50 protein-coding genes, 1 tRNA gene and 1 pseudogene (1 of these 52 running past the window's edge) are annotated in these 57671 nt (G+C 54.6%); 30 read left to right on the plus strand and 22 right to left on the minus strand.

All coding sequences use genetic code 11. From position 1 onward, the window contains the following. Nucleotides 1-68 precede the first annotated feature (68 nt). Both B4O97_RS08015 and B4O97_RS08020 read left to right on the plus strand, forming a co-directional pair. Nucleotides 69-2903, plus strand: coding sequence for a bifunctional diguanylate cyclase/phosphodiesterase (locus B4O97_RS08015; protein ID WP_083049840.1), 2835 nt, complete (start codon nucleotides 69-71; stop codon nucleotides 2901-2903). A gap of 96 nt (nucleotides 2904-2999) precedes the next feature. Beyond that, nucleotides 3000-3073, plus strand: a tRNA-Asp gene (locus B4O97_RS08020). Nucleotides 3074-3115: 42 nt separating this feature from the next. On the opposite strand, the gene B4O97_RS08025 is transcribed toward B4O97_RS08020, so the two are convergent. After that, nucleotides 3116-3859: an RluA family pseudouridine synthase gene (locus tag B4O97_RS08025; protein WP_083049841.1), complete on the minus strand. Its 744-nt coding sequence runs from the start codon at nucleotides 3857-3859 to the stop codon at nucleotides 3116-3118. Nucleotides 3860-4062: 203 nt separating this feature from the next. On the opposite strand from B4O97_RS08025, the gene B4O97_RS08030 reads away from it, so the two are divergent. From B4O97_RS08030 to B4O97_RS08060, 7 genes are all read left to right on the plus strand, one after another. Further along, nucleotides 4063-5019, plus strand: coding sequence for a sensor histidine kinase (locus B4O97_RS08030; RefSeq protein ID WP_083049842.1), 957 nt, complete (start codon nucleotides 4063-4065; stop codon nucleotides 5017-5019). Between the two features lie 107 nt (nucleotides 5020-5126). Beyond that, complete coding sequence (locus B4O97_RS08035) at nucleotides 5127-5936, plus strand: ATP-binding cassette domain-containing protein (protein WP_083049843.1); 810 nt, start codon at nucleotides 5127-5129, stop codon at nucleotides 5934-5936. Further along, nucleotides 5933-6808 (plus strand): ATP-binding cassette domain-containing protein, encoded by an 876-nt coding sequence (locus B4O97_RS08040; protein ID WP_083049844.1) that lies wholly within the window; start codon nucleotides 5933-5935, stop codon nucleotides 6806-6808. The genes B4O97_RS08035 and B4O97_RS08040 overlap by 4 nt, the downstream gene beginning before the upstream one ends. Further along, the gene (locus tag B4O97_RS08045; RefSeq protein ID WP_083049845.1) at nucleotides 6805-7680 is read left to right on the plus strand and encodes an energy-coupling factor transporter transmembrane component T family protein; all 876 of its coding nucleotides are present in this window, start codon (nucleotides 6805-6807) and stop codon (nucleotides 7678-7680) included. The genes B4O97_RS08040 and B4O97_RS08045 overlap by 4 nt, the downstream gene beginning before the upstream one ends. Next, a complete protein-coding gene (locus B4O97_RS08050; RefSeq protein ID WP_083049846.1) occupies nucleotides 7677-8240 on the plus strand; it encodes an ECF transporter S component in 564 nt (187 codons plus the stop codon). The genes B4O97_RS08045 and B4O97_RS08050 overlap by 4 nt, the downstream gene beginning before the upstream one ends. Next, the gene (locus B4O97_RS08055; protein ID WP_083049848.1) at nucleotides 8240-9025 is read left to right on the plus strand and encodes a type III pantothenate kinase; all 786 of its coding nucleotides are present in this window, start codon (nucleotides 8240-8242) and stop codon (nucleotides 9023-9025) included. Before B4O97_RS08050 ends, B4O97_RS08055 begins: the two co-directional genes overlap by 1 nt. Nucleotides 9026-9074: 49 nt before the next feature. After that, the gene (locus tag B4O97_RS08060) at nucleotides 9075-9590 is read left to right on the plus strand and encodes a chemotaxis protein CheW (protein WP_083049849.1); all 516 of its coding nucleotides are present in this window, start codon (nucleotides 9075-9077) and stop codon (nucleotides 9588-9590) included. 2 nt (nucleotides 9591-9592) lie between these two features. Here the strand turns inward: B4O97_RS08060 and B4O97_RS08065 are convergent, their stop codons facing one another. From B4O97_RS08065 to msrB, 3 genes are all read right to left on the minus strand, one after another. Continuing rightward, on the minus strand, nucleotides 9593-11284 hold the full coding sequence (locus B4O97_RS08065; protein WP_083049851.1) for a glutamine--tRNA ligase/YqeY domain fusion protein: 1692 nt from the start codon (nucleotides 11282-11284) through the stop codon (nucleotides 9593-9595). A gap of 100 nt (nucleotides 11285-11384) precedes the next feature. After that, nucleotides 11385-11873, minus strand: coding sequence for a universal stress protein (locus B4O97_RS08070; protein WP_083049853.1), 489 nt, complete (start codon nucleotides 11871-11873; stop codon nucleotides 11385-11387). Between the two features lie 80 nt (nucleotides 11874-11953). Further along, nucleotides 11954-12496, minus strand: a complete 543-nt coding sequence (gene msrB / locus B4O97_RS08075; RefSeq protein ID WP_083049855.1) for a peptide-methionine (R)-S-oxide reductase MsrB — start codon at nucleotides 12494-12496, stop codon at nucleotides 11954-11956. Nucleotides 12497-12661: 165 nt separating this feature from the next. On the opposite strand from msrB, the gene B4O97_RS08080 reads away from it, so the two are divergent. The 8 genes from B4O97_RS08080 to B4O97_RS08115 all read left to right on the plus strand — a co-directional run bounded on the left by B4O97_RS08080 (nucleotide 12662) and on the right by B4O97_RS08115 (nucleotide 23188). Further along, complete coding sequence (locus B4O97_RS08080; protein ID WP_083049857.1) at nucleotides 12662-13807, plus strand: foldase protein PrsA; 1146 nt, start codon at nucleotides 12662-12664, stop codon at nucleotides 13805-13807. A 120-nt stretch (nucleotides 13808-13927) separates the two neighbouring features. Further along, entirely contained in the window at nucleotides 13928-14674 is a 747-nt protein-coding gene (locus B4O97_RS08085) for a basic amino acid ABC transporter substrate-binding protein (RefSeq protein WP_083049858.1), read from the plus strand. Continuing rightward, the gene (locus tag B4O97_RS08090; protein WP_083049863.1) at nucleotides 14662-15459 is read left to right on the plus strand and encodes an amino acid ABC transporter permease; all 798 of its coding nucleotides are present in this window, start codon (nucleotides 14662-14664) and stop codon (nucleotides 15457-15459) included. Before B4O97_RS08085 ends, B4O97_RS08090 begins: the two co-directional genes overlap by 13 nt. After that, on the plus strand, nucleotides 15449-16180 hold the full coding sequence (locus B4O97_RS08095; protein WP_083049865.1) for an amino acid ABC transporter ATP-binding protein: 732 nt from the start codon (nucleotides 15449-15451) through the stop codon (nucleotides 16178-16180). Before B4O97_RS08090 ends, B4O97_RS08095 begins: the two co-directional genes overlap by 11 nt. A 24-nt stretch (nucleotides 16181-16204) precedes the next feature. After that, nucleotides 16205-18100, plus strand: coding sequence for an AMP-dependent synthetase/ligase (locus B4O97_RS08100; RefSeq protein ID WP_083049867.1), 1896 nt, complete (start codon nucleotides 16205-16207; stop codon nucleotides 18098-18100). 261 nt (nucleotides 18101-18361) lie between these two features. Next, nucleotides 18362-20527, plus strand: a complete 2166-nt coding sequence (locus tag B4O97_RS08105; protein WP_083049869.1) for an FAD-dependent oxidoreductase — start codon at nucleotides 18362-18364, stop codon at nucleotides 20525-20527. A gap of 22 nt (nucleotides 20528-20549) precedes the next feature. Continuing rightward, entirely contained in the window at nucleotides 20550-21581 is a 1032-nt protein-coding gene (locus B4O97_RS08110) for a polyprenyl synthetase family protein (protein ID WP_158084209.1), read from the plus strand. Between the two features lie 215 nt (nucleotides 21582-21796). Beyond that, complete coding sequence (locus B4O97_RS08115) at nucleotides 21797-23188, plus strand: NAD-dependent succinate-semialdehyde dehydrogenase (protein WP_083049871.1); 1392 nt, start codon at nucleotides 21797-21799, stop codon at nucleotides 23186-23188. A 20-nt stretch (nucleotides 23189-23208) separates the two neighbouring features. Here B4O97_RS08115 and B4O97_RS08120 read toward each other — a convergent pair whose 3' ends face one another. The 6 genes and pseudogenes from B4O97_RS08120 to B4O97_RS08145 all read right to left on the minus strand — a co-directional run bounded on the left by B4O97_RS08120 (nucleotide 23209) and on the right by B4O97_RS08145 (nucleotide 27611). After that, entirely contained in the window at nucleotides 23209-23661 is a 453-nt protein-coding gene (locus B4O97_RS08120; protein ID WP_083049872.1) for a YbhB/YbcL family Raf kinase inhibitor-like protein, read from the minus strand. A gap of 29 nt (nucleotides 23662-23690) precedes the next feature. Beyond that, entirely contained in the window at nucleotides 23691-24776 is a 1086-nt protein-coding gene (locus B4O97_RS08125; RefSeq protein ID WP_408606636.1) for a sensor histidine kinase, read from the minus strand. A gap of 18 nt (nucleotides 24777-24794) precedes the next feature. Beyond that, nucleotides 24795-25276, minus strand: a pseudogene (locus B4O97_RS08130) (LytS/YhcK type 5TM receptor domain-containing protein); the annotation flags it as partial. Between the two features lie 185 nt (nucleotides 25277-25461). Next, on the minus strand, nucleotides 25462-26394 hold the full coding sequence (locus B4O97_RS08135) for a DMT family transporter (RefSeq protein ID WP_083049875.1): 933 nt from the start codon (nucleotides 26392-26394) through the stop codon (nucleotides 25462-25464). Between the two features lie 56 nt (nucleotides 26395-26450). Beyond that, nucleotides 26451-26711, minus strand: coding sequence for a YkgJ family cysteine cluster protein (locus B4O97_RS08140; RefSeq protein WP_083049876.1), 261 nt, complete (start codon nucleotides 26709-26711; stop codon nucleotides 26451-26453). 3 nt (nucleotides 26712-26714) lie between these two features. Then, nucleotides 26715-27611 carry a carbohydrate kinase family protein gene (locus tag B4O97_RS08145; RefSeq protein WP_083049877.1) on the minus strand — a complete coding sequence of 299 codons (897 nt, stop codon included), beginning with the start codon at nucleotides 27609-27611 and terminating at the stop codon, nucleotides 26715-26717. Nucleotides 27612-27737: 126 nt separating this feature from the next. Between B4O97_RS08145 and B4O97_RS08150 the strand changes: the two genes are divergently transcribed. Both B4O97_RS08150 and hrpA read left to right on the plus strand, forming a co-directional pair. Then, complete coding sequence (locus B4O97_RS08150) at nucleotides 27738-29003, plus strand: MFS transporter (RefSeq protein ID WP_083049878.1); 1266 nt, start codon at nucleotides 27738-27740, stop codon at nucleotides 29001-29003. Between the two features lie 83 nt (nucleotides 29004-29086). Beyond that, on the plus strand, nucleotides 29087-33028 hold the full coding sequence (hrpA, locus tag B4O97_RS08155; RefSeq protein ID WP_083049879.1) for an ATP-dependent RNA helicase HrpA: 3942 nt from the start codon (nucleotides 29087-29089) through the stop codon (nucleotides 33026-33028). Here the strand turns inward: hrpA and B4O97_RS08160 are convergent. Next, a complete protein-coding gene (locus B4O97_RS08160; RefSeq protein WP_083049881.1) occupies nucleotides 33003-35129 on the minus strand; it encodes a [Fe-Fe] hydrogenase large subunit C-terminal domain-containing protein in 2127 nt (708 codons plus the stop codon). The genes hrpA and B4O97_RS08160 overlap by 26 nt on opposite strands. 75 nt (nucleotides 35130-35204) lie before the next feature. Further along, nucleotides 35205-35744, minus strand: a complete 540-nt coding sequence (locus tag B4O97_RS08165) for a J domain-containing protein (protein ID WP_083049883.1) — start codon at nucleotides 35742-35744, stop codon at nucleotides 35205-35207. Between the two features lie 251 nt (nucleotides 35745-35995). Between B4O97_RS08165 and B4O97_RS08170 the strand changes: the two genes are divergently transcribed. Together B4O97_RS08170 and B4O97_RS08175 are read left to right on the plus strand one after the other, a co-directional pair. Then, nucleotides 35996-36451 carry an Hsp20/alpha crystallin family protein gene (locus B4O97_RS08170; protein WP_083049885.1) on the plus strand — a complete coding sequence of 152 codons (456 nt, stop codon included), beginning with the start codon at nucleotides 35996-35998 and terminating at the stop codon, nucleotides 36449-36451. Between the two features lie 14 nt (nucleotides 36452-36465). Continuing rightward, nucleotides 36466-36834, plus strand: coding sequence for an Hsp20/alpha crystallin family protein (locus tag B4O97_RS08175; RefSeq protein WP_083049887.1), 369 nt, complete (start codon nucleotides 36466-36468; stop codon nucleotides 36832-36834). A 46-nt stretch (nucleotides 36835-36880) separates the two neighbouring features. Here B4O97_RS08175 and B4O97_RS08180 read toward each other — a convergent pair whose 3' ends face one another. Genes B4O97_RS08180 through B4O97_RS08190 form a run of 3 tightly spaced genes read right to left on the minus strand, consistent with a single transcriptional unit; the run spans nucleotide 36881 to nucleotide 39789 of the window. Then, the gene (locus B4O97_RS08180; RefSeq protein WP_083049889.1) at nucleotides 36881-38389 is read right to left on the minus strand and encodes a histidine kinase dimerization/phosphoacceptor domain -containing protein; all 1509 of its coding nucleotides are present in this window, start codon (nucleotides 38387-38389) and stop codon (nucleotides 36881-36883) included. Then, the gene (locus tag B4O97_RS08185) at nucleotides 38373-39401 is read right to left on the minus strand and encodes an ABC transporter substrate-binding protein (RefSeq protein ID WP_158084210.1); all 1029 of its coding nucleotides are present in this window, start codon (nucleotides 39399-39401) and stop codon (nucleotides 38373-38375) included. The genes B4O97_RS08180 and B4O97_RS08185 overlap by 17 nt, the downstream gene beginning before the upstream one ends. Continuing rightward, complete coding sequence (locus B4O97_RS08190; RefSeq protein ID WP_083049893.1) at nucleotides 39394-39789, minus strand: response regulator; 396 nt, start codon at nucleotides 39787-39789, stop codon at nucleotides 39394-39396. The genes B4O97_RS08185 and B4O97_RS08190 overlap by 8 nt, the downstream gene beginning before the upstream one ends. 141 nt (nucleotides 39790-39930) lie before the next feature. Here B4O97_RS08190 and B4O97_RS08195 point away from each other — a divergent pair, with 141 nt between their 5' ends. From B4O97_RS08195 to B4O97_RS08235, 9 genes are all read left to right on the plus strand, one after another. Further along, nucleotides 39931-40866, plus strand: a complete 936-nt coding sequence (locus B4O97_RS08195) for an AAA family ATPase (RefSeq protein ID WP_233142990.1) — start codon at nucleotides 39931-39933, stop codon at nucleotides 40864-40866. Nucleotides 40867-40872: 6 nt separating this feature from the next. Next, nucleotides 40873-42087: a DUF58 domain-containing protein gene (locus B4O97_RS08200; RefSeq protein ID WP_083049896.1), complete on the plus strand. Its 1215-nt coding sequence runs from the start codon at nucleotides 40873-40875 to the stop codon at nucleotides 42085-42087. After that, on the plus strand, nucleotides 42077-43498 hold the full coding sequence (locus tag B4O97_RS08205; RefSeq protein ID WP_083049899.1) for a DUF4129 domain-containing protein: 1422 nt from the start codon (nucleotides 42077-42079) through the stop codon (nucleotides 43496-43498). The genes B4O97_RS08200 and B4O97_RS08205 overlap by 11 nt, the downstream gene beginning before the upstream one ends. Nucleotides 43499-43569: 71 nt before the next feature. Then, entirely contained in the window at nucleotides 43570-43968 is a 399-nt protein-coding gene (locus B4O97_RS08210) for a Fur family transcriptional regulator (protein WP_083049901.1), read from the plus strand. A gap of 87 nt (nucleotides 43969-44055) precedes the next feature. Beyond that, nucleotides 44056-44607 carry a DNA protection during starvation protein gene (gene dps / locus B4O97_RS08215; protein WP_083049902.1) on the plus strand — a complete coding sequence of 184 codons (552 nt, stop codon included), beginning with the start codon at nucleotides 44056-44058 and terminating at the stop codon, nucleotides 44605-44607. 124 nt (nucleotides 44608-44731) lie between these two features. Further along, a complete protein-coding gene (locus tag B4O97_RS08220) occupies nucleotides 44732-46015 on the plus strand; it encodes a DUF1576 domain-containing protein (RefSeq protein ID WP_233142992.1) in 1284 nt (427 codons plus the stop codon). A gap of 3 nt (nucleotides 46016-46018) precedes the next feature. Next, on the plus strand, nucleotides 46019-46408 hold the full coding sequence (locus B4O97_RS08225) for a hypothetical protein (protein WP_083049903.1): 390 nt from the start codon (nucleotides 46019-46021) through the stop codon (nucleotides 46406-46408). A 31-nt stretch (nucleotides 46409-46439) separates the two neighbouring features. Beyond that, complete coding sequence (locus B4O97_RS08230; protein ID WP_083049905.1) at nucleotides 46440-48164, plus strand: histidine kinase dimerization/phosphoacceptor domain -containing protein; 1725 nt, start codon at nucleotides 46440-46442, stop codon at nucleotides 48162-48164. Nucleotides 48165-48256: 92 nt separating this feature from the next. Continuing rightward, entirely contained in the window at nucleotides 48257-48742 is a 486-nt protein-coding gene (locus B4O97_RS08235; RefSeq protein ID WP_083049907.1) for a YchJ family protein, read from the plus strand. A gap of 25 nt (nucleotides 48743-48767) precedes the next feature. On the opposite strand, the gene B4O97_RS08240 is transcribed toward B4O97_RS08235, so the two are convergent. From B4O97_RS08240 to B4O97_RS08270, 7 genes are all read right to left on the minus strand, one after another. After that, nucleotides 48768-51239 carry a Crp/Fnr family transcriptional regulator gene (locus tag B4O97_RS08240; RefSeq protein ID WP_083049908.1) on the minus strand — a complete coding sequence of 824 codons (2472 nt, stop codon included), beginning with the start codon at nucleotides 51237-51239 and terminating at the stop codon, nucleotides 48768-48770. Between the two features lie 53 nt (nucleotides 51240-51292). Continuing rightward, on the minus strand, nucleotides 51293-52264 hold the full coding sequence (locus B4O97_RS08245) for an ABC transporter ATP-binding protein (protein WP_083049910.1): 972 nt from the start codon (nucleotides 52262-52264) through the stop codon (nucleotides 51293-51295). Beyond that, nucleotides 52261-53298: an ABC transporter ATP-binding protein gene (locus B4O97_RS08250; RefSeq protein WP_083049912.1), complete on the minus strand. Its 1038-nt coding sequence runs from the start codon at nucleotides 53296-53298 to the stop codon at nucleotides 52261-52263. The genes B4O97_RS08245 and B4O97_RS08250 overlap by 4 nt, the downstream gene beginning before the upstream one ends. Nucleotides 53299-53312: 14 nt before the next feature. Next, complete coding sequence (locus tag B4O97_RS08255; protein WP_083049914.1) at nucleotides 53313-54203, minus strand: ABC transporter permease; 891 nt, start codon at nucleotides 54201-54203, stop codon at nucleotides 53313-53315. A 9-nt stretch (nucleotides 54204-54212) separates the two neighbouring features. Beyond that, nucleotides 54213-55229, minus strand: a complete 1017-nt coding sequence (locus B4O97_RS08260; protein WP_083049916.1) for an ABC transporter permease — start codon at nucleotides 55227-55229, stop codon at nucleotides 54213-54215. Nucleotides 55230-55327: 98 nt separating this feature from the next. After that, entirely contained in the window at nucleotides 55328-56935 is a 1608-nt protein-coding gene (locus B4O97_RS08265) for an ABC transporter substrate-binding protein (protein WP_083049918.1), read from the minus strand. Between the two features lie 155 nt (nucleotides 56936-57090). Beyond that, nucleotides 57091-57671 carry the 3' portion of a metallophosphoesterase family protein gene (locus B4O97_RS08270; protein ID WP_083049920.1) on the minus strand. 148 nt of this gene lie beyond the right edge of the window, so the window shows 581 of its 729 coding nt (coding positions 149-729); the start codon falls outside the window, past its right edge; it ends in the stop codon at nucleotides 57091-57093.

Below are 57671 nucleotides of genomic sequence, written 5' to 3' on the forward strand. Positions count from 1 at the left end.
TCATTACACCACATGGAGGTATTTTTTTCTACACGTGAAAATCGCTCAGGTTAGGAATAAGTCAGATTATGAGACTACAGAGATCACAACCCCTCGCCAGAAGACTGTTCCTGCGCTACGGGCTTATATCCCTCGCTCTGATTCTGATTGTCGGCCTGGGGCTCTTTTTTGTTCTTTCCAACTGGGTGAACAGGAACATCCGCAGTTCCCTGGAAAAAACAAACAGAAGCATTGTCGAAATCATCGAAAACGGTGCCCGCAGAGAGATTCGGCGCCTGCTGCAGGCGGAAGTAAGCGCTGCCATGGACCGGATTGCCCGGATGCGCAGCGAAGCCCGGGAAGCGGGAGCCGGGGAACAGCAGATCCGGCAGATGGTAATCGATATGCTGGCGGCCGAGCACATAGGCAGGGAAGGCTATTTTTTTATCATCCACGGCAGCGGGAAGGTCATCTACCATCCCCGGAAGGAACTGGTGGGTGAGGAGGTCAGAAACCTCGACTTTATTCAGGCCATGAAGGAACAGAGGCGGGGCTTCATGGAGTATGAGAGTCGCCTTCCCGGGGAAGAGCAGGTTCGGGAAAAAGCCCTGGTATCGGACGTAATTACCGACTGGGACTGGATTATCGCCGCCTCGGTATACTGGACCGATTATCCCCGGCTCTTTGATATCAACAGCCTGGATGATTTTATCCAGTCCATAGATCTGGGAGACCGGGGGTACTCCTTTGTCGTTAACGGGGAGGGGACCCTACTTGTTCACCCCACCCTCCGGGGACGCAGCCTGCCGGAAACTGACACACCACTTCTTTCAATAATGCGAAGGGGCGCAGAAACATCCTCTTCAGGTTTTATCCCTTATTCCTGGCATCCTGATGGCCGGGACCGATGGGAGAAAAAACTGCTCCACTATATTCAATTGAAGGAGTTCGACTGGTATGTGGCCTCCACGGTATACCTGACTGATGTTCAGAGGCCTCTGTGGAGACTGGGGATATTCATTTTCCTCTTCAGTATCCTTACACTGATAATCTTTCTGATAGTATCTTCGAGGTTCGGCAGGATACTCTCCCGGCCTCTCGACTCGATCAATGAGTGCCTCGATAAGGGAGAAGCCGGGGATTACAGCCGTCGGGTCGCCCCTGTGGGCGTCAAGGAACTGGATGCTCTGGCGGAACACTTCAACCGTTTTATGGAACAGCTGGAACAGGGAAAGGAAGTCGCCATGTCCCTGGAAACCCTCCGGGCTCTGTCGGATACGGTGTTTCAGAACACCATAGAAGGCATCGCCATTACCGACCTTGAAGGCACGATTCAGCAGATAAACCAGGCTTTTACCGAGATCACCGGATACACCATGGACGAGGTGCTGGGAAAGAACCCCAGGATGCTCAAGTCGGATCGTCACGAGAGGGATTTTTATGAATACATGTGGCGGTCCATTAACGAAACCGGCAGATGGAGCGGTGAAATCTGGAACCGGAGAAAAAGCGGAGAGGCCTATCCTGAATGGCTCTCCATTACCACCCTTCGCGGAAACAGCAATGAGCCGGTGGGATACATAAGCATCTTTCACGATATATCCCGACAGAAGAAAACGGAACAGAGGCTCAGCTATCAGGCATATCACGACGCCCTGACGGGACTCCCGAACAGAAGTCTCTTCCGTGACCGCCTGGAAATGGCCATTGCATCGGCCAACCGTACGGGCGAAAAAGGTGCGGTTATATTCATGGATATCGATAACTTCAAGCAGGTAAACGATGTTCTGGGACATATTCAGGGCGATCAGTTCCTCTCAATCCTGGCCGAACGTCTGGTGCGTTCAATCAGGGAGGTCGATACTGTGGCCCGTCTGGGGGGCGATGAGTTCTCCCTGCTTCTCCCGGTACTCCAGGAGCAGACCGATGCCATCGAGGTGCTTACCCGTATTATTGACAGAATTGAGGAGCCCGTACTCCTGGGGACCAAGACCATCCATCCCAGGGCCAGTTTCGGGATTACCTACTTTCCGGAGGACGGAAACGACTCCGACCGGCTCATGCGTAACGCGGACATGGCCATGTATCGTTCAAAACATCGGGGCGACGGGGGATACACCCTGTTCAATGCAAACATCGAGAAGAAAAACCTGCGCCGGACATCCCTGGAAGACAAGCTGCGCGGGGCCGTCACCGCGGGACACTTCCTGGTCTATTATCAGCCCCAGTACAGCCTCGAACAGAAACGGGTCACCGGTTTCGAGGCCCTTATCCGCTGGAATGACCCTCAGGAGGGGTGGATTTCCCCGGGAGAGTTCATTCCCATCGCAGAATCCAGCGGCCTTATCTCCGCCATCGATACCTGGACCCTGCGTCAGGCCCTGGGAACCATAAATACGCTGAACCGGGAAACAGGAAAGCAGTACACCATCAGCGTCAACGTATCGGCCCTGCAGTTTCGCGAGGAAGGATTTGTAGAGTCGATTCTGGCGGCCCTGAATGCCACGTCTTTTCCGCCGGAGCTGCTGGAACTGGAGATAACCGAGAGTACCGCCATGCAGAATGTAAGCGCGGCCATAGCGAAGATCGAAGAGCTCAGCAAAAGGGGAGTCTGTTTTGCCGTGGATGACTTTGGCACAGGATACTCTTCGCTGAGTTACCTGAACCGACTGAAGGCAGATACCCTCAAGATCGACAGCTCCTTCATTCAGGAACTCGACACCGTTCCCGAGGCAGCCGCTGTTGTCACCTCCGTAATTGCCCTTGGAAAGAACCTGGGCATGAGGATAATAGCAGAGGGAGTGGAAACCGAGGCACAGCTCGAATTCATACAGAAACACTCCTGCTCCATCATACAGGGCTACCTGTTCGGACGCCCCATGCCCTTCGAAGAACTGAAAGAGTTTCTGAAACATGAAGCCTGACAGGAAATTCCATGGCATTTTTCTACCTTTGCCACAATTGGAATTGCCTGTGCTTGACAAAAATCCGTTAATCGGCTAAGTTCTGCTGACCTAAACGGGGGTGTGGCGAAGCTGGTTATCGCGCCGGCCTGTCAAGCCGGAGACCGCGGGTTCAAGTCCCGTCACTCCCGTTATACGAGCCTCCGCTTCTGCGGAGGTTTTTTTATACCCCCCTATAATCCCGTGACCTGATCAGATCCCAGCACAGTCAGAAAATAATTCCACAGTGCGTCAGAAGGCGGCGGGGCCAGGCAGCGTACCATCCTGCCCTTTTCTCCGATGGGATGTTCAAAAACGAGGGACCGGGCGTGGAGGGAAATACCGCCGTCGGGGTTCGAACGCCTGGCACCGTACTTCAGGTCTCCCCGGATATGCATACCCCGGGCCGCCAGCTGACAACGGATCTGGTGATGCCGGCCGGTACCGATCTCGACCTCGAGCAGACAGTAACGGTCTCCTCTGGCCAGGAGTCTGTACTTCAGCAGGGCCCGTTTGGCGCCCTTCGCCTGTCTGCTCCCCGGAGAGGCCTGGGAGGCAACAAAGGATTTATTCTTCTTTACATCCTTCCAGAGAAGATCATCAAAACTCCCCTCCTCCTCCGGAGGCGGTGTATCCACCAGAGCCCAGTAGCGCTTTTCCACCAGGCCCTCACGAAAAAGGGCATTGATCCTGGAGAGGGCCTTCCCCGTTTTGGCAAAGATAACGGCCCCGCTGGTGGGCCGGTCCAGCCGGTGGGTGACCCCCAGAAAGACATTCCCCGGTTTGGCATCCCGGATACGAATGTACTCCTTGACGGCCTCCCCCATGGGGGAATCCCCGCTGCTGTCTCCCTGGACAAGTTCCCCGGGGAGCTTATTTACGACAATAAGATGGTTGTCCTCGTAGAGGACCCGTTCAGAAAAAGCTGATTCGGACACATCCCCTTGTACCCTCCCGGCAGCTCATGGTCAAGAGTCCTGGCCGTGCAGTCTTTTGTTTCAAGATGTTGCTTAATCGCTATTTTCTCTAAAATGTATATTTTTGCTTGACAGCAATCCAAAAGGGATACATTATGAGTACAGTCAACATTTATAGTTGATTGATACAACAAACAGACCCTTTGGAAGGAGCCCTTTGCGGCATGAAGCATCTGTCCATCGAAGAATACCCGGAAGGTATTCTCATACTCGATACATCTACCCTGCAGATACAGGATGGTAACGCACGGGCCGCCGAACTTTTCGGGATCGACAAAGAGAGGATCCCGGAATTCAGGCTGCCGGAGCTTCTTCCGGAGGCGGCGTCCCTGATTTTCGACGGGGAAGCCGCCTCCATGATCCACGAATTACCCGATAAAACAGGGACCAGGGTACTGGAAATCAGCCTGGCTCCCCGGGAAAAGGACAGAACTTCCAGCCGCCCTCTTTTTCTGCGGGAGATTACATCCCATTGTGCAATCCGCCGGGAGCTGGAAAAGGAGCTTGAACGTCACCGCCTGCTGGATCAAGAGACCCATCACCGGGTAAAAAACAGTCTTGCCATCGTCTCATCCCTGATAGGCCTTAAGTCGGTGGACCTTGAAAACCCCGGGGAACTCTTCCACCTTGCCAGCCAGGTGGATGCCATAGCAGCCATACATCATGAGCTGGCAAAGAAACCCGGCAGCCTCAGAATCAATATCTGCTCATACCTGAGCACGGTGGTACAGAACGCCCTCCGTGCCTACGGTTTCCAGCAACTCCTTCCGGAAATGAACATCGAAAACCAGGATGTTCCCGCCAAAACGGCGACAAGCCTGGGCATTATTGTCAACGAGATTATCATCAACGCCTGCAAATACGGCTTCAAGTCCGGGACCCTTTCCGAAGCCAGGGTCTGGCTTGAGCTCAGCACCATAAGCCGGACCGACGGGACAGAAATAATGCTCAGGATAGGGAACAACGGCACCTTCCACACAGTAAACTCCCCTGCCGGGGACTCCTCGGGGACAGGAATGGCCCTGATCAACTCCCTGCTTCAGGAGATGAATGCCCGCCTTACGGTAACAAAAGAACCCCATCCCATTTTTGAGATCCGCTTGACCTTGACCGGTAAATAGGGGTAGCTTTTTTTCAGGTGCTTGGATCAACCATAACGACCGAGACGCCTGAAGGATCGCCATGAGACATTCCCAGCCTGCCCTTTGCTCAAATATCGGGAGCTTCAATGATCGAGCTTGACGGGGTGAGCTATACCTATCCGGGATCAGAAAGCCCTGCAGTCTCGAAGCTGAGCACCCGGATCAATCCCGGGGAGATAACCCTCCTGGCAGGATCCAACGGTTCAGGAAAATCAACCCTGACCCGGCTTATCCTCGGGCTGCTGGAACCCGACGAGGGAAGCATACGCATCGACGCGAATACCAGCCCGAATAATCGCCGCAGCCTTATCGGTCTGGTGCGGCAGGATCCCCGCAGCCAGCTTATTGCCTCCCTTGTCGACGAGGAGGTTGCCTTCGGCCCGGAAAACATCGGGCTTGCCAGGGAGGAGATCCGCGTGCGGGTGGCGGAATCCCTGGAAAAGGTCGGCCTGTCCGGTTTCGATGACCGTAATCCGGACACCCTCTCCGCAGGACAGCAGCAGCGTCTTGCCATCGCCGGTGTTCTTGCCATGAAACCCGCCTACGTAATCTTTGACGAGGCCTCCTCCATGCTCGATCCCGCAGGGCGGGAGGATTTCTATCGGCTCTGCAGGGAACTTGCCGCCTCGGGTGTGGGAGTCCTGAGTATTAGCCATTTTCCCGACGAAGCCCTTCAGGCGGATACGATGATCCTCCTGGAAAAAGGATCACTGGCCGCCCAGGGACCTCCCCTCACTGTCTTTCGCCAAAGGCCGGAGCTGAAGCGCTCTTTTCTGCTCAGGCTTACCGAAGCCCTCAGAAACCGGGGGATCTCACTCCCCGACAGGATCAGTACCCCCGGGGAGCTGATCGCCGGTCTTGATGCTTTGCTGACAGAGGGAGAAGGAAGAAGATGAACCCGGTTATACGTGTTGCCGGACTTGAATACCATTACGGCAGACAGGAGAAAAACCTCCCCTCTCCCCCGAAGGTCCTCGAAGGAATCGATCTGCGGGTGGAAAAAGCCGAACTTTTGGCAATTATCGGTGCCACAGGCTCGGGTAAAACGACCCTGCTGCAGATACTGGCGGGACTTCTGCTTCCTCAAAAGGGAGAGGCCAGGGTCCTCGGTCTTGATCTGGGCAACCCGAAGATCGGGGAAAAAGAGCTGGACGCCCACCGTCGGCGGACAGTTATAGCCCTGCAGCGTCCGGAGGAGATGCTCTTCCGGACCTATGTCGGGGATGACGTTGCCTACGGACCCGCCAACTACGGCATCAGGGGGCGGGCCCTGGCCCTGCGGGTAAAGGAGGCCATGGAAACCATGGGCCTCTCCTACACCCGCTTCAAGGACCGGCGCACCGACTCCTTAAGCGGCGGAGAGATGCGCAAGGCGGCCCTGGCGGGGGTTCTGGCACTGAAGCCGGAGATCCTGCTTCTGGATGAGCCGGCGGCGGGACTCGATCCGCCCTCTGCAGGAGACCTTTTCCGGCGGATAAGGGATCTTCGCGCCGGAGGGGTCACCGTTATCTTCTCTACCCACGACATGGACCAGGTCATGCTGGCCGACAGGGCGGCGGTTTTTCGCGAAGGACGCCTCCTGGCCGTCGAGTCTCCGGAACAGCTCTTTTTCCACAGCGATATCCCCGAGAAGGCTGGGCTCCTTCCCCCGGAGTCCGCCCGTATCTGCCGGAGCCTTATGGACAGGGGAATGGATCTCCGGAGCAACAGCGCCTTCGCCCAGGATCCTGAAGCTCTGGCGGAGATCATCGCAGGAGGCCTGGCATGAAGGATTTCGGAAGCTTCGGCGGAGGATTTGAGCTTTTCCGCCGACAGGCCTGTTCAGGTCCCCTGGGCCGGCTTCATCCGGGAGTCAAAGCAGCGGGGCTTGTCATCGGCATCGGAACAATCAGCCTGATCAGTTCCGCCAGCGGTCTTTTTATCATTCTCTGCTGCCTCCTGTGGGCAGCCGGCATCTCCGGTCTGTCGCCCTCCAGGCTCTTCAGACCCCTGCTTCCCGTTGCGCCCTTTCTTGTACTGCTTGTACTGCTTCACGGGGTCACCCGCAGCGGTTCCCCGGAGGAGGCCCTTCTCTCCCGGGGGGACATTCTCCCCATGCTGATCATGAGCCTGCGAATCATCACCCTGATGGGCTGGATAGGACTCTCCAGCGCCACGGTAACCACCCCGGAGGTGAGTTACGGAATAGAGTCCCTCTTTTCGCCCCTGGAACGCCTCGGCTTTCCCGCCGGGGAGCTGGGACTCATCGCCACCGTCACCTTCCGCTTTATTCCCTTTTTACGGGAAGAGAGCGAACGCCTGGCCAAGGCCCAGACCGCCCGGGGCGGCAGCCTGGGCTTCAGGTCCGCCAACCCCTTCCGCAGAATGAAAGCCGCCCTTCCCACCATGGTACCCCTTTTTATCGGGACCCTGAGACGGGCGGAGGTTCTGGCGGAGTCCATGCACCTCCGGGGCTACGACGAAAAAGGTGGCAGAATACGCCTGCGCCGGTATCGCTTGAAGCCTCAGGACCTTCTCTGGTCCGCAGCAGGCGCCGCTGTCCTGGGTGCCGCCGTTCTTATGCAGTACGTAAATACGGACGCTCGTCTTGTACGGGCACTGATACATATCATTTTCATTTTTAAAGGAGCTGCAGTATGAATACACGAATACGTTTTCTGGTGATAACCGGTGCCCTGGGGGCCCTCTCCATCGTCCTCTCCCTGACTCCCCTGGGATTCATCCCCTGGGTCGGTGGAGCCTCCCTGACAACCATGCACATTCCGGTCATTGTGGGGGCGATCATCGAGGGACCCGTCGCCGGTGCCATAATCGGAGGTATCTTCGGAATCTTCGGAATGATCCGAGCCGCCATAGCGCCCCAGGGGCCCCTGGATCCCCTCTTCGTCAATCCCCTGGTCTCCCTTCTGCCGAGGCTCCTGATCGGTCCCGCCGCCTGGGCTGTCTGGAGCTTTCTGAAACGCTTCCCCCTTCCTGCCCTGACCCTGGCGGGTATCGCCGGAAGCCTGGTAAACACCGTACTGGTCTTGAGCGCCCTGGGGCTCCTGGAAGCCCTGCCCTGGAAGGTCATAGCCGGCGTTGCCGTGGCCAACGGACTGCCGGAAGCCGCCGCAGCGGCCCTGATTACCCTGGCGGTGGTGGCGGCCTGGAAGCGCATCGATACCGGAAAAGGACGCTCATCCCTTGAGGACCTGGAATAATGCTGCTGGCAATCGATATCGGCAACTCGAACATCGTCTTTGGTCTCTACGGCAGCCGGGGATGGATCGACCACTGGCGGATCCACACGGATCACAACAAAATGCCCGACGAGTACGCCGTCCTCTTCCGTGACATCCTCAGGGAAGAGAGCGTACCCCGCGAAGCCATCGGTACCACGATAATCAGCTCCGTGGTTCCCCATCTTACCGAAAAGATCAAGGAAGTCACCCAGGCTCTCACGGGCAAGGACCCCCTCATCGTCGGTCCCGGCATAAAAACCGGTATAAAGATACGCACCGATAATCCGGCGGAGGTGGGTTCAGATCTGGTCTGTAACGCCGTCGCCGCCTACGAGCGGGTAAAGGGCAACTGTATAATTGTCGATTTCGGGACAGCCCTGACCTTTACCGCGGTCAACGACAAAGGCGACCTGATGGGAGTCGCCATTGCACCGGGTATTCAGGCCGGGGCGGGTGCCCTGGCCGCCTCAACAGCCCAGCTGCCCCAGGTCTGGCTTCAGGAACCGGAGCACGCCATAGGCAAAAACACCACCCAGTCCATCCGTTCGGGAATCCTCTTCGGTTACGCCGGGCTCGTGGAAGGACTGATACGCCGGATCCGGGCGGAGCTCGGGGGAGAAGCGACGGTTATCGCCACGGGAGGCCGGGCCTCGGTCATAGCGCCCCTTACCGACTGCATTACCCTGGTGGAGCCCTGGCTTATCCTGGAAGGACTGCGGCTCATAGCAGGACGAAACAACTGGTCCGCACAAAGGGCTGTATGAATTTGCATTTTCCCGAAGGAATGTTCATACTGAAGAGAGGAGGAGCGCAATGTCGGGTCCGCAATCCACAATCAATACCCTTACGCGTCAGTATCTGACCTTTCATCTGGAAAAGGAGCTGTACGCTGTTGACGTCCGGAATGTACGGGAGGTGCTGGAGGTACCCAGAATAACAAAGATTCCCCGTATGCCTGAGTTCATGAAGGGGGTAATCAACCTCCGGGGCAGCGTCGTTCCGGTAATAGATCTGCGCCTCAAGCTTGAGCTGCCCTCGGCGGAGCAGACCGAAAGCACCAGCATTATCATTCTGGAAGTTCTCCACAAGGGGCAGGAGCTGCAGGTAGGGGCCTTCGTCGATTCCGTTGACGAGGTCGTCGAGATCGACGAAGCCAGCATCGAACCTGCACCGAAGTTCAGCACCCAGATCAATGCCGATTTTATCAATGGTATCGGAAAAATGGACGAGGAGTTCGTTATTATCCTGAACACCTTCAAGGTCTTCAGCGAAACCGAGCTTGGAATCCTCTCCGCCGCTAATGACGAAGCAGTGCCGGCGGAGCAGTAAACCTATCCCCGGTTTTTCAGCTTCGCCCAGGTATCCTTTAATCCCACGGTGCGGTTGAAGACCGGGGCTTCCGGGGTGGAATCCAGGTCCACCGTATAGTATCCCTGACGCAGAAACTGGAAAATTCCTTCAATGGAACCGTTTTTCTCTCCCCTGGCAGCCTCCGCCAGGGCCGGTTCGAGCTTAACTCCCTGTACTATCTCCAGGGAATCGGGATTCATGATCTCTGCAAAATCCCCATCATGTTCCCAGGGGCGTTCTTCACTGAAAAGTTCGCTGTAGTTCCTGACCTCCGCCTCAACGGCATGTCTGGCGCTGACCCAGTGGCTGGTTCCCCTGACCCTGCGTCCGTCTTCGCTCCAGCCGCCCCGGCTTTCGGGATCGTAGGTGCAGATGACCTCCGTCACCCGGCCGGAATCATCGGTCCGGTAGTCTGTGCAGGTTACATAGTAGGCGTGTTTAAGACGAATCTCGTTTCCCGGGGCAAGGCGGAAGAACTTCTTCGGAGGATCCACCATAAAGTCCTCCTCCTCGATGTAGAGATCACGGCAGAAGGGGATCTTTCTGCTTCCCGCCTCCGGGTCCTCCGGGTTGTTCTCCCCGTCGAACCACTCCACCTGGTCCTCCGGATAGTTGCTTATGGTCAGCTTCAGGGGCTTGAGAACCGCCATTCTCCTGAGGGAACGACGGTTAAGGTCTTCCCGCAGACAGTATTCCAGCTGTCCCGAATCGATAATGCTGTGGGCCTTTGAAATGCCGATCATCTCCACAAAGGCCTTGATTGCTTCCGGAGTATAGCCCCGGCGGCGCAGGCCCCGGATCGTGGGGACTCTGGGGTCGTCCCAGCCGGAGATCAGACCGTCTTTCATCAGACGGACGTAGAAGCGTTTTGATAAAAGGGTATTGGTTATCTGCAGACGGGAGAACTCAATCTGCCGGGGACGATGAACCGGGAGCTGTTCCAGAAACCAGTCATACAGAGGACGGTGATCCTCGAACTCCAGGGTACAGAGGGAGTGGGTGATCCCCTCGAAGGAGTCTTCAAGGCCATGGGCCCAGTCGTACATGGGGTAGATGCACCAGGCATCCCCCTGACGGTAATGGGCAGCGTGCTGAATGCGGTACATCACCGGGTCCCGCATGTTGATGTTGCCGGAGCTCATGTCTATTTTTGCCCGAAGGACCCGTTCTCCGTCGGGGAACTCCCCTTTGCGCATGCGCCGGAAGAGATCGAGGTTCTCCTCCGCGCTCCGGTTGCGGTAGGGACTCTCCCTGCCGGGCTCGGTCAGGGTCCCCCGGTACTCCCGGATCTCGTCGGCGGAAAGGTCATCCACGTAGGCCAGGCCTTTTTTTACAAGCTCCTCCGCGAGTTCATACATCCGTTCAAAGTAATCCGAGGCGAAGGTAAGATTGGCCCACTGATATCCGAGCCAGAGGACGTCCTCCTGGATCCCGTCTATAAACTCCTGTTCCTCTTTGAGGGGATTGGTATCGTCCATGCGCAGATTGCAGTAACCGCCGTAGCGCCGGGCAGTCTCGAAATCGACATAGATGGCTTTGGCGTGGCCTATGTGCAGGTAGGCATTCGGTTCAGGAGGAAAACGGGTTACAATCCTGTCGGGTACTTTTCCTGCGGCAAGGTCGCTGTCCACGGCCTCCCAGATAAAGTTTGTTCTGGTATCAGCATCGCTCATGTACGAACTCCTCTCTATTTCTCCAATGGCTGTCGATTTTTTCAGCTGCATTGTAAATTAAAGAGGAGGACGTTACAAGCGAAGGAACATATCCTCCGTACTAGTCCCCCCGGTCCACCGCTGTTTCCGGCACTACCAGAACAGGACACGAAGCCCGGCGCACAAGTTCAGAGTCGACGCAGCCGAACAGCAGCTTGTAAAATGCACCGTGGGCATGGGCACCCACTACTATCATGTCGACGCCCCGTTCCTCGGCGGTTTCCAGGATAGCCTGTGCGGGGTCTCCGGTCATCAGAACGGCTTCGACATTCAGCCCGTCACCCTTGAGCTGCTTTTCGATAAGATCGAGGGCGTGTTTATCATTCTTGAGCTGTTCGACCTCGATCTCCCTGCGCACGGATTCATCCAGTCCGAATCCCAGGATACCGTGGTAGGTGTAGCCGGGAGAATAGTAGATATAGCCCGTCTGGGGTGGTTCCGTGTGAAGAAGCAGCAGTTTTGCCTGCCATGCCTTGGCCAGGTCCGAACCGTAGCGCAGAACCGGACCGCTGAGATCGGAGAAGTCATGGGCGATTAATATGGTCTTCATGGTGTTCCTCCTTGCCTCACATTAAAGGTAAACGCCGGAGCGCCGGTTTGGCAAGGATAAAACACCAGAAGTGTCCGGGCTCAGGGTTCCAGGATTTCCGGCGGGTCTTCTCCTTCCGGAACAAAGATCAGGGCATCGGAGTTGATGCAGAAGCGCAGGCCCGTGGGATCAGGACCATCGGTAAAAACATGCCCGAGATGGGCGCCGCTCAGGGAATCCACCACCTCGATACGCCGCATAAAAAGGGAATTGTCCGCGATCAGGGTAACGGCATCCTTGTCGATGGGAGCGTAAAAGCTGGGCCATCCGCTGCCGGAGTCATATTTTGTATCGGAACTGAAGAGGGGCTGACCTGTGGCGGCGGAGTAGTAGGTTCCCTTCTCATAGAACTTGTCGTACTTGCCGCTGAAGGCATATTCGGTACCTTCTTCGCAGAGAATGTAGTACTGATCATCCGTCAGACGCTGTCTCCACTCTACTTCCGACAGCTGCACCGGAAAATCGATCTCCTCCTTGTCCGTATGCACCGTATACCCCTGAAGCCCGCGGGTCTTCGATTCGGCAACGAGAATAAGCCCGGGTAACAGCAGAAGCAGAACCAGGGCGATACTGAAACGTCTCATAGAGTCCTCCTTGGGATCTTCCCGTCGGTAAATTTCCATATTTACGACTATAAAAGTCAAATTAATTCTGGAATCGCCCCGGCGGGAGCCCCCTGACAAAACCGGCGGGATGGTCTATAGTGGGTCCTTGGGAACATAACAAACACATTTCCAGGGAGCTTGATAATGCAAATTGTACAGAAGAAAACCACACCGGCGCTCAGATCGATAGTGATTGTGCTGGTATTACTTTTAATCCTGGCGACTCCTGCCTTTGCCGGCGGGAACAAGGAGAAGGCAGCGGAGAACCAGGGAAAAACGGAACAGGCTGCTGAAGCTTCACAGCCGGAGAACCAGAACGGAGACCAGGCCGGGAGCGCGGAAAATTCAAATAAAAAGCGCAGTACCCTGGCGGTCGCTTCCGGTGGAGCGGTAGCCTCGGTAAACGGGGAAGTCATTACCGAAGATGCCTTCAACGCCCAGATTGAAAACCTGCGGAAGAGCTACCGTGCCCAGCGTGGCAGCGATATCCCCGCCCAGGAGCTGGATAAACTGAAGAAACAGGTCGTTCAGGCCATGATAACAAAGAACGTGCTGCTGCAGAATTTCCGTGAACTCGGCTTCTCCGTTGATCCCGACAGGGTTGACAGGGAGATTCAGAATGTAAAAGACAATTACGGCTCCGAGGCGGAGTTCGAGAAGTCCATGGCCGACCAGGGTTACGACATGGAACGGCTCAGGAAAGAGATTACCCAGAGCCTGCAGGTTTTCATGGTCCAGCAGCATGTGGTGGAAGACGTGGAAGTGACCGACGAGGAGATGCGCCGGGCCTACAACTCGAATGTCGACCAGATCGCCCAGCCTGAAACCGTTCGTGCCCGCCACATCCTGGTAAGCCTGGAGGAAGGCGCCACGGAAGAGGACAAGGCGGCGGCCCGGGAAAAGATCGAGGCTATTCAGGAAGAGCTTGCCGCGGGTGCGGATTTTGCCGAGCTGGCAAAGGAGAAGTCCGAGGGCCCCAGCAGCAAGAACGGCGGCGACCTGGGGTATTTTTCAGCCGACAAGATGGTCCCCAGCTTCTCCGACGCAGCCTTTGCCCTGCAGCCCGGCGAGGTAAGCGGCATCGTGGAGACCCGCTTCGGCTACCATATAATCAAGCTGGAGGACCGCAAGGACGCCTGGCTGCCCAGCTTTGACGAGGTAAAAGAGCATTTAAGGCCCCAGCTGGAACAGCAGAAGGCCCAGATGGTTTTCCAGGAGTATGTTCAGCAGCTGCAGGGTAAGGCGGAAATCGAGATTCTGCGCCCCGACCTGAAGCCGGAACAGCAATAAATCTCCAAAGCTGTGGAATTATTTACACCGCTCCCCTTTCGGGAGCGGTTTTTTATTGACTTACAAAAGCCATATGCTCTATCTTGATAGAAATTAACGAATTCCTGAGGAGAACAGAGAATGTTTAAAAGAATCGCACTTGTTTTTATGATTTCTTTAATTGGTTTCGCCCTTTTTGCCGGCGGACAGCAGGACGACAACATGTATGTCTTCGCCTCCGACGTGGCCTGGGCCCCCATGGAGTTTGTAGACGAGAACGGCGATATGGTAGGCTTTGACATCGACCTGATGGCGGCCATTGCCGAAGAAGCCGGCTTCGAATACGAAATCCGCAACACCGCCTGGGACGGAATTTTTGCAGGACTCGCCAATGGTGCCTATGACGGAGTTATCTCCTCGGTAACCATTACAGACGACCGTAAAAAAGCCATGGACTTTTCCGAGCCCTACATCAATGCCGGTCAGGTACTGATTGTCCGCAAGGAGCTCAACGGAGTTACAAGCCTTGCCGACATGAAGGGCATGAAGGTAGGCGTCCAGAACGGCACCACCGGCGACTTTGTCGTGGAAGACGCCGAAGGGGTTGAGCGCCGGGCCTATGACGAGATCGGTTTTGCCGTGGAAGACCTGATGAACGGTAATGTCGAGGGTGTTGTCTGCGATTCTCCTGTAGCTGCCGACTATGTGCTTCAGAACAAGAACTACAAGGGTGCCCTGAAGATCGTCGGCGAACCCTTTACCGAAGAATACTATGGAATCGCTGTTCAGAAGGGAAACACCGAGCTGCTGAACAAGATCAACGCCGGCCTGAAAAAGATCATTGAATCCGGCAAGCGGGACGAGCTGATCGATAAATGGCTGCGATAGACCAGCCGGCAAAGGGCACCAGGATCGAGGTAACCGACGGTGCCCTTCTGCCCGTAAAAAGCGAACGGGGTATCCTGAACTCCTGGAGGGTTACCTTTGTTTTTTCCATTGTCATGCTGGCGATCCTCTTTTTCTTTTATGAGGATCCCTACTCCCAGATTGTCTATGTTGTTGCCAAGGGAATCCCCATAACCTTCAATGTCACAGTTTTCGCGATCCTCGGCTCAATCTTCATCGGTCTCTTTGCAGGACTCGGCCAGATTTCCCGGGTACGCATCGTCAACCTGATCGCCGGGGTCTATATCGAACTGATCCGGGGTATTCCCCTCCTGGTGCAGCTGATCTTTATCTATTACGCCCTGGGACGTTTCTTCAAGATCGAGGGAGCGGTGGCTGCGATTATCGCTCTCTCCATCTGTTACGGCGCCTATATGGGGGAGATCTTCCGGGCGGGAATTCAGTCCATCCCCAAGGGGCAGATGGAAGCTGCTCTTGCCCTGGGACTCTCCCGGGGACAGGCCATGCGCCTGGTAATACTGCCCCAGACCATCAAGATAATCCTCCCGGCCATCGGCAACGAGTTCATAGCCATGCTCAAGGACTCTTCCCTGGTTTCGGTCATCGCCCTCCGGGATATTCTCCGGCGGGGGCGGGAATACATAGCCAGAACCTTTCTGTCCCTGGAGACCATGGCCATAGTCGCCCTGGTGTATCTGGTAATTACCCTTGTGCTCTCCAAACTTGTTGCTATACTTGAAGACAGGATGAAGACCAGTGAAACCTAGAATTCGAATAGAGGAGGCCGTAAAGAATTTCGGCCACGTACAGGCTCTGAAGGGCGCCAGCCTGGAGGTTCAGCCGGGAGAGGTCGTTCTGATCATCGGTCCTTCCGGTTCCGGGAAAAGCACCCTGCTCCGCAGCGTCAACCGGCTTGAACGCCTGACCAGCGGCCATATCTGGATAGACGACGACCGCGTTTCCGGACCAAAGGCGGATATCCGGCGCATTCGTGAAGAGGTGGGCATGGTTTTCCAGAGTTTCAATCTCTTTCCCCATCTCAGGGTACTGGACAATATCAGCCTGGGCCCCCGGAACGTCAAAAAAACCGCGAAGTCCGCCGCGGAGGAAAAATCCAGGGCCCTGCTCAAGAAGGTCGGACTTTCCGAAAAGGAACAGGCCTGGCCGGAACAGCTCTCCGGCGGACAGCAGCAGCGGGTCGCCATAGCCCGCGCCCTGGCGATGGAACCGAAGGTCATGCTTTTCGACGAACCCACTTCCGCCCTGGATCCGGAGATGATCAAGGAGGTACTGGATGTCATGCTGGCTCTCGCCCAGGAGGGAATGACCATGCTGGTGGTTTCCCATGAGATGGGTTTTGCCCGTGCAGCCGCGGACAAGGTCGTTTTTATGGACGAAGGACAGATCGTAGAGCTTGGCCCGCCGGATCAGCTTTTCAATTCTCCCAGAGAAGAACGTACCCAGCGTTTCCTGAAACACATTTTATAGACTATCCTTAAAGGAGGTGGAGTCATGCCCGATACCCTTCCCAAACGAATACTGCATTTTGCGGAAAAGCACCCGGAGGCAGTTATCCAGTACACGAAGGACGAAACCGGTACCTTTCAGCCGACGACATTTCCGGTATTCGTCCGGGAGTTCAAGGCCTTTGCTGCGGGACTGCATAACCTGGGAGTCAAAAAAGGAGACCATGTCGGGCTGATCAGCGAAAACCGCAAGGAATGGCTGATCAGCGATATAGGTATTCTCGCCCTGGGAGCTGCCGACGTCCCCCGGGGCTGCGATTCCACCGCCGAAGAAATAAGCTATATTCTCTCCTTCTCCGAGTGCCGGGTGATCATCATTGAAAACGAGGCCCAGCTGGCCAAGATCAACGCCCACAAAAAAGAGCTGGGTCACCTGAAGCATATCATCCTGATCGACGCCGGGGTAAACCCGGAAGGCTGGCTGGGGGTCAAACTCCACAGTTTTGCCGAGGTACTGGAAAACGGAAAGGAACTGTACGACAAACGCCCCGAACAGGTGGATACGAGCATCCAGGAGGGCGACAGGGACGACATTGCCACTCTCATCTTTACCTCCGGCACCACCGGAGTTCCCAAGGGAGTAATGCTCACCCACGGAAATTTTCTCCATCAGGTGGAAAACGTACCGAAGCTGATCAACACCGGTCTCGGGGACATCTGGCTTTGTGTACTGCCGGTATGGCACTCCTTTGAACGGATCATGCAGTACGTGGCCACCGGCTGGGGGTCAGCCCTGGCCTATTCCAAACCCGTCGGCAAGATCATGCTCGCCGATATGCAGCAGATAAAACCGACGTGGATGGCTTCGGTCCCCCGTATATGGGAGGCCGTACAGGCTGGAATATATCGGAACATCAACAAGGAGGGAGGAGCCAAGAAACTTCTCTTCTACTTCTTCGTCGCCGCCGCCGGAGCCTGGACAGGATTCAGGAACCGGCTGTACGGACTGCTGCCGGAATTCAAAAAGCGGATCCGGGTGCTGGATATCCTGATCGCTGTTCTCCCCTTCCTTCTGCTCTACCCTATCAAAGCCCTTGGAGATCTCCTGGTCTTCTCGAAAATCAAGGCCAAGCTGGGGGGAAATTTCGTGGCCGGCATTTCCGGCGGCGGAGCCCTGCCTAAATCGGTGGACCGCTTCTTTTCTGCTGCAGGGATTCTGCTTCTTGAAGGCTACGGCCTGACAGAGACCGCCCCTGTATTGGGAGTCAGGGACCAGAAGCATCCCGTTCCCGGAACAATCGGTCCGGTTTTTCCCGGTACAGTGATCGAAATCCGCGATGAGGAAGGAAATATACTGCCCCCGGGGCACAAGGGAATCGTATTTGCCCGGGGCCCCCAGGTAATGAAGGGCTATTTCAAACAGCCGGAACTGACCAGGGCGATACTTTCTCCCGACGGCTGGCTCAATACCGGTGACCTCGGTATGCTGACCTGGCACAACGAACTCGCGATAATGGGCCGTGTCAAGGATACCATCGTCCTTCGGGGAGGAGAAAACGTGGAACCCCTGCCCATCGAGCAGAAGATGCAGGAATCTCCCTATATTTCCCAATCCATGCTGCTGGGGCAGGACCAGAAATACCTGGCAGCCCTGATTGTGCCGGATTTTGAGGCCCTCCAGGACTATGCCTCCCAGAACAACCTGAGTTTTATGGACAGGGAGGATCTGCTGGGCAGCCCGGAAATAGAGGAGCTCATTAACGGGGAAATTCAGGAACGAATCAACGGAAAAAGCGGTTTCAAGTCCTTTGAGAGGGTCAACCGCTTCCGTCTTCTGACCAAGCCCTTCGAGGTTGGTGATGAGCTCTCCCAGAAGCAGGAAATCAAACGCCATGTCATCAACGAAAAGTACGAAAAGCTCATTCAGGAAATTTTTTCCTGATCTCCTGAACACGGTCATCGTTCCGGTTAAGAACCCCGAGGAGCACTTCTTCGGGGTTCTTTTTAGTTTGTAGTGCCTTGGTTCACAATAAAAAGAATCTCTTTGCTCATATATGACCAAAAAGATCAAAATGATTGACCAATGCAACATTATAGGGTATGCTTTTTAATTGAAAAGATATAGTATTACGAATATACGATTCTCATTGTATTTCTGGTCCCTGGTAATTACAATGAAGATGTCAAGAAGGAGTTACACTGCATGAAGCGTATTGTTATTCTTGGCGGCGGGTATGGCGGTATCGCCGCGGCTAAGAAGCTGGCAAAGATTTTCAAGAAAAACAACGATATCGAGATTACCATAGTCGACAAGAATACCTATCACACCCTTATGACTGAGCTCCACGAGGTAGCAGGATCAAGGGTGGATCCGGATTCGGTCATGGTCTCCTATGAGAGAATTTTCGCGAACACGAAAGTCAAGGTGATTACTGATTTTATCACCGGTATCGATTTCGAGAAAAAAGCCCTCGTCTCCGAGAAAGCGGCATACCCCTACGACTACCTGATTCTCGGAACAGGCGGAGCCCCGGAATTCTTCGATATCCAGGGGATTCAGGAGAATTCTTTCTCCCTGTGGTCTCTGGAAGATGCCATCCGCATTCGGCAGCACATAGAAGAGCGCTTCAGGCTGGCGGCCAAGGAACCGGATCCTGAACAGAAAAAGCAGATGCTTACCTTTGTCGTTGCCGGGGCCGGCTTCACCGGCATCGAGCTCGCCGGTGAGCTTATGGAACGCAGGGACGTACTCTGTGCCCGCTACCACATCGACCCCAGGGATGTACGGATCATCGTGGTCGAGGCCATGGATCGGGTCCTTCCGATCATTGAAGAGCCCCTGCGAAAGAAAGCCGAAAAATACATGCGGAAGCATGGAATTGAAATCATGCTCAAGTCTCCCATTGTCGCGGCGGAAGAAAACCTGGTTATCCTGCAGAGCGGGGAATCCATAAAAACGGAGACCTTTGTCTGGACCTGCGGTATCCACGGTTCCGAGTTTACCAGCCGCATCCCCCTGGAAAAGGGACATACCGCCAGAGGAGAATGCTCAATCGCCTCCGAAGAAGGCATCCATGGAATGTCAGGCTGCCGCTTCGAAGAGGATGAAACCTATATCGTCGGCAAACGGGGACGTATTCTGGTCAATAATCTGATGCAGACCGCCGATTACCACGACATTTACGCCGTGGGAGATAACCTCTGGTTTGTTGAGGAAGGAAAGGTCCTTCCGCAGATCGTTGAGACCGCTCTTCAGACCGGAGAGTGCGCCGCCGAAAACATTGCAGCGGACATACAGAGCAAAGACAAGAAGGGCTTTAAATCAAACTACCACGGTTTCATGGTATCCATCGGCGGACGCTACTGCGTCTCCAACGCGGGGGGTATCAAGCTTTCCGGTTTCTTTGCCATGGCCATGAAGCACATGGTCAACCTTCACTATCTCTTTGGACTGGCCGGTATAAATGCCTGCTGGGCATATCTCAAACATGAGTTCTTCCATATGGAGGACAAGCGGACCCTGATAGGCGGACATCTTTCCTACCGCATGCAGGGATTCTGGGCCGTTCCCCTGAGAATGTGGCTCGGACTTATGTGGCTCGTAGAGGGTGTGAACAAGATTGGAGAAGGCTGGCTCAATTTTTCCGCCGGCACAAAATCCGGCTGGATGTTCAGTAAGGGAGTAACCCAGGCGGGTGTCAAAGCAGCTGCGGATGCGGCCACTGCAGCCACCGGGGCCGCAGGGGATTATGCTGCGGACGCCGCGACTGCTGCTACCGGTGCCGCCGATGCGGCGGCCGAAACCGTCACAGCCGCCACCGGTGCTGCTGCAGACTATGCATCCGACGCGGTAAGCGCCGCCACCGGAGCAGTTGCGGATACCGCCGCGGAGGCAGTAAGCGCTGCTACCGGAGCCGTCAGTGCAGCCGCCGACAGCGCCCACGAGGCTTTCGGCCTGGTATGGGATACGGCCAAAACCATTATCCCCTACGATTCCGGATTCGTGACCTGGTTCAGGGAGATCTTCATGGACAGCATGGCCGCCTATATTCCGTACCAGCTCTTCCAGGTAATGGTTGTCGGGGTGGAGGTTCTCATCGGCCTTGCCCTCATCGGCGGGCTCTTTACCTTCCCCGCTGCCGGGGTCTCGATCATCATGTGCTTTGTGTTCATCTTCTCCGGAATGTTCAGCTGGAGTCAGCTCTGGTTCATCTTCGCAGCCATTGTTATGCTGGGCGGTGCCGGTCGAAGCTTCGGTCTGGATCACTATGTACTTCCCTTCCTGGGCAGGAAATGGCGCTCCATGTCGCTGGTACAGCGTTACCATCTGTACGGCGGCGAACCGGTTAACACGAAGAAAAAGCGTTAATACAACCGTGCGATCCGATTACATGCCGCATCCTGGAGCCGAACACCGGCTTCAGGATGCGTCTTTTTCTACAGCCAGTTCAGCATTTCTCGGCGATATCCTGGGAACCCCCCGGATGGCGGGTGAGCTTGACAATGTACGCAGCATAATCCTCGACTCCGCTGCCGAAAGTGCGGCCCTCATCCGGGAAAGCCTCGGGGAGATGATCAACGCCGGGGGAAAACTGCTGCGACCTGCCCTGGTACTTCTGGCAGGCTGGTACGGGGGAAAAAACCAGGAGACCCTTGGGGCCTTGGCCGCCTCGGTGGAGATGCTCCATATGGCCACCCTGGTGCATGACGATGTTCTCGATGATGCGCCTACCAGGCGGGGCAAACCGGCGCTGCACGTGACTGTGGGGGCCAAAGCTGCAATACTGATCGGAGACTATCTGTTTGCCCGCTGTTTCACCCTGCTCGATTCCCTCAAGAACAGGGAGATCGGCCTTCATGCCGCCCGGGCGGTGGAACGTATCTGCGACGGAGAGATCCGCCAGGACACGGAACGCTACTCCCTGGACGTAAGCATGCGCTCATATCTTCGGCGGATTTTCGCCAAGACCGCCGTACTTATTACCGCCTCCATGGAGCTGGGCGCGGAACACGGCGAGGCATCGCCGGAGGATGTTCAGCGCTTCAGGCGGATCGGGTACAACCTGGGAATGGGTTTCCAGGTCGTTGATGATCTGCTCGATTTTACCGGCACAGAAAACCGGACGGGAAAACCGCTGGGCCGGGACCTGAGTGCCGGAATTTTTACTGCCCCGGTAATCTATACCCTCGCCGGTCCCCGGGGCCGGGACCTGCGGGAGCTGCTTGCATCTCCTCCCTATAAACGCAGGGACAGGGATGCTGCGGTCTCTCTTATCCTGAAGGGCGACGGAATTGAACAGAGCCGCCGTCTGGCGAAGAGCTATACCCGACGGGCATTGAAAGAAATCGAAAGCCTTGAAAAAGGCGAAACCAGGAATCTTCTCGCCGCCCTTGCGGACAGCCTGCTTGTCAGGGAGATCTGAGAACCCCCTACATTCCTCAACAGTATACACCGGTATTCTTTCTTGCTGACAGATTTTATCCTGGAGAACCCCATCCCTCGCTATGTCGGATAGGGTTTTTTTATAATTTCTCTCTTTTTGTACACAATTTTGATATATACATCATGTTATTATAGCCCCAGGAACCAACATATGATACAATCATGAACAGTATATTACGTAAAAGGAGCTTCTGTATGGCAATTCGATCGATTAATCCTTCCACCGGCAGGCTTATAAAGGAGTTCACTCCTCTGACAGAACAGGAGATCGAAATAAAACTGTCCCTGGCGGCAGACTGCTTCCGGGAATACCGCCGATTCAGCTTTGAAGAGCGCGCAGGGCTGATGTTCAAGGCCGCTGATCTTCTGGAAAACCGCAGGGACGATTATGCCGGTCTTATAAGCGCTGAAATGGGCAAGACGATCCGGGATTCCCGGGCCGAGGTTGAGAAGTCAGCATGGGTATGCCGATACTACGCTGACAACGCGGCGGCGTTTATGGCCGATGAGATGGTCGCCACCGAGGCAAAGCAGAGCTTTGTCCGCTACCAGCCCATCGGGCCGGTTCTGGCTGTAATGCCCTGGAACTACCCCTTCTGGCAGGTGTTCCGATTTGCCGCGCCCGCCCTTATGGCCGGTAATGTGGGACTCCTCAAGCATGCCTCCAACGTGCCTCAGAGCGCCCTGGAGATAGAGCGTATATTTCTTCAGGCAGGCTTCCCGGAAGGAGCCTTTCAGACCTTATTGATTCCCGCCGGAAGAATAGCGGGCCTGACCGCCGACCCCCGCATAAAAGCAGCCACCTTGACCGGCAGTGAAGCAGCCGGCGCCAGCCTTGCGGCCAACTGCGGCGGGAATCTGAAAAAGACCGTCCTTGAACTCGGCGGAAGCGACCCCTATATTGTGCTCCCCGATGCCGACATGGAGAAAGCTGCTGCAACTGCAACCCGGGCGCGACTGGTGAACAATGGTCAGGCCTGCATTGCAGCCAAACGCTTTATCCTGCACCATGAGATTGCGGATGATTTTCTGAACCGCCTCGTTGCAGAGTACGGGAAGATACGGGTTGGGGACCCTGCGGATGAGTCTACCGATCTCGGTCCTCTGGTATCCTCCCAGGCTTTGGAGGAGATACGGGACCAGGTTGCTCAATGTGTCGCTCAGGGGGGAACGATTGCCTTCGGAAGAGATCCTGAGGAGCTCGAAACTTACAAAGACCCCGACTTGAGAGGCGGGTACTACTTTCCCCCCACGATAATCACCGGGCTAACCCAGGCTGCCCCCATATCAAAGCAGGAGATCTTTGGCCCCGTGGCAATGATTTTTCGTGCCCGTGATCTTGACGAGGCCATAGAGATCGCAAATGCGACGGAATTCGGACTTGGTGCGAGCGCCTGGACCGGAAATCCTGAAAACGCCGAACGACTGATCAATGAAATCGAGGCGGGTAACGTATTCATAAACAGCATGGTCAAGTCAGATCCCCGCCTTCCCTTCGGAGGAATCAAAACCTCCGGTTACGGCCGGGAACTGAGCGCTCTGGGTTTACGGGAGTTTACAAATATCAAGACCGTATGGGTGGACTAATTCCCGGTTGAAATGCTTACTCAGCGAGCGTAATGTCCCACAATCCGGCATTCACCGCGGATGTGCCCTTCCATGGCTTTAAGCAGTTCCTTTTTGTCAGCCCCCTGTTTCAGGCTGAGAAGGGTATCCAGGGCATACAGCTTGAAAAAATAGCGATGCCTTCCCGCCGGAGGACAGGGACCGCCATAACCGATACGGCCAAAGTCGTTCTTTCCCTGCAGACCGCCGCCGTCGAGGACTCCTTTCGCCGGCAGATCCTCGGGAAGAGCAGAAGTCTCGCCGGGAAGGTTATAGAGCACCCAGTGAACCCAGGTTCCCATGGGTGCGTCAGGATCATCACAAATCAGGGAAAAGGAACGGACCCCTCCCGGAACACCCGACCAGCTGAGAGGGGGAGAGACATCGCTCCCGTCGCAGGTATACTTTGCAGGAATAGACTCCCCGTCTCTGAAAACAGGACTTTCAATCTTCATGCATGCTCCTCCTATCTGATATATGCGGACTATATTCCTTCACCGGACCTGGAAAAACTTATCCTGGCCAGCAGATCAGGCTCGGGCAGAAAATCTATGGAGCCGTTGATCTGTGAAGCGAGCTGTTTGACAAGTTCACGGCTTAAACTCTTATCTGTATTCAGCATGGGAATGGATGTGAAAGTCTCACCGGTATTCCTGAACCCGATATGATATACCCCCTCGGTATCACGATAAAAATCGATACGCAGGCGAATGTTGCCGGGCCCATCATCGCTTTCCCCCAGAATAGTAAGCAGAAGTTCATGGACCATCAGACCAAGGGGCATCGCATAGTGGACATCCAGCGTAAGATCCTTTCCATGGACTTCGATACCGCCGGAGCCTGCTTTTCCCCCCGCCGCGGGCAGGGTCTCCGCAAGGACCCTGAGAAACTGGGTAAAATTCAGCAGCGACAGGTCCTCATTCTGATAGAGCAGGTTATGAATCATGCTCAGAGCGTGTACCCTGCTGCCGGTTATCTTCAAACCGGACTTTTCACGGTCAGGGGTATCGGTATCTTCCAGCTGTAAATCAATCAGACTGGCGATCAGTGCGAGGTTGTTTCGTACCCTGTGGTGAACCTCCTGCAGAAGGGAGTCCTTCTGCCGCAGGGCATGCATGAGCCGGGTCTCCACCTCCTTCTGTTCGGTAATATCGATGATCACGGAGTTCAGAATTGTACGATCCGGCAGCTGAACGGCACTGCTGAAGACAGCAACGTCCCGGAGAGACCCGTCCTTCAGACGATGCCTGAACTCAAAGTAGTTTCTTTTGTTCTCCGCAGCAGAGCGCATCTCCTCGAGGATTTCCTCTTTTGAAAGGGTATTGATATCCGGCACACCCATTGTACTGAGCTCGTCCCTGCTCCAGCCGTAAAAATTGACGGCAGCCTGGTTCGCATCCAGTATCCTTCCGTCGGCGGGGTTAAGAATCAAACGGGGAGCAAAGGTATCCTCAAAGAGGCTCCGGTACCAGGTCTCGCTGGTGTGAAGATCGCTTTTGGTCCTGATCAGCTCCTGCTGCTTCAGAAAGAGAAGCAGGATCACAACCAGAGCAGGCGGATACAGCAGCATCACCCAGACTCCGATGGAGCGTATTACCGAAATTCCCAGAGAGCCGGGTAAGGTCAGCTGACAGAGAAGCATTGTTGCGTGAACGGCAAGCCCCAGAAACCACAGATTCACAGGACGCTGCCAGGCCGGGTTTCGTCTGCGAAGAAAAAAGAAAAGAGTTCCGAGCGCGGCTGATTCGATAATGGTGAGGACCCCGGCAAGAACCCCGCCCCCCCCAGGTAGATCCGGTAGGCAGCGGTAATGGATGCGGCGATGAACGCGGCGGCAGGACCGCAGATATAACCTGCGGCACTCAGCACAATGGACCGCCCGTCATAGATCACCCCGAGGGCAAAGACCATGGGGGTCATCATTCCGACAAGTCCGACACAGGCAAAAAGCAGACCGGCAAGAAGAGAAAAGAAGGGGTTTTCCCTCTTGAGTCTGGTATGGATCTGTTCGTACCCCACGGTAAGGGCTACCAGGAGCGCTATGTTATGTACCAGATCAAGAATAATCATATACAGGCACCTCTAAAAACGTGGCATTTTTACCATAGTCAAGGAGGAATGATTTTGCAGCCCCCGCAAACTCTTGTGCAACAAGAGTTGAGGACCGCGGAAAATCTCGACGACGCAGGATATGGGAAAAAGAACAATTTTTTAAGGTGCCCATACGTTTACCTTGAAATCTATCACAACCTTATTCAAATCCCAGGACTGCCTTTTATTTCCGCCTTTGTTTCACCGAATCTGCTTACCACCACGATTCCGGCAGCGATCAGGGCGACACTGAGAATCAGCCAGGGGGACAAGACCTCTCCCAGAAGCACACCGCTTAAAATGACACCGAACAAAGGAGTAAAGAACGAGAAGGAGGTTATTACGCTGGCATTGTAGCGCCGTAAAAGGCTGGTGAGCAGAATAAAGCAGAAGCCTGCCACCACTACACCCTGATAGAGAATAGCGGCGACAACCGCAGGATTTATCCTGTACTCATAGGAGCCTTCGAAAATGAACGTCACCGCCAGAAAAGCCGGAACACTGAATACCGACTGCCAGAATACCAGCTTTACCGGATGCAGCCCCTGGGTCATTCTCTTGGTAACCACCTGTCGCAGACCGAGAAGAATACAGCTGCTGAACACGATGAGATCACCCGCAATCGAACCTGCACTGCCGACTATGAAGGCTTCCCCGAATATGAGCGCCACACCGCTGAAGGAGACAGCCATGCCCAGGATCTTACCGCCGTTCAGGTGATCTCCCCGGATCAGCAAATGGGCGAAAAGGGCCGTGGCAAAGGGATAAGAGGAGATAAGCACCGTTGCATGGGCCGCCAGAGTCAGGGAGGTCCCTATATTCATCGTAAGTATCTGTACCACAAAGAGGGCCACAAGACCCAGTAAAAAAAGGAGTTCCTCCTTAACGAGCTTCAGGGAAATTCCCGCGAACCTTGCATAGGGCCAGACCGCCAGGGCTCCCAGAAAAAAGCGGACCGCCGCAATGGCCGCCGGAGGCATACCGCTGGAGGCGATCTTTATGGAAACCGTATTACCGCCCCATAAGGTTGCGGAAAGAAAAGCCAGGAGACCTGCCCCAAGGGTAAGCCTGTCATTCAGTATGGATGAGTCCTTCATTCCGGTGAGTGTAGGAACCCCGGCCCTTTAGGTCAAGCGCCGGAGGTGTAAGAACGTCAATCTTGAGGACAGGTCTCCCGTTCGAGTTCCGACAGGAACAGAAGGGCTTCCTGCCTGTTCGATCCGCACATACCGGGATCGGGACGCAAAGCGGCACACACCGCCGGGTAATCGGGAGAACCATGAATACTGCAGCGGAAATGTTCATCAAGATTGACGCAGGGTACCCCCGCGGGTTTTCCATCGGGCATTCCGGGAATGGAGGATGAGATGGATATGGCGATGCAACAGGCTCCGCAGCCGGCCCGGCAGGTCATTCTTCAGCCGCCCAGCTTCGCGAAGAGACTTCGGATTGTATCGTCATAGTCGGGAACTCCACCGGAGCGGGCGGCAGTAAAGGAGCCCAGGGCGGCGCCGTAGCCGGCAGCTTCGAAGGGATCCTTGCCCCGCCCCAGGGCATACATGAAGCCGGCGGAAAAACTGTCCCCTGCCCCCACAGCGTCGGCCACCTCCACCGGTTCAACGGGTATCCGACGCAGGATTCCACCGGACAGGAGGGTAACCCCGTCCTTTCCCCGGGTTACAATAAGGCTTTCCAGTCCGAACTGCTCTGTCAGTCTGTTCATATGTTCTTCGGGGCTCCCGGTCCCGTCAAGACCGAACATCTCAGCCACAAGATCCAGTTCATCATTATTGAGCTTTACAATGGTGGCGTGCCGGAGGGACACATCGATAATCTCCCGGGAATAGTAGCTCTGGCGAAGATTGACGTCATAAAAGCGATGTCGGGCCCGGACCTTCTCGAAAAGTGAACGCAGGGTTGTGCGGTTGATCTCGCTGCGCTGTGCCAGGGTTCCAAAGTAAAAGCAGTCCCAGTCTCCCGCCTGAATTGCGGCCAGTTGTTCATCCTTGAGACGGATACAGTCCCAGGCGACTCCCTCGTGTATTGTATAGGAGGGCTGCCCGGCTTCGAGTTCCACCGTCACAGTCCCCGTCGGGGCATCGCCGACACGATTGATGTAATCCGCCTGAATTCCGTGCCTCACAAGAGCATCGAAACCCCTGTCGCCCCGCTCATCGTTTCCGAGAGCCGAAACCAGATACGATTCCCCTCCCAGTTTTGCCAGATGGGCCGCAAAATTGAGGGAAGCCCCGCCTATATGCTCAGTATCGCCGATTATATCCCAGAGAATTTCACCGAAGGAGATAGCTTTCATGGACTCATAGTATCATGACAGGGGACATCTGGGAAATAATACTGAACGATTTGCGAGTATCGTCTATTCCCCATGTTTGATTTTCCTGCTATCGTTCCCTCTATAAGATAACCGGGGATAGTAAAAATGCCAGATTCAACTCTGCACAATAAGCTTGGGAAAAACTTTTTTCTGAACGCCCTTGACGGCATCTCTTTTCTTACGGGAATGATCTTTCTCTCCCCGGAAAGTGTTCTGCCGGTCTACATCGAACGCCTCGGAGGTTCCCCCTTCATACTGTCCCTTATTCCGGTTCTGCGCAATATCGGGGTCTTTTTCCCTTCCATCTTTGTGGCCAGATATATTCAGACCCTGCGTTACAAGAAGCCCTATATTCTGATTACCGGAGCCTTCCAGCGGGTTCCCTGGCTTCTGGCAGCCCTGAGCGGCCTGGCCTTTGGCGCGGAATATCCGGGGTTTGTCATCTTCAGCCTGATGCTTGCCCTCTTCATTACCCAGGGAACCACCGGGATCGCCGTTCCCGCTTTCTTTGATCTGACGGCAAAGACCATTCCCATAAACCTTCGCGGCCGTCTTTTCGCCGTAAGGAACCTGGGAAGCTATCTGATCGGACTTGCCTGCGGAGGAATCATCATTCGTATTATGAACACCGTCCCGTTTCCCGACAACTTTCCCCTGCTCATGATAATCGGTTTCTCTTTTCTCATGATCTACCTGCCCTCCCTCGGTTTCTATTCCGAACCCCCGAGCAGACGGATACGATTCTCAACCGAACCATTGGGGAGTTTTCTGCGGGGCCTCCGGCAGATCCCCAGGGAGAACCGGGATTTCGGACGCTATATTCTTGGCAGGGTATTTTATACCCTGGCCTTTACCAGCTATTCCTATTTCGCGGTGCACCTGGTTCGCCGCTTTTCCCTGCATGAGAGCGAGGTGGGCCTTTTTACCATGATTACTGCGGCGACCTTCATTGTAGCAAATCCACTGCTTGGGGAGCTTGCCGACCGTAAAGGGCATCTCTTTAACCACCTTATCGGTGCCCTGTCCCTGATAATCGGAAACCTGGCGGCCCTTTTTGCGGGCTCCTACTCCCTGGCCCTGATCAGTATCGCAGCAGGAGCGCTGACTCTCTGCATAAACAACGTGTCCCAGTTTGCCATTGTCATCGAGTTCGGCCAGGACTTCGAAATCCCCGTGTATATCGGTATCGTCGGGCTGGCGGTGGGAATCTCGTCCCTGTCCATCATTTTTCTCGGATACCTCTCCTCCATCTTCGGGCTCGGGGTAATCTTCTGGTTTTCCCTGGGAGCCTCCGTCCTGAGTCTTGGAATTTTCACCACAGTTACCGAGCCGAGAAAACACCGGCCACCCACGGTTGTGGACGCGCGGTGATCAACAGGAAAACACGGCTTAGCTCCATTCTCATGGTCTTTCCCCTTGACACCTTTCCGCTGAACCTGATCTAGTAACTGGCCATGACGGATGCTCAAACCGACCCTGGACAACTGAAGAAACTCCTCCCCCACACCATGGGCGCAGAGCGGTATCGCCTTTCTCGGCGCCTGTCCAATGCCGGCAAGGACCCGCAGCGCCTGGAGGAGGCTGCACTCGGGATACTCGAGTCCGTTGAACAGAGACGCCGGAGAGCCGAAGGACTGCCCGCGCCGGACTACCCGGAGGAGCTTCCCATTACGGCCCGGAAGGATGAAATCGTCGCAGCCATACAAAGGAACCAGGTGATCATTCTCTCAGGAGAAACAGGCTCAGGCAAATCGACCCAGATACCGAAAATGTGCCTGGAAGCCGGCCGGGGCATCGACGGCCAGGTAGGCTGCACCCAGCCCCGTCGTATCGCCGCCCTGAGCCTGGCATCCAGGGTTGCCGAGGAACTTGGGGACGGAGAAAAAAAATGGGTCTCCAGCAAGATCCGCTTTCAGGAATCCGGCTCCGACGATGCCTATATAAAGTTCATGACCGATGGAATCCTGCTGGCGGAGACCCAGTCGGACCGCTTTCTGAACCGATATGACACCCTGATTATCGACGAGGCCCATGAACGGAGCCTGAATATCGACCTGATCCTCGGCATTCTGCGGAAACTGCTCAAAAAACGCCGGGATCTCAAGCTGATTATAACCTCCGCCACAATCGACACGGAAAAGTTCTCCGCTGCCTTTGACGGAGCCCCGATCTTTGAGGTCTCCGGAAGAACCTACCCGGTGGAGGTGATCTACCAGCCTCAGACCGGCGAATCCGAGGATCTCTCTTATGTGGAACAGGCGGTGGCTGCGGTTGAGAATATCTGTCGGACAAGCCGCGACGGAGACGTCCTTGTCTTCATGCCCACCGAGGCGGACATCCGGGAAACCTGCGACGGTATCGAAGGTCTGGGAATATCTTCCCTGACGGTGCTTCCTCTTTTTGCCAGGCTTACCTCCGCCGCCCAGAGCAGAATCTTCGCCACCCACGCAGGACGCAAGGTGGTCGTCGCCACCAACGTGGCGGAGACCTCCATAACCATTCCGGGAATTGTCTACGTTGTGGACACCGGCCTGGCCCGGATTTCAACCTATTCCCCCGCCTCGCGAACCACCGCCCTGCCGGTTTCGCCGATATCCCGCTCCTCCGCGGACCAGCGCAAGGGACGGGCAGGACGGGTCCGGCCGGGGGTCTGTATACGGCTCTACCCGGAAGAGGATTACCAGAGCCGTGAGGAGTTCACCAGACCGGAGATTCTCAGAGACAATCTGGCGGATGTAATCCTGCGCATGGTGTCCCTGCGCCTTGGGGATGTGGAGGATTTTCCCTTTATCGACAAACCCTCGACCCGACACTTAAGCGACGGAATCGGCATTCTCCGGGAGCTCGGGGCAGTTACCCGGGACAGGCAGGGAGGTCTGCAGCTGACCCGCCACGGCCGCCTGATGGCCCGGCTGCCCCTTGACCCGCGCTTTTCCAGAATGCTTATTGAAGCAGCCGAGCAGGGCATTCTGCGGGATGCAGCGGTCATTGTATCGGTACTGACCATCCAGGACCCCCGGGACAGGCCCCAGGGGGAGGAAGACAAGGCCGATTCGGCCCACAGGAAGTTCCATGATCAGGAGTCGGACTTTGTAAGCCTTCTGAATATCTGGGAAGAGTACCACCAGGTATGGCGACAGGTACGCAGCCAGGGCAGGATGCGCAAATACTGCAGCCAGAACTACCTGAGCTATCGCCGCATGAAGGAGTGGCGGGATATTCACCTGCAGGTTACCTCCCTGTTGAAGGAACAGGGCTACGAGATCAAAACACCCGATATAAGCAGAAAACCGGAGAAAAAGGGAGAACCCTCCCCCTGGTACACAGCTTTGCATATATCCATTCTGACAGGGCTGCTCTCCAATATTGCGGAGAAAAAGGAAAAAAACATCTATACCGCCGCCAGGAATCGGGAAGCGATGATCTTTCCAGGCTCCGGTCTCTTCGGGAACGGTCCCGGATGGCTGGTAGCAGCCGAGATGGTCAGGACCAGCCGGCTGTTCGCCCGGACCTGCGCCGGGATTGAACCCGCCTGGCTTGAACGGATAGCCACCGGACAGTGCAGCTACAGCTATCATGGAGCAACCTGGGCGGAAAAACAGATGGAGGTCACTGCGGTGGAGCAGGTACGCCTCTACGGACTCCTGATAAACCCCGGACGGACCGTCGCCTACGGAAAAATCAATCCCGGGGAGGCCTCGGACATCTTTATCCGGGAAGGAATCATGGAGGGGAGGTACGACTTTCGCCGGATACACCGGATTCTCCCGGTCCTAGAAAAAAACAGAAACACCCTTAAGGGAATCCTCAAACTGGAGGAGAAACTGCGACGACGGGACATCTACTGCGGCGACGAGGAGCTCTTCCGATTTTATCGGGAGAGGATTCCCCGGGAGGTGTACGATTTCAAGGGCCTTGAGAAGTACCTGAAAGAGAGCGGGGAGGGAATCAGGAAACTGGAACTCTCCCGGGAAGATATCATGCTCTACAATCCGGACAGCGAAATCCTGGAACGTTTTCCCTCAGAGGCAGTAATCGATGGTCATCGTATAGACCTCGAATATGTATTTGATCCCCAGCGCCCGGAAGACGGGGTCACCGCCCTTATTCCGGAGCGCATAAGCCGTGATCTGACAACCCCTGTATTCGACTGGCTGGTTCCTGGACTTTTCGAGGAGAAGGTCAGCACCCTCATGAAAGGGCTGCCCAAGGAGTACCGCCGACGCCTCGCTCCGGTCTCGGAGAGCGCCGGAAGAGTTGCCCGGAACATACCCCGGAATACCCGGGAACGGCTCGTAGTAGCTCTGAGCCGCTATATTCAGGAGGACTTCGGCTTTCTTATCCCCGAATCCGCCTGGGACGAAGAGTCCCTGCCCCCCCATTTGAAAATGCGCTTTACCGTTGTTGATGCCCGGGGCAGGAGACTGACGGAAGGCCGGGACAGGGAAGTCCTGACCTCTGCGGGGCCCTCGAAGCATTTAACCGGCAGCCTGGACCGGCTGAAGCGCTCCTGGGAGATCGAGGAACTGCGGATCTGGGACTTCGATGAGATTCCCGAACGGGTGGAGGGAGACGACGGGCTCCCCGCTTTCCCGGCCCTTACGCCCGAAGGGACGCAGGTCGCCCTGCGGCTCTATTTAAGTGCCGAGGAGGCTGCAGGAATCCACCCCGACGGGGTGGCCCTTCTTGTCTACCGCTCCTTCTCCGATATTCTCAAGACCTTCCGCCATGAGTTCATGCTCGGTAAAGAGTATCAGATGAAAGTGCTGCCCTTCGGCGGTCTCGAGAGCTTTAACGAGGGGGTCTGGCGATCCCTGACCATGAGACTCTTCCGTCGCAGCATACGGAGCAGGTCCGAATATCAGGAGTTCTCCGAGTGGATAAAGCCGCGACTCTACTCGGAACTGAAGGAGCTCTATCAGCCGGTATTGAGTGTCCTGGAGGAATACGCCCAGGTGCGGGAGTGCCTGTCCCGCCTTGAGACCAGGGAAGGCTCCAGGAAGGGGGTCAAAAGGTTCCTGTCGGTCCGGCGCAAAGAGCTTGAAAACCTTGTGCCCAGAGAGTTTTACCGACTCTATGACAAGGAGGAGCTCAAAGAGGTTCCCCGCTTTCTCAGGGCCCTGAAAACCCGCATCGAGAAGGGGGCTGTAAACCCGGCGGCGGACACCGAAAAAGCTTTCGCGCTTATCCCCTACCTCAGCTGGTACAGGGAGACCAGGGATCTCCTGAAGGAGAGGAGCGGAATGAGCTATGCAAAGCGTCAGGCCTTGAAGGAGTACCGCTGGGCCCTGGAGGAGTATAAAATTCAGCTTTTTGCCCAGGAAATGGGTACCCGGATAAAGATAAGCCCACAGCGCCTAGACAAGCGTATCAGGACCATCGAGGAGATGCTCTGAACTGTCCCTCACCCCGCAGACTGTCGATGTTTCTCTCGGAGATATCATTGATTGAGTTGATCACACTCCTCATGTTGCCGAGCATTTCATCCATGGAAGCCTGAGAGGCATGCATATCCGCAGCCATATCCTTCAGCTCGGACAGGGAATCGGTTACCTGTGTCCCGCCGACGGACATCTCGTCCATTGCCATGATTACCTCGCTGATACTGTCGGCAACTCCCTGTATATGATGGATCATTTCGTTGATACTCTCCCCTGTTTTCTGGGAAACGCTGGAGGTATTCCGGATTTCACTGATGATATCCTTCAATGTTCCGGATATTGTCGTCGAGTTCCGGTGAGACGTCACGGACAGACGACGGACCTCGGAGGCGACAATCGCAAAGCCCCTCCCCGCTGCACCGGCATGGGCCGCTTCGATGGCGGCGTTTATGGACAGTATGTTCGTATTGTCCGCGGCATCATTGAGGACTGCAATCAGATTGTCTATATCCTCAATGGAATCCACTACCCTCTCGATTGATTCCACCGTATCCGTCATGTCTTTCCTGCCCGATCTGGCCAGATCGACAAGATTCACGATGGCATTCTGTTTCTCCTGAGATTTTCTGGTGGTATTTCTTATGGAAGATATCATCTGTTCGATAACTGCCGAAGACTGCAGAATGAAGCTGTGCTGACTCTCGAACTTCCTGCGGACGTTTTCCATTAAACCCTCGATGCTGTTGATCAGTTCACGGGAATGCAGGATTTCCTCATGCAGGCGCGTGGAAATACCGGCGGTGTTCTCCTGAGATTCGACAATCATTCGTGTTTGATAGTGATGACAGTTTTCTGCTTTATTCAGACCGTTGAGAATTGCGGTTGCCATCATTTCACAACTGTTATATCCGCAGGCAGCGCAATTCAGAACATCCTTGACCGTAGTTTTTTTCATATCCGCATATATTTTCTGTAATTGCTCAGCGTCGGGGTACCGCAGCTGCATGTTGGAGGATAAATCACGGTAGCCGCGATCATAGAGTCCGGATTTCCAGTAGGTTTTAACGACTTTGCGAATCTTCCTTGTTATCCCTTTGTCGCCTTTCAGCAACGTCGGTTTGTATTTCCGCCGAGCTGCTTCCATGCGTTTTTGGATGGAATATTCGACTTCATCAACAATTTTATCGCGATCAGGGGTTCCGGGACCTCCGTTACAGCCGGAACTGCAATTCAGACAGTCCACAAGCAGAGGGTTATATCCCTTCTTCAGCGCATGATGAAGAGTCTTGAAATATGGATAGACCGTCTCGGGCCCTTCGATTTTCCGTATTCTCTTGACAAGCCCGGGACGTTCGCGTTCGACGGTACGCATCAGGCCGCCGGGCGACGAGAACAGGACCGCCCGCTCAGGCAGCGGACCGGCGAAATCAAGCTCCGGATATTTGGAGAGGTCAATCTTTTTTCGGTCCAGATAGGCCCGGATACCGGTAAAGGTCACATTATAGTCACCCATTCCGGTCTCCTCAAACTCACGTTTCTTCGCTATGCAGGGCGAAAGAACCGCAACGGCGTGGTCCTTGTATTCAGGGTAGAATTCACGAATCATGGCTATGGTATGAAGCATGGGACTCTGTGCAGGAGCCAGATATTTCAGCAGTTCCGGCTGGTAAATCTCAATATAGCTTACAATCGCCGGGCAGGGCTGGGCGATCAGCATTTCGGGTTTTTTATTTTCAATATGTGCAAGGTATGAATGAACCGTCAGCTCAGCTCCGAAACTGACATCAAAAACAGCGTCAACCCCCAGGGAAGCAAGAAATCCGTTCAGGCGCAGATAGGAATCAGCGAAATTCGCCGCCACGGCGGGTGCAGAGATGGCGACCATCCTGACCTTTCTTTCAAGGTCAGTAAAAAACCGGGGGCTGTCATCAATCAGGCTGCGTGCGCCGTGGGAGCATGCATCAATACAGCTCCCGCAACCGATACAAAGATCGTGGTTGATATCAACATGCTCGCCGCTGCCGTCTATGCAGTATTTGACAGGGCAGACCGAGATACACATATGGCAATTTACGCACTTTTCCGGATCCACCTCTACAACGGGAGTCAGCTTCATCGTTTACCTCATAGCTCTATTGGCATAACTATATTATAGCGAAGTGCTGCACCTGTTGCAAGCTGACAGACTGTTTTACTCTATGGAGATGAAAACCAGAACGGTACGTGAACCGTTACGCAGAGTCCTGCAGGTCCCGTGAGCGACCCCGGGGGACAGATCGATTACAGCTCCCGACGCTCCGCCGTCAGGAGCACCACAGAAGGGACAGGGACCGGAGAAGATCCCCCAGAAACCGGAACAGAAGAAACAGCCATTCTGCAGTGCGGAAGAGAGGGGAATTATAAAACGCCCTCCCCTGGCAGCTTCTTCCGGGCTCAATACAAGCTCGATATCCGCCCTTGAATACCGGGGCCTGAATGCCTGTTCCCGTTTCAAGGGTCGATTCTGGACCGCCTTCCGGCTGCGCCGGGTATCATATTCCCGCCGCTTCTCCGGATCACCCAGGACCTCGTAGGCCTCCCGGGCAGCCCGGAAATCCTCCGACTTTTCAGGACTGCCGGTTATGTCGGGATGACAATCCTTGACCCGTCGCCGGTAGGCATCCCGGATCTCTTGCTGGGATGCCTGAGCCTCCAGACCGAGAGAACTGTAGTGATTCGGTATCCCCGCCATATGGTAAATTTTACCCTTTCATTTCCAATCGTCAAGGGGGTTCTTGCGTCATAATGACCCAGATTCCGGCACACATTCCCCGGGAACTGTCGTCTTTTTGCCCATTCAGTTCCGAACAGGGCTATTCATCATCGAGGAGGCGAACACTATATCTCTTTACACAATAATGACTTAACCATGCTTTCAATACTTGGCACATTTATTGCATATAAATTAATAGAAAGAATAAAACCTGTTAGAGGAGGCAGAATATGGCACTTGTACGATACCGCAATTCCATTGACCCGTGGCGGGAGTTTGAACGACTCAGGGATGAGATCAACGATCTTTTCGATTTTGATCAGACCGGCGGAAACCGCGGCCTTTTTGACCGCCATGTATCCCCGGCGCTGGATGTAATCGAAGGATCCGACAATTTCACCGTAATGTGTGAGCTTCCCGGCATCGAGAAGAAGGACGTCGAACTGTCCATTACCGGCAATGTGCTGACCATCAAGGGAGAGCGTTCCGCGGATAAAGAGAAAAGCAGCGAGAAGGTCTACCGGCAGGAGTCCTGGAGTGGAACTTTTCAGCGGACAATATCCCTGCCCCAGACTGTGGATGCCGACAGGAAGGTCGATGCTGTTCTAGAAAACGGCATTCTGACTCTTACCCTGCCCAAGAAGGAAGAGGCAAAACCCAGGCAGATTTCGATAAAGGTACAATAAAGAGGAGGCGAATTATGGCTGATAAAAATTTACAGAAACGATCGGAAACCAGGCCCACGGTCCGCGCCTGCTGCGATGTTCTTGAAAATGACGGGGAAATCACCCTGAAGCTGGAGATGCCGGGAGTAACAAAGGACGGCCTCAATGTTAACATCGACGGCGATCAGCTGGAGATACGCGGCATGCGGGATGTAAAACGCCCGGAGGGAGGCAACTATCTGATCCATGAAATCCGGGAAGCTGACTTCTATCAGGTATACACCATCGATGAAACCATCGACCGCAACAAGATCGATGCCTCCCTGAAACATGGGATTCTCACCCTCAAGCTGGGCGTAAAGGAATCTCAGAAACCCCGAAAAATCGAAATCGCGGCAAAATAGAATGAAGGGTCCTGAAAAAATAAACCCGCCGGAGACGGCGGGTTTGTTATTCCCCGGGGCAGCGAAAGGATATACGGACCAGTGTGCCCCCGTGATTTTCAAAGGAGAGAATCCCGTCCAGCTGGTTTTCCGCCAGCCCCTTTACCAGCCGAAGACCGAGAGAAGATGCGGAATCAGGATCAAAGCCGGCTGGTAAACCCTTGCCATTATCAGCTATCCGAAGCTCACAGTAATCACCCCTCCTTTCGAACATGACGCTCACTACCCCATGACCATGGGGGAACGCATACTTGAGGGAGTTTGAAACCAGTTCATTCAGGATCAGACCGCAGGGAATCGCCGTATCGATATCCAGTGGTACCTCTTCGATGCGGATATCCGGGGTAATTCCGAATTCTCCCGAAGTCCGGTAGGTTTGAAAAAGGTCTGTCACCAGGGTTGTGGCGTATTCCCGGAAGTCTATTCTATCGAGCTTTTCCGATCGATAGAGCTTCTCGTGAATGAGGGCCATGGCCCGTACCCGGTTCTTGCTTTCCTGCAGGGCCGCCCGGGAATTCTCGTCCTTGAGACTCGAAGACTGCAGTCTCAGAAGGCTGGAGATAACCTGCAGGTTATTTTTAACCCGATGGTGAATCTCCTTGATCAGGATCTCCTTCTCCCTGAGAGCCGCGCTTATCAGCTTTTCCGCATGCTTTCGCTCTTCGATCTCCGCCTGAAGATCCGCAGTCCGCTCCCTGACCTTTTCCTCCAGCATCGCTGCATTGGTGGTAAGTTCCTGGTTTATTCTTCCGATTGTCTGCACCATTCGGTTAAAGGAGCGGGAAAGCCTCCCGAATTCGTCCTGCGAGGAGTTTTGAATCATTGCAGCAGCCTCCGGACCATGCTCCTCAACGTACTCCACAGCCCTGGTCAACCTGGACAGATGACGCGTTACGGACCGGCCCAGTATAATCCAGGAGGCAATTACCGCAAAAACCGATGTTGCCAGAGTTATCAGATATGACTGGTACCGGACAGGATTTATCCTCTCGTAAAGCCGCTTATGAGGAACAGCGACCTGCACCCAGGCCTGCATGCGTCCCAGGTGGTCCGTCGCCGGGAAACTGAGAGTCCACATCGCGGTGTCTCCCTCTCCCATGTTGACCTCTTCAACATAGGGTTCGGTATATCCCGGATCATCAGTACCGGGAAGCCTTATGGCAGACCCGTGACGGTAGGACGAATTGTGAAAAATGACATTTCCCCGGGTATCAGCGACAAGAGCATAATCCAGCAGTTTTTTTTCTGCTACAGCCTCCTCGCACTGAAGATCAAAACCGACAATCTCATCCAGTTTTATTTCGAAGCCCAGGATCCTCTCCAGCTGGATCCTCAGGTTCCGGGCAGTCCCCGTCCCTTCCAGAAGGAGCGCGTCCTGATAGGTTCTTACAAAGAGACGATTCATCAGAACCGAGGAGATCGACAGGGTGAAGATAAGAACAAGCAGGGTAATCAGGACAATTTTAAAGCGTACCCCCCGGGTCAGCCCCAGGATTCGCTTAATCGTTCCAGGCATAGTCGGTACAAATCTCGGATGACAGTAATAGATCACTCGTTAACGAAATACCCAGAGATTTTGCCCGGGCCAGACTGATTACCGGTTCTCCCTTAAGACTGGGACTGACAGGAATATCCGCAGGAGATACACCCCCTGTCAGGATCTCTCTGGCCTTGCGTCCGGCCTCCCGGCCCTGCTCATAACCGGAGATCGTCACCGAGCAGAGGGTTCCGTACTGGATACGATCCTTCCAGTAGGTGAAATCCGGGAGCCTGCTGTTTTCTGCAGTCCAGCGAAGGACATCTATATAGGAAACATTGGAACCATGCTGATCCTTGAAGAGGAAAATTCCCAGAAGACCAATGGCATCGACGGTATCCTGATATTCAAGAATTTTCTGTTTGTACTCCTCGAAGCTGCGGATTACGTCCCAGCGGACAATCTCGATTTTGGGAAGCCGGGTATCGATATCCTGTAATCTCCCCACCACAGGATTCCACATGGGACTCTCATCCGTTACGACGGCGAGTTTTCTGACCTTCGGTTGTATGGACTGGAGCAGCCTTATGGATCCCAGGGCGTGCTCTTCCTCGAGAACACCAGTAGCCCAGGAGCGTATTGATTCGGGTATCTCTTCAGCAGTGGCGTTTATTCCGCTGAAGACCATGGGAATATCCGAACGATGATAGTTCTCCAGCATATAGTCCAGGGCATCATCATCATTCAGGTAAATCAGGTCCGGCTCCCAGTCCGCAATAATCTGCAAGGCACTGCGACCGGCGGCTTCTATTCCCGCCGGAGAACTCTGGCGCTTCGCATCCAGCTCGACAATTCTAATGTCCGCATCCGGAATGGACAGTCCGTCTCTGAACCCGGATAACTGATCGATGTTCCAGGGCCACGCGGCATGGTAGCTCATTATGTGCAGGATTCGAACTCTCTCGCGCTGCTGGGCGGAGACTCCCACAGAAAAGAGCGTCAGGAACAGCAGCATGAGGATAACGGAGAGTCTCCGTGTCCGCTTATTCATCATATCCTCCGTACTTCTGCGGTCCCAGGGACGTCTCAATCGCCTGGATCAGCTCATTCTCATCAAAGGGTTTGGCCACCAGGGAACAGAGAGGAGAAGGCAGCCCGGCCTGTAATCCGGGAAGAGTGTTATTGGCCGTAAGAAAAATTATCGGGACCTGATGTTCCTTATGGATTTCTTCTGCAGCCTCAATTCCTGAGTAGGCATCTTTCAAACTTACGTCCATCAGAATACAGTCCGGTTTTTTCATCTCGCGTATATAATCCACAGCACCGCGGCCGGTATTGATTATGTGGTCGACAGTGTACCCCCGTCGTTCCAGAGTTGTCTTGAGATCCGCTGCAACAATAAACTCGTCTTCCACAATCATCACGTTTTTTCTACACATATAGTAACACTACTATATGATCAAAATATCTATTCTGTCAATTTTTTTCCAGATTCCAGGGATCGAATTATCCCCGGGGATTGAAACTTTTATGCATTATTCCGATACTTGAGCTCCCATATGACAATCCAAGGAGCCCCTGTGACTAAGAACGAGTGCGCCCTGCTGGCCGAAAATACCGCAAAGGTTGTTGTCGGCAAACAGCGCGCCATGGAATTATTGACTGTCGCCCTTATAGCGGAAGGACATGTACTTCTCGAAGATGTACCGGGCCTGGGAAAAACCCTTATGGCCAAATCCCTGGCCAGGAGTATAGACGGCAGGTTCAGACGGATCCAGTTTACTCCGGACCTGCTGCCTGCGGACATTACCGGATTCTCGGTATACGATCAGAAAAGCGGCGATTTTGTTTTTCATCCCGGCCCGATAATGTGCAACGTACTCCTGGCGGACGAAATCAACCGGACAATTCCCCGGACCCAGTCGAGTCTTCTGGAGAGTATGGGGGAGTTTCAGGTCACGGTGGATGGCAGGACCCTGCAGCTGCCGAGGCCCTTTTTTGTTATTGCCACCCAGAATCCCATAGAAATGGACGGGACCTTCCCGCTTCCGGAAGCTCAGCTGGACCGTTTTCTCATGCGTATAGATCTGGGATATCCCTCCAGGGACGAAGAGATTCTCATCCTGGAACGTTTTCAGCAGGATGATCCCCTGGAGAGCCTGGAACCGGTCATAGATCCGGAACGCATTACCCATCTTCAGGAGGAACGAAGCAGGATAACCATCTCCTCCCCGGTAAGAGAGTATATTGCAGATCTGGTGGCCGCGACCCGCAGTCACGGGAAGGTACGCTTCGGCGTCAGTCCCCGGGGAGCCATCGGTATTATGCGGGCGGCCCAGGCCCTTGCCCTTCTGCGGGGACGGGAATTCGTTCTGCCGGATGATGTAAAGGAGCTTGCAGGTCCGGTTCTCGAGCACCGCATAATACTGCGTCACGATGAAAGAACCCGGGGGGCCACCGCCGCGGCGGTTCTGGGCGAGGTACTCGGCTCTGTTCCGGTTCCCGTACCTGTATAAAATCCCATGAGCGATCAGGAATCGACCGTCTACTCCAGTTTCTTCTCCATGGGCTTCAGCCTTGGCCTTGTTTGTATCGTTCTGTTCATCGCTCTGGTACAGAAAAACCTTAATCTGGCCCTTCCTGCGGGAGGAATACTGATTATCGGGGTCGGTACCAGACTCTGGAGCCGCCTGTCCCTGTACAGGCTGGAGGTCTCAGTCGATTTGAGCACAGACCGCCTGTTCCCGGGAGAACTGCTCAGCCTCAGCGTAAAACTCGAAAACCGGAAGCTCCTGCCTGTTTTTACGGGACTTGAGCTGCACTCCCCTGCCCTTCTGGCTGATGAAAAGCAGCTGCCGCTTAACGGAGAGACACGGTTGCTCTCCTTCGAAAAAAGCCGACGGATCTGGCATGTGACGGCGCGAAAACGGGGAGTGGCCCCCCTGGGAGAGATACGTATCGCTTCAGGGGACCTTCTTGGACTCCACAGGAGAATCAAGACTGTAACCGATTCACGGGAGATTATCGTCTATCCGCGGCGTGGGGAGTTTCAGCCCCTGAACATCCCCTTCCAGGAGTTCTTCGGCATAAATGCCTCAAAGGGTCCGGTGGAAGATCCGGCCTGGTACGCCGGAACCAGGGATTACAGCGGAAACAGACCGGCGAGAAACATCCACTGGAAAGCCAGTGCCCGGCTTGGAAAACTCCAGGAAAAACTCTATGAGCCCACATCTCACCGAAAGGTCCTGCTGGTCCTGGACCTTTCGGGGTTCAGCCTGCTGGAAGATACGGAGGAGATTGAACACCTTATTACCAGTGTGGGAACCCTGGCCTACGTTCTGATGGAGACAGGCGCCTCCTTCGGGCTCGTAACCAATGCAGCCCTTGCAGGAGAATCAGAAGGCGTTCTGCCCATCGGCCGCGGTCCGGAGCACCTGGGACGGCTTCTCGAGATACTAGCCCGCATCGACTACAGAGAGGTCATAAGTATCCTGCCTCTTCTCAAGGTCCTGGACCACGGGGACCTGGGGCTGGTGTACTGTGCAGCCGGCAAATCACAGGCAATTGCCGAAAATCTTTCCGACATTCTTCCCCGCCGGCGAAGGATACTTTTTATTTTCTCCCGCCTGACGGAACACCCTGCCATGACCCCTTCCTCCTCCACAGGGCTGGTTGAACCTGCATTCTGGATGGGATTTCCCGCCTATCGTGCCGGGGAGGTGGTTCATGCCGAATAGGACAGGACTTTCCCCATATCTTCCGGTACTGCTTGCCACTGCGGCCATGGATCTCTGCCGCTGGTATATAGCCGCGGGTCTCTTTTTCATGATTCCAGAGCGCGGCAGCATTTCCCTGCTCCCGTCAGGCCTGGCCCTTACCGGGGCCATGTTCCTTTCTCTGCTGATGAGCAGACTAAAGAAGCGCCGTATCGCCGACCTGCTTGCACACACCCTCGGGCTTGCGGCATCCCTCTGCCTTATGCTGAAAAGTTTTACGGGCCTGCCCTTCCATTTTTCAAAAGGCATCGCAGGTTTTTTCGGGGCTTACAGCATGATCTCCACACCTGGAGAATGGTTTTCCCTTGCCCTTGTACTCGGCTGGACCCTCCTGCTCTGGCTGAGGGGCAGGCATCTGGGATCCCGGCCCGGGGATTACAAGCGAACGGTTGCCCGTTTCGATGCTGGAATACTGCTTATTTTCGCCGTTTATTTCCTTCGCATGGGTATACGCCTGGAGGATCCCCATGCCATATCCTCCGTAAGCGCGTATCTGCTTTTCGGCATCCTCGCAATCTATGCGGCCCGCAATCGGGACAGGGACCGGAATTTCATACACACGACTTCAGCCTTCGGGCTTGTTCTGCTTTTTACTGTCGGCTTTATTCTTCTCGGGACCGCCGGCGTTGTGCTCTACCCTCTTATGGCGGATACAGCCGGCGAGGTATATTCGGTCATCAGGAAAGGGACGGAACCTTTTCAGCCCCTGATTATTGCCTTCCTTCGCTTTCTTTTCGGCCGACGATCTGCGGTATCAGCTGGAACGGCGGGCGCAGGTCCTTCCGCCGAGGAGCTCAGCGCCGGTCCGCCCCGGGAACCGGGCTTCTGGATGCAGCTCTTCGAGAAGATTCTGGTCTACAGCATCGGAGGCATCCTGGCTATCCTTACCCTCCTTATTGCCGGATACCTTCTCTGGCGGCTTGCAGGCTATCTTTTCGCTCCCGGGAAAAAGAAGGATGAAGGAATCGCTTTTCGAGAGTTCCTTCGGATTCTCCTGCAGAAAATCTCCGAGGGAACAGGCATACTCCTTCGTGCGGTCAGAAAGATCCCGGAGATCCTTTTAAAAAGCCGCAGGCGAAACCTGTCGGCAGGTTCCTCCGCCTTCAGGAAACTCATCTCCTGGGGCCGTTTTTCCGGGATAAGGATAGAAACCGACGAAACCGCCGGAGAGTACGGCCGTCGTCTGGCAAAGGCTTTTCCCCCCGTTTCAGATGCCGTTCGTGCAATAGTCAGATACGCAGAGTCCGAAACCTATGGTGAGAAAGCTCTGTCCGGCGAAGAGCGTCTGGAACTCCGTCGTGCCCGCAGGAAGACAGGAACTTTCCGGCTGCTCCCTCTGCGCCTGGCAAACAGGATGGGGTTTCGTAGATAGTTTTTTCTTGACAGTATCTGACGGGAGAGTTAAAATAATAATCGTTCCTATTTTTACTTAAGGAGGAGAGCATAGCAAAAAACCGCAGGTATAATCGCAGCAGACAGCGTGATCGAATACTTGAGCTGCTGCGAGAGACCGGTGACCATCCCACTGCCGACTGGCTCTACACCCAATTGAAGGATGAGTTTCCAAATCTCAGTGTAGGTACGATCTACCGAAACCTGAACATCCTTCTGGATCAGGGCCTTATTAAAAAGATCGACTTTGGAAGCACCTTCGACCGTTTTGAAGCGAATACTGCGCCCCATTACCATTTTATCTGTGATCGCTGCGGTTCCATTATCGATCTCGACCTTCCCATCGATCCCGACCTGGACTCCAGGGTCAATGACCGGACCCCCTACACCGCTCTGCGGCATAAGATCGAATTCTTTGGTCTTTGCAACCGCTGCTCTAACATGCAGTAGGTTTTTTTGCTTTAAATATAAGAATCGTTCTGATTCTTATTTATCAATGCGCAGGCATTGACAAACTTTTTTTCAGGGAGGCCTAATATGGCACGGGTAGCACAAGAGATGGTAAAAAAAGCGGGAGTAGATCTGGATCTGCTCATCAAACTGTTGGTAAAAAACGCTTCTGCCGAGCTTACAACATTCTACTACTACACAATTCTCAGGGTTAATCTTATCGGACTTGAAGGGGAGGGAATCAAGGAGATTGCAGAAACCGCCCGTATTGAGGACCGAAATCACTTCGAAGCCCTGGTACCACGGATCTATGAGCTGGGAGGAGAACTTCCGGGGGACATGAAGAAGTTTCATGATATCTCTGCCTGCCCCCCCGCGAGCCTGCCCGGGAAGGCGAATAATGCCACTGAAATTCTGAAGGTTCTGGTGGAGGCGGAGCGCTGTGCCGTCCGGGGATATACGGAAATCTGCAACATGACCGCCGGCAAGGACCACCGCACCTATGATCTTGCCCTTGCGATTCTGAACGAGGAAATAGAGCATGAATCCTGGTTCTCGGAATTCCTGGGCGAAGGGCCCTCCGGCCACTTTCTGCGGCGGGGAGATACATCGCCTTTTGTTTCGAAATTTCTAAAATAAGCCATGCATCCGGAGCCCGGAGCAGCAGAAGGGAATTCTCTGCTCCGGGCCCTTTCAGGGCAGCTTGCAAATCTACCTGTATAGTGTAAAATACCATGAAATATTCCTTGATCAGTGGAGGTCCGTGCTGGAACGGGAGGAAAAGCGTCTCTATGGACTTATGTACATTCTGCTGGCTGGATTCTTCCTCGCCGGGCTTTTTACTCAAGGTCCGGCCTCAGTCGGCGCCGGGCTGCTTAAGATACAGGTACACCCGGCACGCCTTTTAAACGATTTTACCCTGGTGGGCGGGGAAGGCGCCGCCCTGGTGAATGCTGCCGTTATCGCAGCCCTTGGACTGCTGCTGGTCCGAATAAACCGGGTCCGGCTTTCCGGCCCCACCCTGTCGGCTGTTTTTACCATTTTCGGATTCGGGCTCTTCGGTAAAACCGTCTTCAATATTTTACCCATCGTAATCGGTGTGGTCATCTCAGCGCGTATCGCCGGAAAAAGTTTCAGGGAGTACATCCTGATGGCCCTCTTCGGTACGACCCTGGGTCCCCTGGTGACCAGCCTGGGTTTCGAAACCGGCCTGCCCCTGCTTCCGGCCATGGCCGTAGCTGTGGCTGGCGGTATCACCGTGGGGATCCTGCTTCCCCCTGTCGCCATGATCATGCTTCGCATGCACCAGGGTTTCAGCCTCTACAATATCGGACTTACCGGCGGGTTTATCGCAATATTCGGTGCCGCTGTCCTTACAGCCTCCGGCAGGGCTCTGAATACTTCCCTGGTCTGGAACTCCGCGCCTTCCGGACTGCTGATCTATCTGGTTCCCGTAACCTCCGCTGTTTTACTGATTTTCGGACTCCTGGGGAAGGCTAAACAAAACCTCGGGGATTTTATAAAGATTCTGACCCTCCCCGGACGTCTGCCGTCGGATTTTATGAGTTCCACCTCCATAAGTGGCAGCCTGATAAATATGGGTATAATCGGTCTGCTGACCTGGAGCTATGTACTGCTGGTAGGAGGCGATGTGAACGGTCCGGTTCTGGGAGGGATATTTACCGCCCTGGGCTTTGCCGCCTTCGGAAAGCATCCGAAAAACAGCTGGCCCCTTGTCGCCGGGGTAGTCGCAGCCTGCCTTGTATTCGGTAAGGACCTGGCCGCCCCCGGACCTCTTCTGGCAGCCCTCTTCTGCCTGACCCTGGCCCCTGTGGCAGGCGAATTCGGCTGGATGGCAGGTGTTATCGCCGGTTTCCTGCACCTGGTCATGGTGGAAAGAACCGGGGCCTGGCATCTCGGGATCAATCTCTACAACAACGGCTTCGCCGGCGGTCTGACAGCGACCCTGATGGTTGCGGTGATCGAGTGGTTCAGAACCAGCCGCGAGAACAGCAGGACAGAACCGTCCTACAGAAGGAGAAGATAAGCAATGAAACACAAGCGCACCGAGTTCATCCTGCATCTTATAAGCGAGGTTGCCCATTTTGTCCTGGACGCCGATCCCTCCAGAATGGTCATATCCCTCCATCAGGAAAAAGACGGTCTGCATCTGGCGATCTTTGATGACCGGACCCGGAATGCGGAGGAACTCCAATCCATACGGAAGTCCCTGGAGCACCAGGAACGGCCTGAACTGGCCGGGTATTACGGTTCCATGGCAGGATACGATATGCTTGGAGAGGCACGCCTGGATCTGGTAGGCTGGCAGATAAAAGCCGCCACCGTCAGCGATACCGGCAGCGGAACCCAGATCGATCTATGGCTGGGGGGCGATCGTTTTGATCCGGAAAAGTTCACCCTGGGAAACACTAAGCAGTAATCAGGCACGGCTTTGAGTTGTAGAGAATCTTATGTTGAAAAAGTTCCATTTCTCGTCCTTTAAGACCCTGTTCTCCGTAATCGTGGTCCTCTCCCTGGTACCTGCCCTGGTGATTATAATATGGACCGGAGTTGAACACGGTTCCTCCCTGGAAGAATCCGTCAGGGATGAGGCCTTTCGGCAGGTGGAAACCCTGTCCATGGTTCAGAGAGTCATTTCCCAGTCCGTTTATCAGACCCTGATGACCCTGTCGATTCTGCCATCCTTTACCGACGGAGATTACGAAACCCAGAACATGGTCATCGGCGATCTGCTCAAGAAGAATCCGGAGTTTGTTAATATCTCCACCGTGGACACACGGGGCAGAGTCAGGGCCTCCGCTTCCCCGAATCTGGAAACCGGAATCGACCTCTCCCAGCGGCGACATATCAGGGAAGCCCTTGCGGGGAAGGGTTTTGTCGCCGGAGAGTTTATAATTGCCTACGTGGACCAGGAGCAATCCTTTCCCTTTGCCCTGCCCCTGAGGAGCAGAGAGGGAGAAATCATCGGGGTGCTTAACGCCGTTTACCGGCTGAGTGTCTACCGGACCATCTTTGACCGTCTCGAGCTGCCGGAGGAGACCATTCTCGGGATTACCGATTTCCAGGGTATCCGGATCTTTTTTCATCCAAGGAAGAAGACCAATCCGGTTGGAAAACCCATAAAGCAATCCGTCTGGCAGGGTATGCAGAACACAGCCGACTCAGGAACCCTCGTCGATACCGGGTCCGACGGTATACGGCGCTTCTATGCTTACCGGAAAATCAGGCTCTCTCCGGAGAGCGACCCCTACCTGTACATCGTACTTGGGATACCGGAAAGGAATGCGACCCGTCCCTCCCTCAGTATCCTCTACCGAAACATTATACTGATTGCGGCGGCGGCTCTGCTGAGTATCATAATATCCTCGGTACTTGGGCATATAAGCCTGGGCAGAAAACTGAAGAGCCTCATTCTGACGGTTAAGCAGATCCGGGAAGGAGACCTCTCCGCACGCACGGGAATCGTTGATTCCGAATCCGAAGTGGGGCAGGTCGCCGAAGCCATCGATAACATGGCCAACAGCCTTGAAGAGAGGAATTTCGAACGGGACAAGGCGGAGCGGATTCTGTCGGAGGCCCTTGCCGAGCGGGAGACCCTCCTGAAAGAGGTCCACCACCGGGTAAAAAACAACATGCAGCTGATTCTGAGCCTTCTGCACCTGGAGCAGCAGAACAGCAGCAGCATCGAGGACTTTTCCCTTCAGCTGGAAAACAGAATAATGGCCATGTCCACGGTCCATGAAATGATGTACCAGTCCGAGACCATTGCGGAAATCAATATGGAAGATTTCCTCGAGCGCCTTGGATCCGTAACCAGGAACCTCTACGCCGGACTCGTAATCGATGTTCAGGCTGAACAGCTGGTCCTGACCCTGGAAGAGGCCGTCCCCCTGGCTCTGATCGTAAATGAGCTGCTTACCAACTGCGCAAAATACGGGAAATCTCCCGACGGGGTTGCCCGGGTAAACATTGCAATGGGTTCTGATGCGGGAAACGCGACTCTGACCGTTCGGGACCACGGACCGGGTTTTCCGGAACCCCGGGAAGAGAACAATCCCACAAATCTCGGAATGCTTCTTGTCAGCACCCTGTCGGAACAGATCGGCGGGAAGGTCTCGTTCTCATCCCGGGAGGGAGCCGTTGTAGAGCTCAGCTTTCCGCTGCAGAGAGTTTAAGCTTTCCCCGGGGACCTGTCGCATGTTTACCTATAGCATCACCGGCAAATAACTAGTATCCTTCCTGATATCCAGTTTTCAGGAGTTCCGAGATGTCTCAATGTCCATGCGGCAGCGGAAAAAGTTTTTCCGCCTGCTGTGAACCGTACCTTACCGGTGCTGCCGATGCCCCCACTGCCGAGGCGCTGATGCGTTCGCGCTATACAGCCTACACCCTCAACAAAACAGCCTATATTGAGTCGAGCCACGACCCGGAAACCAGGGATTCCCTGGATCTCGAGGCAACCGGCCGCTGGGCCGGTGAATCAGAATGGCTCGGGTTGAAGATTCTGCGAACCGAAGCCGGCGGCAAAAAGGATGACAGGGGAATAGTCGAGTTCGAGGCCCGCTACAGGCAGAACGGGGAAGAGGTCCTGCACCACGAAGAGAGCATCTTCATCAGGCGTGGGGGCACCTGGTTCTTTCACGACGGACATAAACCTTCCCTTACGGTAGTCCGGGAGGAACCCAAGGTCGGCCGCAACGATCCCTGTCCCTGCGGCAGTGGGAAAAAATATAAAAAATGCTGCGGCAGTTAGCCTTGCAGCGGAAAGGAACTGCTCCCTATCTGTTCAGAAAGCTGATGTAATTTTCGATCTCCTCAGGGATCTTTACACCGGCTTTTTCGAAGCGTTTCTTTCGCGATTCCAGACGGAGCAGCTCTTTCCGGATCCGGTTCTGATACTTTGTCTCCATGTCGGTAAACAGGGGCTTCCTGGCCATCTCTTTTCGATGCTCCTCGGGAAAGGGAGCATAGCGGTAGAAGATCTCCCTGACCGCCGGATTCATTCTCAGCCGTCCCTCGAACTCGTAGTTGACCCAGGTAAGGTAATCACTGGTAAAGCGATCCCGGTCCGACCGGGTTTTCTGAATAAACTCTCTGAGTTTTTCCTTGGCCTCCGGGGTGAGTTTGGGATTCCTCCGATAGAAATTGATATAATCGTAGTAGGCGCCGACAATTCCCCCTTCGATGGGGTCGGTCCATTTGACCCCGGCCATGGTCTTCTGCAGTTCCCAGCGGAACTGGGCCAGCACGGTGGGGATGGCCTCATCAAGACTCTCCGTAAAGAAGAGGGGTACAAAGATCCTCCCGGGGCTCTCACGTTTTGTACCGTCCAGCTCCTGCCACATCATGGCCCGGGAGCCGCTTACGGGATACAGTACAAAATTCGGCAGAAGCTCCTTGAACACCAGATCGTTACCGAACTTGTGGTGCAGAACAACCTCCCGGTAGAACACGGAAAAATCCCGTTCCCGATAACTGTTCACCCCTTCTCCCAGGGTCTCCGGTTCAATCAGCATTCGTTCCGCGGATCCCACAAAGGCTTCACTGCACAGAAAAGGAACGGAGCGCTGTCGTGCTCCCGAAAGCAGGCCGCCGGTCTGGGAGACCACATTATGCAGTTCAAAACGCACCCGGTCCTCCGCCGTATCCTTGTACATATAGACGGAACTCTTCTGGGCTTTGGTCATTTTCGCCTGGCGTTTCAGAACTTCCCGAAAGGATTGCCCCATCTCGGTGATGGAGGGCAGAATTTCAGACCGGTAAATTTTTTCAAGAAAATAGGGCAGGGTCATGACCGGAATCTGCTCATCCGCATAGAGTACCCGTGAATAGGCATCGTCTATAGTGGCGAGATCCTCCCGGCTCAGAAGCGTCTCATCCACAAGACCGAAATGAAGCATGATACCCGGAATAAAGCCCTTTAAATCCGTGTCGATGATTTTTAGAAAACATTTTTCATAGAGCTGCCAGTACTGCCCGCTGAGGGTTTCCCGCAGGTCCCTGAGGCCGCTGCCGAATTTATCCTGAGCCCCTCCGAAGCTGCGCATATTCTCCCTGAAGCTTTCGGAAAAATCACTGTCCATATCCGAAAACTCCAGGATCCGGTCAAGGAGATTGGCGTACTTTGCGAGACCTGACGCCCCATCCTTCTCTCCGCTTTTAGAGGTTCTCCGGCCTTTCCCCTCGAGCTCGAGGTCCTGGTACTGTCCAAGGCTGGAATAAACCGGAAATTCCCTGGCAAGATCGACCCCCAGCAGTTTTCTGGCATCCTGACGACAACGCCAGCAGAAGCGTCCCAGGTAATGGTTGAAAATCCCGGCCTTTTCACTCTCCGCCGGCTGGCGTTCAAGGGTCTGGTCAATCCAGCCGTCCTCAAGAAAGAGTCTCCGGATAAGATCATCAATCTCCGTAACCAGGTGAAGGTTCTCATGAACCATTGTTTCGAGGGCCTTGCTCAGAAACTGGAAAATATAGAAATTGAGGGGTTCATCCTTTTTAAAGAGGGAGATCAGAATCTCATCGGGTTTCTGGACCAGCCGCTTCAGAAAAATGAGCTGCTGATAATCGATCATGTTCTCCACAACCCGGGCGTCCTGTTCCTCGTACAGACCCATAGCCTGCTGCAGACGGCCAAGAAAGAGATTATGGTCCCAGGGATCAGGCGCCTGAAGCCCCTCGGCGGCATTTATCCTCTTCCGGAGACAGGCGGCATATTCCGCCAGATCTGCATTCTCCCTAGTGCAGGGGAGTTCTGCCGGACCGCTGTCCTCCGGAAAATCCCCGGCCAGGGCCAGGGTATCGGCTATGGAGGCAAATTTGTGCCAGAGATACTTATAATTTTTATGCAGAAAGACCGCCGATTCTATGCGCTGGGCGAGGGCACGCAGCACCTGCAGATTCAGCGAGATTCTGGACTGGAGAAGATGGATGATTTTTTCGTGTTTAACCGGAATAATGGTGACAATACAGTCGGTAACAGCCCGAATGGAGGTCTCATAGGGACCTTCTTCCCTGATGCCGAGGATACCGAATATGGACTCCCCCTTGATCAGTCCCACCCGAATACTGCTGTCTATAAGCTCCTCAGGGTCCGGGGGCAGGTCCCCTCCACTGCGGGAACAGGAGAGGACCTCCGCCAGACCCGAGTGAAGCATGCTCATGGCCTTGGCGGTTTCTCCCTGAAGTATCAGGATCGTCCCCGCCGCAACCTTTTTCCGTTTTATCTCTTCGCTTAAGTCAAGTCGCTCCATATACAGCCTATGGTAGTAGGCCTTGGAAACAAATACAATAGCCGGAATGCCGCCTACTTATTGAAGAGGTGACAGGCAACCTGGTGGCCCGGGGCTGCTTCGGTAATCTCCGGGTATTTCTCCTCGCAGATCGGCATCTTGTAGGGACAGCGGGGATGAAAGTGGCAGCCCGAGGGTGGATTTATCGGAGAAGGCACATCCCCCATGACTACCCGTTTTTTCTGATCCCTTTTGGCTGGATCATTTACCGGATAGGCGGCAAAAAGAGTCTTGGTGTAGGGATGCAGGGGATTGGCCATCAGCTCCACCTTATCCGCCAGTTCAACGATTTTCCCCAGGTACATAACCATGATCCGGGTGGAGATAAACTCAACCACCGAAAGGTCATGGGAGATGAACATATAGGTAAGCTTGTGTTTCTGCTGCAGGTCCAGAAGAAGGTTCAGTATCTGGGCCTGGACGGAAACATCCAGAGCACTGACCGCTTCGTCGCAGACAATGAACTCCGGATTCAGGGCAAGGGCCCGGGCTATACCGATACGCTGACGCTGCCCGCCGGAAAACTGATGGGGAAAGCGACGCTGATGCCTGGGGTTAAGCCCCACCTCCTGCATCAGGCTCTCCACCCTTTCCTGGATCTCCGCATCGCTTCCTGTTTTATGAATTTTATAGGGCTGTTTCAGCAGGGAGATTACCTTTTTTCGGGGATTCAGGGAGGATGAGGGGTCCTGAAAGATCATCTGCATCTTCTTCCGGTACTGCTTCATCTCCTTATGGTGAAGGGAGAATATATCCGTTCCCCGGTACAGGACATCCCCCGCGGCCTTCTCTTCAAGACGAAGAATAGTCCGGCCCAGGGTCGACTTGCCGCAGCCCGACTCTCCCACGACTCCCAGAACATCACCTTCGCTGATGGTCAGACTGACATCGTTTACAGCACGCAGAAGGGCCTTTTCCTGGTGCTGGCTTTTAACTTCAAAAACAGTATGCAGCCTGTCAGCATTAAGTACTGTATCGCCGCTCATTCTTTGCTCTCCTTGACTGCAGAAAGATTGTGACACCAGGCTGAGTGATCCTCAGAAAGCCTGGTCTCGTCGGGGAACTCTTTGCCGCAGATTTCCGTGGCATAACGGCAGCGGTTCATGAAGGGACAGCCTTCACCGATGCTCAGAAGATCCGGAACCGTCCCGGGGATCGCCTCCAGTCGTACAGCACCGCGGTACTTTTCGTTGGAGGGAAGGGAGTTCATAAGTCCCAGGGTATAGGGGTGGCTGGGCTCCCGGAAAAGGGAGAATACGTCTCCTTCCTCGACCTTGCGCCCGGCGTACATTACCACCACATGGTCCGCGGTCTCGGCGACGACACCCATATCGTGGGTTATCAGCAGCAGGGACATGCCGATACGCTGCTGCAGGGAGACCATAAGATCCAGTATCTGGGCCTGAATGGTGACATCCAGGGCCGTTGTAGGCTCATCGGCAATCATCAGACCAGGATCGGGACTGGCAAGGGCCATGGCAATCATCGCCCGCTGCCGCATGCCCCCGGAAAGCTGGTGAGGATAGCTCTCGGCCCGTTTCGCGGGGCTGGGAATCTTTACCAGGTTCAGGAGCTCAACCGCCCGCTCCCAGGCCTCCGCTTTACTCAAGGCATGGTGGGTCAGGAAGACATCCGCGATCTGTTTTCCCACGGAGAATACAGGGTTCAGGGAGGTCATGGGCTCCTGAAAAATCATGGAGATCTTCTCTCCCCTGATTTTCTGCATCTCCTTCTCACTCTTTTTCAGAAGGTCCTCGCCCTTGAACCAGATCTCACCGGAGACAATCTTTCCGGGAGGCACGGGCAGTAACTGATTGATGGAATGGGCGGTAACCGATTTACCGCATCCCGACTCTCCCACCAGTGCGAGGGTCTTGCCATTGGGAATGGAAAAGGAGAGGTTTCTGACAGCCTTCACGACACCCCGCTGGGTATAGAAGTTGACCGAAAGACCTTTGACATCGATCATGGTGTCGGCGCTGTTCTGCTTGTCCGTTTTCTGTTTTTCTGTAGTCTGCATAATTTGTCCGTGTATTAATCCCTGAGTTTGGGATCGAGTATGTCCCGCAGACCGTCGCCGAAGAGGTTGAAACCCAGTACCGCGAAAAGGGTTGCAAGACCGGGAAACGTGACGATCCACCAGGCGTTGGTTATGAACTCCCGGGAACTGGCAATCATGAGGCCCCATTCCGGGGTGGGAGGCTGAGCACCAAGACCGAGAAAAGAGAGGGCCGCTGAGCTCAGGATTGCCTCGCCTACCCCCAGGGTGGCCTGTACCGAAACCGGAGCCAGGCAATTGGGAAGTATGGAGAGAAACATCAGCGAGAAGGGGGAGGCCCCCAGGGAGCGTTCGGCGGTAACATAATCGTTCTCCTTTTCCGCCAGCACAGAGGCACGCACAAGCCGGGCATACCGCGGAATTTGACTGATTCCAATGGCAACCATGGCATTGAACAGACTCGGCCCCAGAACCGCCACAATAACGATGGTAAGGAGGATATAGGGAAAGGCCAGCATGATGTCGATTAGCCGCATGACAATCTTGTCATACAGACCACCGATGTATCCGGAGGTAACCCCGATCAGCATCCCGAAGCCCATGGCAATACCGACAGAAACAACACCGATAACCATGGAGATCCGGGCGCCGTACATGAGCCGGCTCAGCATGTCCCGCCCCAGGTCATCGGTACCAAGAAAATATCCCGGGGAAAAGGGCGGCAGCGTACGGTCGGCTATGATCTGGTCATAGGGGCTTTTGGGCGACAGGAGGGGGGCAAATATTCCCACCAGCAGAAAAAGGGCGATTATAACGAGACCGGCCACGGCGGCGCGGTTCTGTTTGAGGTTGTGCAGGGACTCCTGAAAGGGTGTGGGGTCCTTGACCTCGATTATATTTCCGTTCTGTACAAGAGATTCATTCATACCTGTTACCTACTTGAGCCGTACTTTCGGGTTAACCACGGAATAGAGAATATCCACCAGAAGATTGATAAGGACGAAAACGGTGGAAATTACAATGATACCCCCCTGCACCGCGGGGTAATCTCTGGCGGAGATGGAATGGTAGATCCACTTGCCGATCCCCGGCCAGGCAAAAATCGTCTCCGTAAGGATCGCTCCCGACAGGAGAAGTCCGAACTGGATACCGATAACAGTAATAATCGGCAGCAGGGCATTTTTCAACGCGTAGCGGTAAACAACCTTCCGTTCAGGTATTCCGGCGGCCCGTGCGGTCTTTACATAGTCCTGCTTGAGGACCTCCAGCATGGAACTCCGGGTAGTCCGGGCTATAATTGCCAGGGGGATGGTTCCCAGGGCGACGGAAGGAAGAATCAGGTGTTTCAGCGCGGAGCCCAGGTAGTGCCAGTCTCCGGTTTTAAAAACAGCAATAAGGGAATCAATGAGATAGAAATTGGTTATGGTATCCATGTAATACCGAACGTTCATCCGGCCCCCGGTGGGGAAAAGGTCGAAGAATACGGAGAAAATCATGATCAGTACGAGGCCGAGCCAGAAAACCGGCATGGAGACCCCAAAAAGCGCACCCACCATGGAGACATAGTCAACCATGGTGTTTCGCCGGGTAGCCGATATTACTCCTATTATTATCCCCGCCACCGAGGCAATCAACATGGCAAAAAAAGCCAGTTCCATTGTTGCCGGAAAAAGTTCAAGAACCTCTTCCACAACGGGTCTCCCGGTGGTAATGGATTTGCCAAGGTCGAGATGTGCTATTCGTCCGAGATAGGAAAAGTACTGCTCGTGCAGAGGCCGGTCGAGCCCCATGTCCGCCCGCAGCTTTGCCAGCTGCTCGGCAGAAGCCCTTTCCCCCAGCATGACCCTGGCGGGATCACCGGGAGATAGGGCTATCATAAAGAATACCAAAGTTATTACGCCCAGCAGGGTCGGAATCAACAGACCCAGGCGTTTCAGAATGTATTTACCCATATAAATGGTGTCCTGGAATTAGAGGATACGGGCATCCCCCGGGGAACCGGGGGAGCCCATTCATGGTATTGTAACAGAAAATTAGCAGTTATGTCAGGTTATTTTTCGATCCAGACACCGCGGAAAACACGTTTTCCCGTGGGATAGATGTGGAATCCCTGAACACTATTCTTCATGGGAACAGAAACAACCGAGTGAGCGATGGGAAGCCAGGGGGCCTCTTCCTTGAAGACAACCTGGGCCTTTTCGTACAGTTCGGTACGACGGGCCTGATCCATGGTCTCCTTGGCTTCTTTGATCAGAGCGGTAAACTCGGCGTTCTTCCAGGCAGCGATGTTTCCGGCGGGAGGCTCAGCCGCGGGTGCGGAGAGAAGTACCCACAGGAAGTTGTCGGGGTCACCATTGTCTCCGGTCCAGCCGAGCATGGCCATGTCGTGCTCCAGGTTGTCGGTCTTGTCCAGGTAGGTTCCCCATTCGTAGGAGACGATCTCTGCGTCTACCCCGATTTCGGCGAACTGGGCCTGCATGATCTCGGCGATCTTACGGGCGTTGGGGTTGTAGGGCCGTGCAACCGGCATTGCCCAGAGTTGGGTGGAGAAGCCGTTGGGGAAGCCTGCCTGGGCCAGCAGCTGCTTTGCCTTGGCGGGATCGTAGGGATAATCCTTGATGTCGTCGTTATAGGACCACATGGTGGGGGGCAGAGGGTTCTTGGCGGGGGTTCCCGCGGAACCGTAGACTGCGGTAATGATCTCTTCCTTGTTGATGGCGTAGTTCAGGGCCTGGCGAACAAGCTTGTTGTCAAAGGGTTTTTTGCTGGTATTGAATGCCAGATATCCGACATTCAGTCCTTCCTGCTGCAAAACCTTGACATTGGGATCGTTCTTCATAGCCTGCAGGTCCTGGGCAGAGGGGAAGTCGATTACATCCACTTCGCCTTTCTGCAGGGCAAGCCAGCGGGCGGTTGCATCGGGAATGACCCGGAGGATAAGACGATCCAGGTAGACATCGTCCGCCCAGTAGCCCTCGTTGCGCTCGAAGATGATGGCATCGTCCTTGCGCCACTCGACGAACTTGAAGGGACCGGTTCCCACGGGATTGTTTTTGAAGTCTTCCCCGAGTTTTTCAACAGCGGCGGGGGATACGATGCCTGCGAAATCCATGGCCAGGTTGGCGAGGAAGGGGGCTTCCGGTTTTTTCAGGTCAAAGCGTACGGTGTAATCATCCACAGCAACAACCGCATCGACGATGTTACTCATGTCCATGTAACCCCAGTACTTCCAGGGTCCCAGATCATAGTAGGGATGATCTTCCTTGAACTGGCGTTCGAAGGTAAATACGACTGCATCGGCGGTAAAATCGGTCCCGTCGTGGAACTTTACGCCTTTGCGCAGATTAAAGGTAACCGACAGATTGTCGTCCGCAACTTCCCAGCTTTCCGCCAGGGCAGGCCGAACCTCGGTTTTTCCGGGGACAAACTCCACCAGGTTGTCAAATACAGCGGTGGCGCCGTAAAAGGATTCACCGTCGGTTTCCCGGGCAGGATCGAGTCCTACAGAGTCGCCGGAACGGGCAAAAACCAGGGTCCCGCCCATTTTTCCGTCGCCGCCTGCGCTGGATGCAGCTTCCTGTTCACCACCGGCAAATGCCATGGGCACAGCAAGCAGAAGAACTAAAGCGACGGATAGAAACATAATGCTTCGCTTCATCAGAGTACTCCTCTTTTTACTTGAAACAGATTTTAGACATATACAATGTCTTTAGCTTAGAGCCATCTAAAAAAATTATCATACTGATATATTATGTCAAGTATATTTACTGTTCTAATCGGCCGCTTGGCCAAAAAAACAGTTCAAAATGCCGGCTAGCGTCCTTCACCGAGGCGCCGGACAAGATAATCAGGAAGATTGCACTCCCGCATACGCTTCTGAACCGCAGGAATATCATACTCCACCCGCCGAAGAAACCAGAGCCCTTTATCAGTGTCCAGTATCCCGTAAGCGGCCCGGGGATCGCCTTCCCGGGGCTGCCCGGTGCTGCCGGGGTTAAGCAGGCTCTGTCGGTGCAGGAGATCCAGATCATTCCTTTCACGGAGGGAATGACGCACGACCTGTCCGTCCGGTCCCCGACTGAAGTAAAAACGCAGATGGCTGTGGCCAAAAAGTCCCAGAGGCGTCTTCAGCAGGGAAAAGTTCTCTTCCGCGTCCAGGGAATCGAGAATATAATGGGTAATGGGGTCGGTAAGGGCCCCGTGAAAGAGGGTAAAGGTATCTTCCTGCACGAGGGGTTTCAGACGGGAAAGGTATTCCCTTGAGCCGGAGTTCAGCTGTTCCCGGGTCCAGATCAGCGCAGCCCGGGCATGTATATTGAAGTAGTCCAGGTCGAAACGGCCGATGGAGGCCCAGTCATGGTTTCCGGGTACCGCGGTTACCGGAAGGCGGGAGA

The organism is Marispirochaeta aestuarii (assembly GCF_002087085.1).
Lineage (GTDB): Bacteria > Spirochaetota > Spirochaetia > JC444 > Marispirochaetaceae > Marispirochaeta > Marispirochaeta aestuarii.

What these genes read in the sequence shown, in the direction of transcription:
- B4O97_RS08120 (WP_083049872.1), bottom strand. Translation starts at nt 23,661, where the DNA reads ATGAAGATTGAAAGTCCTGTTTTCAGAGACGGGGAGTCTATTCCTGCA.
- B4O97_RS08105 (WP_083049869.1), top strand. Translation starts at nt 18,362, where the DNA reads ATGAAGCGTATTGTTATTCTTGGCGGCGGGTATGGCGGTATCGCCGCG.
- B4O97_RS08230 (WP_083049905.1), top strand. Translation starts at nt 46,440, where the DNA reads ATGTTGAAAAAGTTCCATTTCTCGTCCTTTAAGACCCTGTTCTCCGTA.
- B4O97_RS08135 (WP_083049875.1), bottom strand. Translation starts at nt 26,394, where the DNA reads ATGAAGGACTCATCCATACTGAATGACAGGCTTACCCTTGGGGCAGGT.
- B4O97_RS08080 (WP_083049857.1), top strand. Translation starts at nt 12,662, where the DNA reads ATGCAAATTGTACAGAAGAAAACCACACCGGCGCTCAGATCGATAGTG.
- B4O97_RS08175 (WP_083049887.1), top strand. Translation starts at nt 36,466, where the DNA reads ATGGCTGATAAAAATTTACAGAAACGATCGGAAACCAGGCCCACGGTC.
- B4O97_RS08055 (WP_083049848.1), top strand. Translation starts at nt 8,240, where the DNA reads ATGCTGCTGGCAATCGATATCGGCAACTCGAACATCGTCTTTGGTCTC.
- B4O97_RS08245 (WP_083049910.1), bottom strand. Translation starts at nt 52,264, where the DNA reads ATGAGCGGCGATACAGTACTTAATGCTGACAGGCTGCATACTGTTTTT.
- B4O97_RS08015 (WP_083049840.1), top strand. Translation starts at nt 69, where the DNA reads ATGAGACTACAGAGATCACAACCCCTCGCCAGAAGACTGTTCCTGCGC.
- B4O97_RS08160 (WP_083049881.1), bottom strand. Translation starts at nt 35,129, where the DNA reads ATGAAGCTGACTCCCGTTGTAGAGGTGGATCCGGAAAAGTGCGTAAAT.
- B4O97_RS08140 (WP_083049876.1), bottom strand. Translation starts at nt 26,711, where the DNA reads ATGACCTGCCGGGCCGGCTGCGGAGCCTGTTGCATCGCCATATCCATC.
- B4O97_RS08180 (WP_083049889.1), bottom strand. Translation starts at nt 38,389, where the DNA reads ATGCCTGGAACGATTAAGCGAATCCTGGGGCTGACCCGGGGGGTACGC.
- B4O97_RS08090 (WP_083049863.1), top strand. Translation starts at nt 14,662, where the DNA reads ATGGCTGCGATAGACCAGCCGGCAAAGGGCACCAGGATCGAGGTAACC.
- B4O97_RS08200 (WP_083049896.1), top strand. Translation starts at nt 40,873, where the DNA reads ATGAGCGATCAGGAATCGACCGTCTACTCCAGTTTCTTCTCCATGGGC.
- B4O97_RS08115 (WP_083049871.1), top strand. Translation starts at nt 21,797, where the DNA reads ATGGCAATTCGATCGATTAATCCTTCCACCGGCAGGCTTATAAAGGAG.
- msrB (WP_083049855.1), bottom strand. Translation starts at nt 12,496, where the DNA reads ATGAGACGTTTCAGTATCGCCCTGGTTCTGCTTCTGCTGTTACCCGGG.
- B4O97_RS08265 (WP_083049918.1), bottom strand. Translation starts at nt 56,935, where the DNA reads ATGAAGCGAAGCATTATGTTTCTATCCGTCGCTTTAGTTCTTCTGCTT.
- B4O97_RS08060 (WP_083049849.1), top strand. Translation starts at nt 9,075, where the DNA reads ATGTCGGGTCCGCAATCCACAATCAATACCCTTACGCGTCAGTATCTG.
- hrpA (WP_083049879.1), top strand. Translation starts at nt 29,087, where the DNA reads ATGACGGATGCTCAAACCGACCCTGGACAACTGAAGAAACTCCTCCCC.
- B4O97_RS08255 (WP_083049914.1), bottom strand. Translation starts at nt 54,203, where the DNA reads ATGAATGAATCTCTTGTACAGAACGGAAATATAATCGAGGTCAAGGAC.
- B4O97_RS08165 (WP_083049883.1), bottom strand. Translation starts at nt 35,744, where the DNA reads ATGGCGGGGATACCGAATCACTACAGTTCTCTCGGTCTGGAGGCTCAG.
- B4O97_RS08205 (WP_083049899.1), top strand. Translation starts at nt 42,077, where the DNA reads ATGCCGAATAGGACAGGACTTTCCCCATATCTTCCGGTACTGCTTGCC.
- B4O97_RS08070 (WP_083049853.1), bottom strand. Translation starts at nt 11,873, where the DNA reads ATGAAGACCATATTAATCGCCCATGACTTCTCCGATCTCAGCGGTCCG.
- B4O97_RS08050 (WP_083049846.1), top strand. Translation starts at nt 7,677, where the DNA reads ATGAATACACGAATACGTTTTCTGGTGATAACCGGTGCCCTGGGGGCC.
- B4O97_RS08190 (WP_083049893.1), bottom strand. Translation starts at nt 39,789, where the DNA reads ATGTGTAGAAAAAACGTGATGATTGTGGAAGACGAGTTTATTGTTGCA.
- B4O97_RS08125 (WP_408606636.1), bottom strand. Translation starts at nt 24,776, where the DNA reads ATGCTGCTGTATCCGCCTGCTCTGGTTGTGATCCTGCTTCTCTTTCTG.
- B4O97_RS08240 (WP_083049908.1), bottom strand. Translation starts at nt 51,239, where the DNA reads ATGGAGCGACTTGACTTAAGCGAAGAGATAAAACGGAAAAAGGTTGCG.
- B4O97_RS08250 (WP_083049912.1), bottom strand. Translation starts at nt 53,298, where the DNA reads ATGCAGACTACAGAAAAACAGAAAACGGACAAGCAGAACAGCGCCGAC.
- B4O97_RS08030 (WP_083049842.1), top strand. Translation starts at nt 4,063, where the DNA reads ATGAAGCATCTGTCCATCGAAGAATACCCGGAAGGTATTCTCATACTC.
- B4O97_RS08260 (WP_083049916.1), bottom strand. Translation starts at nt 55,229, where the DNA reads ATGGGTAAATACATTCTGAAACGCCTGGGTCTGTTGATTCCGACCCTG.
- B4O97_RS08145 (WP_083049877.1), bottom strand. Translation starts at nt 27,611, where the DNA reads ATGAAAGCTATCTCCTTCGGTGAAATTCTCTGGGATATAATCGGCGAT.
- B4O97_RS08065 (WP_083049851.1), bottom strand. Translation starts at nt 11,284, where the DNA reads ATGAGCGATGCTGATACCAGAACAAACTTTATCTGGGAGGCCGTGGAC.
- B4O97_RS08235 (WP_083049907.1), top strand. Translation starts at nt 48,257, where the DNA reads ATGTCTCAATGTCCATGCGGCAGCGGAAAAAGTTTTTCCGCCTGCTGT.
- B4O97_RS08185 (WP_158084210.1), bottom strand. Translation starts at nt 39,401, where the DNA reads ATGAATAAGCGGACACGGAGACTCTCCGTTATCCTCATGCTGCTGTTC.
- B4O97_RS08045 (WP_083049845.1), top strand. Translation starts at nt 6,805, where the DNA reads ATGAAGGATTTCGGAAGCTTCGGCGGAGGATTTGAGCTTTTCCGCCGA.
- B4O97_RS08100 (WP_083049867.1), top strand. Translation starts at nt 16,205, where the DNA reads ATGCCCGATACCCTTCCCAAACGAATACTGCATTTTGCGGAAAAGCAC.
- dps (WP_083049902.1), top strand. Translation starts at nt 44,056, where the DNA reads ATGGCACGGGTAGCACAAGAGATGGTAAAAAAAGCGGGAGTAGATCTG.
- B4O97_RS08040 (WP_083049844.1), top strand. Translation starts at nt 5,933, where the DNA reads ATGAACCCGGTTATACGTGTTGCCGGACTTGAATACCATTACGGCAGA.
- B4O97_RS08085 (WP_083049858.1), top strand. Translation starts at nt 13,928, where the DNA reads ATGTTTAAAAGAATCGCACTTGTTTTTATGATTTCTTTAATTGGTTTC.
- B4O97_RS08035 (WP_083049843.1), top strand. Translation starts at nt 5,127, where the DNA reads ATGATCGAGCTTGACGGGGTGAGCTATACCTATCCGGGATCAGAAAGC.
- B4O97_RS08150 (WP_083049878.1), top strand. Translation starts at nt 27,738, where the DNA reads ATGCCAGATTCAACTCTGCACAATAAGCTTGGGAAAAACTTTTTTCTG.
- B4O97_RS08225 (WP_083049903.1), top strand. Translation starts at nt 46,019, where the DNA reads ATGAAACACAAGCGCACCGAGTTCATCCTGCATCTTATAAGCGAGGTT.
- B4O97_RS08110 (WP_158084209.1), top strand. Translation starts at nt 20,550, where the DNA reads ATGCCGCATCCTGGAGCCGAACACCGGCTTCAGGATGCGTCTTTTTCT.
- B4O97_RS08170 (WP_083049885.1), top strand. Translation starts at nt 35,996, where the DNA reads ATGGCACTTGTACGATACCGCAATTCCATTGACCCGTGGCGGGAGTTT.